The sequence below is a fragment of the Roseateles sp. P5_D6 genome, assembly GCF_054049415.1.
The window spans coordinates 1-55633 of the sequence record NZ_JBFUMK010000026.1; the positions used below are offsets into that span (position 1 = coordinate 1).

The 55633-nt window shown below is 66.3% G+C and carries 52 protein-coding genes, 2 tRNA genes and 1 riboswitch (1 of these 55 cut by a window edge); of the genes, 18 read left to right on the forward strand and 36 right to left on the reverse strand.

Features of this window, described 5'->3' with window-relative positions; all coding sequences use genetic code 11:
* Window positions 1-351: 351 nt before the first annotated feature.
* Window positions 352-972, forward strand: coding sequence for a PEP-CTERM sorting domain-containing protein (locus ACXJKM_RS26085; protein WP_457356113.1), 621 nt, complete (start codon window positions 352-354; stop codon window positions 970-972).
* 41 nt (window positions 973-1013) lie between these two features.
* Here the strand turns inward: ACXJKM_RS26085 and ACXJKM_RS26090 are convergent, their stop codons facing one another.
* The 3 genes from ACXJKM_RS26090 to ACXJKM_RS26100 form a co-directional block, all read right to left on the reverse strand.
* Window positions 1014-1688: a hypothetical protein gene (locus ACXJKM_RS26090; RefSeq protein ID WP_457325493.1), complete on the reverse strand. Its 675-nt coding sequence runs from the start codon at window positions 1686-1688 to the stop codon at window positions 1014-1016.
* A 359-nt stretch (window positions 1689-2047) separates the two neighbouring features.
* The gene (locus ACXJKM_RS26095; protein ID WP_056194817.1) at window positions 2048-2674 is read right to left on the reverse strand and encodes a hypothetical protein; all 627 of its coding nucleotides are present in this window, start codon (window positions 2672-2674) and stop codon (window positions 2048-2050) included.
* A gap of 445 nt (window positions 2675-3119) precedes the next feature.
* Complete coding sequence (locus ACXJKM_RS26100; RefSeq protein WP_457356114.1) at window positions 3120-3461, reverse strand: zinc ribbon domain-containing protein YjdM; 342 nt, start codon at window positions 3459-3461, stop codon at window positions 3120-3122.
* Between the two features lie 163 nt (window positions 3462-3624).
* On the opposite strand from ACXJKM_RS26100, the gene ACXJKM_RS26105 reads away from it, so the two are divergent.
* A complete protein-coding gene (locus tag ACXJKM_RS26105) occupies window positions 3625-3921 on the forward strand; it encodes a helix-turn-helix domain-containing protein (RefSeq protein ID WP_457356115.1) in 297 nt (98 codons plus the stop codon).
* Between the two features lie 34 nt (window positions 3922-3955).
* Here the strand turns inward: ACXJKM_RS26105 and ACXJKM_RS26110 are convergent, their stop codons facing one another.
* The 6 genes from ACXJKM_RS26110 to ACXJKM_RS26135 form a co-directional block, all read right to left on the reverse strand.
* Window positions 3956-4195: a hypothetical protein gene (locus tag ACXJKM_RS26110; RefSeq protein WP_457356116.1), complete on the reverse strand. Its 240-nt coding sequence runs from the start codon at window positions 4193-4195 to the stop codon at window positions 3956-3958.
* A gap of 179 nt (window positions 4196-4374) precedes the next feature.
* Window positions 4375-5043, reverse strand: coding sequence for an MAE_28990/MAE_18760 family HEPN-like nuclease (locus ACXJKM_RS26115; RefSeq protein ID WP_457356117.1), 669 nt, complete (start codon window positions 5041-5043; stop codon window positions 4375-4377).
* A gap of 8 nt (window positions 5044-5051) precedes the next feature.
* Entirely contained in the window at window positions 5052-6098 is a 1047-nt protein-coding gene (locus ACXJKM_RS26120) for a DUF262 domain-containing protein (RefSeq protein ID WP_457356118.1), read from the reverse strand.
* Between the two features lie 315 nt (window positions 6099-6413).
* Window positions 6414-6489 (reverse strand) — tRNA-Asn (locus ACXJKM_RS26125).
* Between the two features lie 86 nt (window positions 6490-6575).
* Window positions 6576-6651, reverse strand: a tRNA-Asn gene (locus ACXJKM_RS26130).
* Window positions 6652-6687: 36 nt separating this feature from the next.
* On the reverse strand, window positions 6688-8829 hold the full coding sequence (locus ACXJKM_RS26135; RefSeq protein ID WP_457356119.1) for a TonB-dependent siderophore receptor: 2142 nt from the start codon (window positions 8827-8829) through the stop codon (window positions 6688-6690).
* A gap of 66 nt (window positions 8830-8895) precedes the next feature.
* Window positions 8896-8997, reverse strand: a riboswitch (TPP riboswitch).
* Between the two features lie 155 nt (window positions 8998-9152).
* Here ACXJKM_RS26135 and ACXJKM_RS26140 point away from each other — a divergent pair.
* Together ACXJKM_RS26140 and ACXJKM_RS26145 are read left to right on the forward strand one after the other, a co-directional pair.
* Window positions 9153-9422, forward strand: coding sequence for a helix-turn-helix domain-containing protein (locus ACXJKM_RS26140; RefSeq protein ID WP_056194829.1), 270 nt, complete (start codon window positions 9153-9155; stop codon window positions 9420-9422).
* The gene (locus ACXJKM_RS26145) at window positions 9406-10677 is read left to right on the forward strand and encodes a type II toxin-antitoxin system HipA family toxin (RefSeq protein WP_457356120.1); all 1272 of its coding nucleotides are present in this window, start codon (window positions 9406-9408) and stop codon (window positions 10675-10677) included. The genes ACXJKM_RS26140 and ACXJKM_RS26145 overlap by 17 nt, the downstream gene beginning before the upstream one ends.
* 117 nt (window positions 10678-10794) lie before the next feature.
* Here the strand turns inward: ACXJKM_RS26145 and ACXJKM_RS26150 are convergent, their stop codons facing one another.
* The 12 genes from ACXJKM_RS26150 to ACXJKM_RS26205 all read right to left on the reverse strand — a co-directional run bounded on the left by ACXJKM_RS26150 (window position 10795) and on the right by ACXJKM_RS26205 (window position 21547).
* Window positions 10795-11880, reverse strand: a complete 1086-nt coding sequence (locus ACXJKM_RS26150) for an NAD(P)/FAD-dependent oxidoreductase (RefSeq protein ID WP_457356121.1) — start codon at window positions 11878-11880, stop codon at window positions 10795-10797.
* Window positions 11881-11896: 16 nt separating this feature from the next.
* Window positions 11897-12220 carry a ferredoxin FdxA gene (gene fdxA / locus ACXJKM_RS26155; protein ID WP_056194839.1) on the reverse strand — a complete coding sequence of 108 codons (324 nt, stop codon included), beginning with the start codon at window positions 12218-12220 and terminating at the stop codon, window positions 11897-11899.
* Complete coding sequence (cobA, locus tag ACXJKM_RS26160) at window positions 12217-13008, reverse strand: uroporphyrinogen-III C-methyltransferase (protein ID WP_457356122.1); 792 nt, start codon at window positions 13006-13008, stop codon at window positions 12217-12219. Before cobA ends, fdxA begins: the two co-directional genes overlap by 4 nt.
* Complete coding sequence (locus ACXJKM_RS26165) at window positions 13008-14294, reverse strand: sulfate adenylyltransferase subunit 1 (protein ID WP_457356123.1); 1287 nt, start codon at window positions 14292-14294, stop codon at window positions 13008-13010. Before ACXJKM_RS26165 ends, cobA begins: the two co-directional genes overlap by 1 nt.
* Before the next feature lie 79 nt (window positions 14295-14373).
* On the reverse strand, window positions 14374-15339 hold the full coding sequence (gene cysD / locus ACXJKM_RS26170; RefSeq protein WP_457356124.1) for a sulfate adenylyltransferase subunit CysD: 966 nt from the start codon (window positions 15337-15339) through the stop codon (window positions 14374-14376).
* Window positions 15336-16094 carry a phosphoadenylyl-sulfate reductase gene (locus tag ACXJKM_RS26175; protein ID WP_457356125.1) on the reverse strand — a complete coding sequence of 253 codons (759 nt, stop codon included), beginning with the start codon at window positions 16092-16094 and terminating at the stop codon, window positions 15336-15338. Before ACXJKM_RS26175 ends, cysD begins: the two co-directional genes overlap by 4 nt.
* On the reverse strand, window positions 16091-16585 hold the full coding sequence (locus ACXJKM_RS26180; RefSeq protein ID WP_457356126.1) for a DUF934 domain-containing protein: 495 nt from the start codon (window positions 16583-16585) through the stop codon (window positions 16091-16093). The genes ACXJKM_RS26175 and ACXJKM_RS26180 overlap by 4 nt, the downstream gene beginning before the upstream one ends.
* Before the next feature lie 5 nt (window positions 16586-16590).
* On the reverse strand, window positions 16591-18306 hold the full coding sequence (locus ACXJKM_RS26185; protein ID WP_457356127.1) for a nitrite/sulfite reductase: 1716 nt from the start codon (window positions 18304-18306) through the stop codon (window positions 16591-16593).
* Between the two features lie 2 nt (window positions 18307-18308).
* Window positions 18309-19076: a sulfite exporter TauE/SafE family protein gene (locus ACXJKM_RS26190; protein ID WP_457356162.1), complete on the reverse strand. Its 768-nt coding sequence runs from the start codon at window positions 19074-19076 to the stop codon at window positions 18309-18311.
* 114 nt (window positions 19077-19190) lie between these two features.
* Window positions 19191-20114 (reverse strand): DNA-binding protein YbiB, encoded by a 924-nt coding sequence (ybiB, locus tag ACXJKM_RS26195; protein ID WP_457356128.1) that lies wholly within the window; start codon window positions 20112-20114, stop codon window positions 19191-19193.
* 70 nt (window positions 20115-20184) lie between these two features.
* Window positions 20185-20742 carry an outer membrane beta-barrel protein gene (locus ACXJKM_RS26200; protein WP_056194856.1) on the reverse strand — a complete coding sequence of 186 codons (558 nt, stop codon included), beginning with the start codon at window positions 20740-20742 and terminating at the stop codon, window positions 20185-20187.
* 229 nt (window positions 20743-20971) lie between these two features.
* Window positions 20972-21547 carry an outer membrane beta-barrel protein gene (locus ACXJKM_RS26205; RefSeq protein ID WP_457356129.1) on the reverse strand — a complete coding sequence of 192 codons (576 nt, stop codon included), beginning with the start codon at window positions 21545-21547 and terminating at the stop codon, window positions 20972-20974.
* Window positions 21548-21756: 209 nt separating this feature from the next.
* On the opposite strand from ACXJKM_RS26205, the gene ACXJKM_RS26210 reads away from it, so the two are divergent.
* Window positions 21757-24690, forward strand: a complete 2934-nt coding sequence (locus tag ACXJKM_RS26210; RefSeq protein WP_457356130.1) for an HD domain-containing phosphohydrolase — start codon at window positions 21757-21759, stop codon at window positions 24688-24690.
* On the opposite strand, the gene ACXJKM_RS26215 is transcribed toward ACXJKM_RS26210, so the two are convergent.
* Entirely contained in the window at window positions 24678-25583 is a 906-nt protein-coding gene (locus ACXJKM_RS26215; protein ID WP_457356131.1) for a DUF4399 domain-containing protein, read from the reverse strand. The genes ACXJKM_RS26210 and ACXJKM_RS26215 overlap by 13 nt on opposite strands.
* Before the next feature lie 341 nt (window positions 25584-25924).
* Entirely contained in the window at window positions 25925-26962 is a 1038-nt protein-coding gene (locus ACXJKM_RS26220) for an ornithine cyclodeaminase (RefSeq protein ID WP_457356132.1), read from the reverse strand.
* A 125-nt stretch (window positions 26963-27087) separates the two neighbouring features.
* Between ACXJKM_RS26220 and ACXJKM_RS26225 the strand changes: the two genes are divergently transcribed.
* The 3 genes from ACXJKM_RS26225 to ACXJKM_RS26235 are packed head-to-tail and all read left to right on the forward strand — an operon-like array spanning window position 27088 to window position 29121.
* Window positions 27088-27513: an Lrp/AsnC family transcriptional regulator gene (locus ACXJKM_RS26225; protein ID WP_056194870.1), complete on the forward strand. Its 426-nt coding sequence runs from the start codon at window positions 27088-27090 to the stop codon at window positions 27511-27513.
* Window positions 27514-27554: 41 nt separating this feature from the next.
* Window positions 27555-28484, forward strand: coding sequence for a patatin-like phospholipase family protein (locus tag ACXJKM_RS26230; RefSeq protein WP_056194871.1), 930 nt, complete (start codon window positions 27555-27557; stop codon window positions 28482-28484).
* Between the two features lie 4 nt (window positions 28485-28488).
* Window positions 28489-29121, forward strand: a complete 633-nt coding sequence (locus ACXJKM_RS26235; RefSeq protein ID WP_457356133.1) for an LON peptidase substrate-binding domain-containing protein — start codon at window positions 28489-28491, stop codon at window positions 29119-29121.
* Here ACXJKM_RS26235 and ACXJKM_RS26240 read toward each other — a convergent pair.
* The 3 genes from ACXJKM_RS26240 to ACXJKM_RS26250 are packed head-to-tail and all read right to left on the reverse strand — an operon-like array spanning window position 29099 to window position 33843.
* On the reverse strand, window positions 29099-29929 hold the full coding sequence (locus ACXJKM_RS26240; protein ID WP_457356134.1) for an alpha/beta hydrolase: 831 nt from the start codon (window positions 29927-29929) through the stop codon (window positions 29099-29101). The genes ACXJKM_RS26235 and ACXJKM_RS26240 overlap by 23 nt on opposite strands.
* Window positions 29926-30837 carry a YihY/virulence factor BrkB family protein gene (locus ACXJKM_RS26245; protein WP_457323729.1) on the reverse strand — a complete coding sequence of 304 codons (912 nt, stop codon included), beginning with the start codon at window positions 30835-30837 and terminating at the stop codon, window positions 29926-29928. The genes ACXJKM_RS26240 and ACXJKM_RS26245 overlap by 4 nt, the downstream gene beginning before the upstream one ends.
* Before the next feature lie 51 nt (window positions 30838-30888).
* A complete protein-coding gene (locus ACXJKM_RS26250) occupies window positions 30889-33843 on the reverse strand; it encodes a TonB-dependent receptor plug domain-containing protein (protein WP_457356135.1) in 2955 nt (984 codons plus the stop codon).
* A gap of 247 nt (window positions 33844-34090) precedes the next feature.
* Between ACXJKM_RS26250 and gntR the strand changes: the two genes are divergently transcribed.
* Window positions 34091-35131, forward strand: coding sequence for an HTH-type transcriptional regulator GntR (gene gntR / locus ACXJKM_RS26255; protein WP_457356136.1), 1041 nt, complete (start codon window positions 34091-34093; stop codon window positions 35129-35131).
* Here gntR and ACXJKM_RS26260 read toward each other — a convergent pair.
* The 7 genes from ACXJKM_RS26260 to ACXJKM_RS26290 all read right to left on the reverse strand — a co-directional run bounded on the left by ACXJKM_RS26260 (window position 35123) and on the right by ACXJKM_RS26290 (window position 43014).
* Window positions 35123-37453, reverse strand: a complete 2331-nt coding sequence (locus ACXJKM_RS26260; RefSeq protein ID WP_457356137.1) for a GH36-type glycosyl hydrolase domain-containing protein — start codon at window positions 37451-37453, stop codon at window positions 35123-35125. The genes gntR and ACXJKM_RS26260 overlap by 9 nt on opposite strands.
* A gap of 5 nt (window positions 37454-37458) precedes the next feature.
* Window positions 37459-38814: an MFS transporter gene (locus ACXJKM_RS26265; RefSeq protein ID WP_457356138.1), complete on the reverse strand. Its 1356-nt coding sequence runs from the start codon at window positions 38812-38814 to the stop codon at window positions 37459-37461.
* On the reverse strand, window positions 38811-39320 hold the full coding sequence (locus tag ACXJKM_RS26270; RefSeq protein ID WP_457356139.1) for a gluconokinase: 510 nt from the start codon (window positions 39318-39320) through the stop codon (window positions 38811-38813). The genes ACXJKM_RS26265 and ACXJKM_RS26270 overlap by 4 nt, the downstream gene beginning before the upstream one ends.
* Before the next feature lie 105 nt (window positions 39321-39425).
* Window positions 39426-40154 (reverse strand): LytR/AlgR family response regulator transcription factor, encoded by a 729-nt coding sequence (locus ACXJKM_RS26275; RefSeq protein ID WP_457356140.1) that lies wholly within the window; start codon window positions 40152-40154, stop codon window positions 39426-39428.
* Window positions 40151-41215: a sensor histidine kinase gene (locus tag ACXJKM_RS26280; protein ID WP_457356141.1), complete on the reverse strand. Its 1065-nt coding sequence runs from the start codon at window positions 41213-41215 to the stop codon at window positions 40151-40153. The genes ACXJKM_RS26275 and ACXJKM_RS26280 overlap by 4 nt, the downstream gene beginning before the upstream one ends.
* A 1-nt stretch (window position 41216) precedes the next feature.
* Entirely contained in the window at window positions 41217-41945 is a 729-nt protein-coding gene (locus tag ACXJKM_RS26285; protein WP_457356142.1) for a LiaI-LiaF-like domain-containing protein, read from the reverse strand.
* Between the two features lie 514 nt (window positions 41946-42459).
* The gene (locus ACXJKM_RS26290; protein ID WP_457325672.1) at window positions 42460-43014 is read right to left on the reverse strand and encodes a phasin family protein; all 555 of its coding nucleotides are present in this window, start codon (window positions 43012-43014) and stop codon (window positions 42460-42462) included.
* Window positions 43015-43184: 170 nt separating this feature from the next.
* On the opposite strand from ACXJKM_RS26290, the gene ACXJKM_RS26295 reads away from it, so the two are divergent.
* Window positions 43185-44123, forward strand: a complete 939-nt coding sequence (locus ACXJKM_RS26295) for a histone deacetylase family protein (protein WP_457356143.1) — start codon at window positions 43185-43187, stop codon at window positions 44121-44123.
* On the opposite strand, the gene ACXJKM_RS26300 is transcribed toward ACXJKM_RS26295, so the two are convergent.
* Window positions 44101-45636 (reverse strand): methyl-accepting chemotaxis protein, encoded by a 1536-nt coding sequence (locus ACXJKM_RS26300; protein WP_457356144.1) that lies wholly within the window; start codon window positions 45634-45636, stop codon window positions 44101-44103. The genes ACXJKM_RS26295 and ACXJKM_RS26300 overlap by 23 nt on opposite strands.
* A 69-nt stretch (window positions 45637-45705) precedes the next feature.
* Window positions 45706-46167, reverse strand: a complete 462-nt coding sequence (locus tag ACXJKM_RS26305; RefSeq protein WP_056194935.1) for a cache domain-containing protein — start codon at window positions 46165-46167, stop codon at window positions 45706-45708.
* A 136-nt stretch (window positions 46168-46303) separates the two neighbouring features.
* Here ACXJKM_RS26305 and ACXJKM_RS26310 point away from each other — a divergent pair, with 136 nt between their 5' ends.
* The 5 genes from ACXJKM_RS26310 to ACXJKM_RS26330 are packed head-to-tail and all read left to right on the forward strand — an operon-like array spanning window position 46304 to window position 50538.
* A complete protein-coding gene (locus ACXJKM_RS26310) occupies window positions 46304-46744 on the forward strand; it encodes an acyl-CoA thioesterase (protein WP_056194937.1) in 441 nt (146 codons plus the stop codon).
* On the forward strand, window positions 46741-47451 hold the full coding sequence (locus tag ACXJKM_RS26315; protein WP_457356145.1) for a nitroreductase: 711 nt from the start codon (window positions 46741-46743) through the stop codon (window positions 47449-47451). Before ACXJKM_RS26310 ends, ACXJKM_RS26315 begins: the two co-directional genes overlap by 4 nt.
* Entirely contained in the window at window positions 47448-48773 is a 1326-nt protein-coding gene (locus ACXJKM_RS26320) for a sodium:proton antiporter (protein WP_457356146.1), read from the forward strand. Before ACXJKM_RS26315 ends, ACXJKM_RS26320 begins: the two co-directional genes overlap by 4 nt.
* The gene (locus ACXJKM_RS26325) at window positions 48761-49747 is read left to right on the forward strand and encodes a 2-hydroxyacid dehydrogenase (protein WP_457356147.1); all 987 of its coding nucleotides are present in this window, start codon (window positions 48761-48763) and stop codon (window positions 49745-49747) included. Before ACXJKM_RS26320 ends, ACXJKM_RS26325 begins: the two co-directional genes overlap by 13 nt.
* Complete coding sequence (locus ACXJKM_RS26330) at window positions 49744-50538, forward strand: hypothetical protein (protein WP_457321892.1); 795 nt, start codon at window positions 49744-49746, stop codon at window positions 50536-50538. Before ACXJKM_RS26325 ends, ACXJKM_RS26330 begins: the two co-directional genes overlap by 4 nt.
* Here ACXJKM_RS26330 and ACXJKM_RS26335 read toward each other — a convergent pair.
* Entirely contained in the window at window positions 50530-52044 is a 1515-nt protein-coding gene (locus tag ACXJKM_RS26335; protein ID WP_457356148.1) for an FAD-binding oxidoreductase, read from the reverse strand. The genes ACXJKM_RS26330 and ACXJKM_RS26335 overlap by 9 nt on opposite strands.
* 101 nt (window positions 52045-52145) lie before the next feature.
* Between ACXJKM_RS26335 and ACXJKM_RS26340 the strand changes: the two genes are divergently transcribed.
* The 3 genes in view from ACXJKM_RS26340 to ACXJKM_RS26350 are tightly spaced (at most 55 nt apart) and all read left to right on the forward strand, a layout consistent with a single transcriptional unit that may run on beyond the window.
* Window positions 52146-53525 carry a DNA recombination protein RmuC gene (locus ACXJKM_RS26340; protein WP_457356163.1) on the forward strand — a complete coding sequence of 460 codons (1380 nt, stop codon included), beginning with the start codon at window positions 52146-52148 and terminating at the stop codon, window positions 53523-53525.
* Window positions 53522-54697, forward strand: a complete 1176-nt coding sequence (locus ACXJKM_RS26345) for an MFS transporter (RefSeq protein WP_056194955.1) — start codon at window positions 53522-53524, stop codon at window positions 54695-54697. Before ACXJKM_RS26340 ends, ACXJKM_RS26345 begins: the two co-directional genes overlap by 4 nt.
* A 55-nt stretch (window positions 54698-54752) precedes the next feature.
* Window positions 54753-55633: the 5' portion of a CHAT domain-containing protein gene (locus tag ACXJKM_RS26350; RefSeq protein WP_457356149.1), read on the forward strand. 2137 nt of this gene lie beyond the right edge of the window; only the first 881 of its 3018 coding nucleotides appear in the window; it begins with the start codon at window positions 54753-54755; the stop codon falls past the right edge of the window.

The following is a 55633-nucleotide window of genomic DNA, read 5'->3' on the forward strand; positions in this document are numbered from 1 at the left end:
GCGTGGGTCTGCTGGCATTCGGGCTGGCCGTGCTGATGCTTCGGGGGCGCCGCTCACAGCGTTGACTTGGCTGGCATGCAATCCGACATCGCACCGTAAAGGGCTGGGTCTTCACCGGCTCGTCGATCGTGGTGGTTCGCATGCTGGCGCAGACCAGAATCAATCTGTCTTCGGTTGGCCCTGCGACGCGGGGCATCTCATGGCGATGTTGGCGCAAAGTTCGAGGACCTCGCCGATGAGAGCAGCGCAGTGAGGCATGTGTGACGACATTCGCAGAGGCCAGTCCACGAACCACATGGGGCCCCTAACCAGTTAAGCTTGTGTGATGCCTTAGTTCTTAAGGAGTCGATGATGAAAGCTGAAACCCGCCGGCTTGTCCCTCGTCTGCCTCTTCTGATGGGCACGCTTTTCGCACTTGCGTTGGCGCCTGCCACGACGCACGCGGTGGTGGTGATAGACCAACCACAGTCGATGGGCTTCGGTGTGATGTACCCCTTCATGCCCGGGCAAACCTTCACCGCGGTTGGTACGCGCATCGACACCATTGGCGTCGAGTTGCGCAACATGAACAAGTCTCGGCCGGGAAGCCTTGTCTCTCTGAGCTTGTACGAGGGTGAGGGCAGCGGCGGCACATTGCTCGCATCCAGCAGCGTGGATGTGCGGGCCCTTCTTGGCGACACAGGCGGCGCGGCGCTGGTGGACTTCAACCTTGGAGCCGTGAAGTTGCAGCCAGGGCAAACGTATTCCTTTCAGCTCACTGCATCGGACGAACGCTTCGGGGTGTCCTACTACTCCGTACTCGGCGAAGACGCTTATCCAGGCGGTCACATGTTCAACGCCTTCGAAAGCGAGCCTCTAGGCGACCTGACGTTCAACGTCACCGCAGTTCCGGAGCCGGGCATTGCGGCGCTGCTGCTGATCGGCGGCGGCTGGCTCGCTGGTGTGCGGCTGCGCGCGGGGCGGCGGCGCTGATACGTGCATGCAGAGCCGGAGTGCGAACTGCGCCGCGTCTCTCACGCGCGCCTTCGACGTTGACCAACGATTCCGATCACGCCTAGCCCCATGGCCAACATAGGCCAGGTTTGCAACTCGGGGACAGGCGAACTAACGGCAAAGCGCACGTGTGCTCCTACTAGTTTGTCCGATTCTGCGGTCATACAAGTGAATGCTTGGCAGTTTGAATCTGGCGACGGTGTGAGCACATGCCCTGGAGAAAACGTATAGCTACCGGTAATGCGGATTTCATGACTACTTTCTGTTGATAAGTTGATTTGACGGCCATCGTCCCACCCAACAGCGCCGGCGCCAGACAATTTGTAGTTAATCTTTTGAAGAAAGGTTCCAGACGTAACATCAAAAATATCGAGTTGATAGTCGACGCTCCAATATGAGAATCGAAGTTGTATATCTTTCGGTTCAACAACCGAGAGGCCCGTCTCAATCAAAAGGGTGTAACGCTTGTCTGTCGGGTCCGCCGATTGAAAATAATTGCTCTCAATCGTGAAGGTGCCCATGTGGTGAGTGTCGGTTGCAAAATTTACGCCCCCAATGGGCCCCGCGCTGTAGCTGCTCACATAATCCAGATTGGTCGAATATTCGATCTCAAAGCCGTCGCCTGTCACTGTGGCGGCATTCGAAGCGAATGCGAAAACGGCTGCACAGACTGCCGTAATTAGCTTGTTAATCATTTGATATTCCATAGTTTGTATGCAACGCGGAATGCAGTTGCGCGGCCATTGGGCATGCATTCGCAGCTCACAAGCAATCCCTTGCTCTCAAGGGGAGGAACTTCGCTGTTCCGCCAAAACCCGAAGGGCGAGGCCGGAGTCTGGGCCTGCATGGCTCGCAGCCAACAGGCCACCGCGCCTGCGGTGAATTCGGTTGTCGCGGTAATCGAGCGCGACGCACTGAACAAGCCTGACGAGATGGACCGGCCGACCTCACGATGCGGGGCGTCGTTGGTCCAAGGGAACCATTCGGGAGGTGCGCCGCCGGTCGCCACAGTTCGGCAAAGAAAGAGCCCCCACAGGTCCCCGTTCACTCGTGATCAGCAGTCCAACCCGCGGCGATCTCGGCGCCTCATGAATTGCACGCCGGCCACTGAAGCCAGGCCCAGTAGCAGAAGCTGGTAGGAAGCAAGCTCCGGCACCGTCGAGACACCGAAATAGAGATCCGTCGCCGAAGGCGTGCCGAGCAGGATGGCGCTGCCGCCAGCGTAGTTCCCCTCACTCGACCAGTAGACGCCGTACCGCGCGGACGCCGCAGTGACTTCAAAGCTGTACGGCTGGCCACTCTGCACCGCGACGTTGCCGACGTTGAACTCGACGAGCCCTACCCAGCCTTGCAACGTGCCGATGCGCGAGTCGACGTTGACCGTTGAACTCCCCAGCACGGGGCCGTTGAAACCTTCTCCGGCATACAGATTCAAGGTCAGCGTCTTGTCCTGCGCCAGCTGGGAGTCAATGTTCATGTTGATCACCCACAGCGAGATGGTTCCGACGCTCGGCAGCGTGGGCGTAAACGACTGGCCGAACGGCTGGAAAGCCGCGATCTGGATCTGCCCCACCAAGGAATTCGGCGGGAGCAGCGGGATGGAGACATCTCTCTCGGCATACGCCGGAGCCATGACTGCCACCGTCGAAACGGCAAGGAGGAATTTCTTCAAGGCGGCCATGTCAATCTCCGAATTAAAGGCGAACCGGCAGAAGCCGCCGGCGCGACAGCAAGACCCGTGCGCCCAGCGTGCCGAGCAGCCAGGGGTCGGCTCAGGGATGGGGTAACCGTCAGCTCGAACGTGACCTTATTGCCGTGCAAAGGATAGTGGCCACCAAGATTGATGCCCTCCCTAATGTGGCGCGCGTGTGGCCGCTTGGCTGGCCCTTTGTCTCAGTGGCAACTCTCGCGGCACCTGTGCCAGTTCGTGGGCGTTTGGCTGGCGGTCGGCGCCTGCGAGAAGACAGGCTTGCGCGAGGGCTGACATCGACGCCAAGAAAAATGCCCCATCCGCTTGCGCGAATGAGGCTTGATTTGGCTCCCCGACCTGGGCTCGAACCAGGGACCTACGGACTAACAGGTGTATGTCCGATCCGTGAGCCCGCATGTCGGTCAGCGCGGGGTGCTCACACCTTCTTCACGAACTCCGACTTCAGGCCCATGGCGCCGATCCCATCGATCTTGCAGTCGATGTCGTGATCGCCATCCGTCAGCCGGATGTTCTTGACCTTGGTGCCGACCTTGACGACCAGGGACGAGCCCTTGATCTTTAGGTCCTTGATGACCGTCACGGTGTCGCCGTCCTGCAGTGCATTGCCCACCGCGTCGCGGATCACACGCACTTCGTCGGCGGCCGGAGCAGCTGCCTCGACCGACCACTCATGGCCGCATTCGGGGCAGACCAACTGCGCGCCGTCTTCGTAGGTGTAGGCGGATTGGCACTTGGGGCAGGCGGGCAGGGCGGACATGCAGGGGTTCGATGGGAAATGAATGGGAAGTCGGCATTGTCATGGGAGGGATTTGCTCTGCCCTCGAGGCATCGCATGAACCGCCTCACATGCTTTAGCGTGTTCCCTTGTGATTGGCTTCCCTTGAAAACCCGCGACGAAGCGCTCAGCAAGCACTGAGGGCTTGCCGGTGTTCGCTCGAAGGTTTGTTCAGGCGCGAGAGCGCGCGGGGATGACGCTGGAGCAGGTGGCTGTTGTGGCCGAGATCGAGGATGCCGCCAGCGTGCGGATGAGCCAGTACCAGCGGGGTGTGCACACCCCAAGGTTCAACATTGCGCAGAACCTGGCGAAGGCCTTGGACGTGCCTGTGGAGTACTTCTACTCGCCGGACGACCAGACGGCCGAGCTATTGCTGCGATGGCACGCGCTCTCAAAGGCGAAGAAGTGCCAACTCCTCAAGGCTCTCGAAGAATCGCTATAGGCCTCCCGGCCATAAGCGAAAAGCAACTTGGGTTCTATTGACCGCCGGCTTCACTGAGAGGCACCTCGTCTTCGACGTCGATCGCGCTCGGGGCCGGCTGGTCCGATTTCGGCAAAGAGACGCCCTTCTCGACCATAAATTCTCGTTCGAGTGAGATCAGCGTTTTTGTCCTTTCCTCGACAAACATTCGGTGATCATCAGCTTCAAGAGCCTTGATTGCAGTATCAGAGATGTAGTGAGAGGAAAGCACCATATCCCGTACCTGCGAATCCATCGTCAGAAGCCATGCCTTTGCTTGCCCTGGAGCTCCCATTGCAACATCAAATAAGCGATTGGCTGGGCTTGAACCGAGTGCACGCCGTGGAGTGCTGAATACTATCTGTAGTCCACAGTAGGGATGTTGATGCAGTCGCAATAGGGCGCACTTTGTCAGAGGGCGGGGCTTTCGCTATTTTATTTATTGAAGCCCGCATTCGACAAATAGTCGTCAAGCTTGACGAGTAAGTGTGTTATTACGTCGTCAATATGGCTGGCGAGTCGCAGCATATCTGTCGTCGCCTTCGTTCGGCCGAACACAATTGGATCGATATTGCCGTGGGCGACATCATTTCGACCTTCGGCAAGATCTTTCAGTGCAATGCGATGCCGAGGTGTGGGTAAACTGTCGCCATGAATATCAAACACCGCCCAGATTACATCAAAATGCTCTCCGCGAAGAGTTTTTCCATCAAGTGGAAGCAGATCTTCTGAAAAAACGGCAGCATCGGTTGCGGCGGTACTTTCGAAAATCTTTCTCTTAGTTTCCCATGACGCAGAGCGTCTTTGTGCTGCTATCGAAGCAAAGTGTGCGTCGCAGAGCAGAGTATGGAGGCTCGCGCGTATCTGATTAAGTGGAGGCGCTGCCGCAGTTATTTCTCTTACTGTTGCTTTTAAGGCATCACGAACTGTTCGTTCGAGCAGCGCGGCTAACCAGACGTAGGCTGCCGCTCTTTGCGCGGCTGCGCGCTCTTTCTGAGTTGAAATAGGAGACAGAGCTATCGAGTCAGCATGGACTATCTCACCTTGGATGCGGGTCAACTCTTTGCCCGCACTACCGAGTTCAGTTCCAAAGCGATGGCTCATGGCCTGAGTCAGCTAAACAGTTCAGCTGCTCGCTTATTTCGACCATCAAAGGCTGTTCGGGTGTTGGTCCCCTTCGTGCTGAACTTAATTAATTCCGAGTCATTCAACCAGCCGGCGGGCGGGGCTTTCAATTTCTTCTTGCTTTTCAATAAATGGCCGGCGCCAACCAGAATTGCCTCAAGCTGATTAAGTGGCGTGACTGAGTAGCCTTTTCTTAGAATCGGTCCGCCCGCGAGACCTAGTACACGCTCAACTACGGTCGAAAAAAGCGCGCGGCTAGCGGCAATATCAAGTTTCGGGCCTTGATCTTTCATGAAGGCATTGAGAAATGCCTTGACGTTCCCGTCATAGTTATCTCCATTATGCAGGTATGCGAAGAACTTGAGCACAAGCTCCTCCCGAGTGCCATCGCTTTGATGTACTTGTTGTAGCTTCACCAGTTTACGGAAGAGCGGCATCGAAGCGAGTTCGCGCAACAGCTCTGCAAATGGGCCTCGATAAATACATGCGCGTACTTCTTGCGGCGACAAAGATACGCCACCTTTATTTAGACGCTCAAACACTTCAAATCGAATTTCGGGGTCGCTCTTGTCGCTAAGAGCAGTTACCCGCAGGGAACGTTTTGTGAATTGAAGGCGAAGGGGCGTTGGTAATTCATCGAAAGTCAGCTCGTTGAACGAAGGCAGTTTTTTAAGCTCCGCTAATCTCAAGGGGCCTTTAACATCAAGCTCAGTCAGCATTTCGTCTGAGCCGGACATGAAGTGAATGAGAGTTGATAGTCTCTGCAAGCCATCAACGACCTCCCAAGTCCCATCGGGGTTCGACGCCACGTAAATGCTCGGCACGGGCAGCCCTAGAAATAGAGACTCGATCAAATAGGACTCATCTTCTAAGCTCCACCGGAACTTTCTTTGATATTCGGGTGCGCGTATTAGTTCACCGGCCTCGGCCATGCGGACTAATTCACCGAGCGTTAAGTCAAAATTGTCGACGTCCACTTGACGGCGCTGAGTATCTAGTTCCGATTGAAGTAGCGCAGCAGCTTTTGATTTCATAGATCCCTCAGTGCACTAGATGCCCGACAGTGTTGAAGTCCCGGCAGAATTTCCTACGGGGACGCAAGCGGGGTGTTGCAGCCCACAGAAGACATCATCCCCTGTGAACATCATGTCAAGTTTGTTGATGATAAAGAGGACTGGCGCGGACGTTGCGGGTAGGGCGGTAGGGTAATCCCAGTGTCCTGCGTGTCCTGCGCCTCGCGCGCTAGGGCATGCGTTGACCAGCGAATGTGCCTGACTCGATGATTCGACTAGTTGTTGCCAACGTGCCAAAGAAAAAGCCCCATCCGCTTTCGCGAATGAGGCTTGATTTGGCTCCCCGACCTGGGCTCGAACCAGGGACCTACGGATTAACAGTCCGGCGCTCTACCGACTGAGCTATCGAGGAATTGATCGGTATTTTTGCTTGCCGTGCGGTTGCGGCTCGCTGTTGTTGCAAAGGCTGGCGATGGGCCAGCCTTTGCGGGTTTTCTGTGGCTCCCCGACCTGGGCTCGAACCAGGGACCTACGGATTAACAGTCCGGCGCTCTACCGACTGAGCTATCGAGGAACAGAGCCCGTGACTATAGCAGTTCTTTCGGGGGCCTCAGAGCCGGACCTCGAGACTCGTGCGGAAAGTCCGCGGTGCGAGCGGGTAGAGGTAGCTGTGCTCGAACTGCCACGGCGACTCGCGCCAGGCACGGCGGTTGGTCAGGTTGTCGACGGCCACGCGCCAGATCCAGGTCTGGTTGCCCACGCCCTGCATGTAGCGCAGGCCCGCGTCGGCCACAGTCCAGGCCGGCACGGCGGTGCTGTTGTCGGGCGTCGCGAAGCGGCTGCCCTCATGGCGGATGCCGAGCTGGGCTTGCAGGCCGGGCAGCAGGTCCTGGTGCACATGGGCCTTGAGGGTCGTCTCCGGCACATTGGGCGGCTGCAGGCCGTTGAGGCTGGCGTCGGCGCTGCCTTGGCGGCGCGCCTGCAAGCGCATGGCGCTGGCGAACAGGCCGCCGCCGCTCCACTTCAGGTCGGCGCTGGCTTCGATGCCGCGATGGCGGGCATAGCCGTCGGCGCGGCGCTCGCAGCTGTTGTCGGCGCTGCATTCCGTGAAGCCGGGCAGCACGATGTCGCGCCACGCGGGGCGGCGGATGTCGAAGACGGTCAGCGAGCCTTCAACGCGCTGCGTGCCGGTCTTCAGGCCGATCTCCGTCTGACGGCTCTTCAGCGCTGGCAGTGCCTGGCCGGCATTGACGAAGCGCTTGCGGTTGGGCGCCACTTCGCTTTCGATGCCCTGGCCCCAGCTCGCGTAGACCAGCCAGTCGCTGGCGATGGCGTGGCTGAGCGCGATCCAGGGCGTGGTGACGCCCTGTGAGTAATCCGTTGCACGCGAGCCGTCCGTGCGCACGCTCTCGCGATGCAGGCGGGTATGGCGCAGGCCCAGCCAGGCGCTGGTGTCGGCGCTCAGCGCCACGCGGTCGCGCAGGTAGAGCTCGTTGCTGCGCTCGTCGCGGTTGGTGTTCTCGTCCGTCAGGTCGGGCGCGGCGGGCGTCACGGCGCTGCCGTCGACGTTGCCGGTGCCCGCGTAGTTGTAGGCCTGGCGCTGGAAGCGGCTCTTGAACTGGCTGCTCAGTCCACCGACGGTGAGGTCATGGCGCAGGCCGGCGAGCTGCACGGGGCCGCTGGCGGAGACGTCCAGCGCCGTCGTGTCGCGGTGCTCGTTCTCGCTGCGGAAGTCGTAGAGGTCGTAGCTGCCGTCCGGGCAGAAGCGGTCGGCGTAGTAGTCGCCATTGGCGTCGCTGCAGCCGTAGGCGTAGGCCAGGCGGTCGTCGGTGCGCAGGCGCTGGATGCCGAGGTGCGCCTGGGCGCGCCAGTCGTTGCCCAGCTTTTGCTGCACGCGCAGCGAGGCGTGCGTGTTGTCGAAGACGACGGGCAGGCTCCAGGGCTGGTTGTTCAGGTTCAGGTTGGGGTCGACGCTCTTGGCGTCGGGCAGGCGGTTGCCGAGCAGGCTGAAGCCCTGCTGGCTGGGCTGGCTCTGGCGGTTGAACTCGACCTCGGCCTCGACGAGGGTGTCGGGGCCGATGCGCCAGTCGGTGGCCAGCGCCGCGGTGTGCGAGCGGCCTTTGCTGTCGCGCAGCGTCGGGTCCAGGTGGGCCGCGGCGAGGTTGACGCGCACGCCGAACTCCCGGTTGGCGCCGAAGCGCTGCGAGTGGTCAACGCTCGCCTGCACCGAGCCGCCCTGGATGGCTTCCAACATCAGCGCCGTGCCGTCTTCAGCGAGCGGGCGCTTGACGACGAAGTTGACGATGCCGGCCGGCGAACTGGTGCCGGCCTGCATGCCGGAACTGCCCTTGAGCACCTCGATGCCCGACTTGTTGACCAGCGATAGCGCGGTCTCGCCCGTGATGGGCAGGCCGTCGCGGCGCAGGTTGAAGCGGTTGTCGAGGTCGAAGCCGCGGATCTTGAGCTGCGACCAGTAGCCGACGGCGTTGTAGGCGTCGGAGATGGAAGCGTCGAGCTTGGTGATGCCCGAGAGCTGCGTGATGCCGAGCTCCTCCAGTCGCTCGGCCGACAGGCTCAGCGCCTGCATCGGCAACTTGGCCGGCGGGTCGTTGAAGCCCGACAGGCTGGGCACGGCCTCGGTGGCCTTGCCGGTCACGCTGACCTGGGGCAGGGTTTGGGCCGAGGCGAGGCTGGTGGCGAGCAGCGCGGAGGCTGCGGCGAGGATGGAAAGAGAAATACGGTGGTTTGCCATCGAATTGCAAAGCGATGGCAGGTCGGCAAACGACAGAGCTCAGGGGCGGGAGACGAAGATTCGGCCTGGGCTTTCAGCGTGCTTCCCTGCGCGAGGATTACCTCAATCAGGTTCAAAGGGACTGTCTCAGTCGATGGCGCCAGGCCATCAACACCCCTAGCGAAGACGCGCCACACGGGGCGGCGCGCGGGTCGGATTCTATGGGTTACGGAGCGTTCCGGCCTTCGCGCTTGGCGACTTGGCCCGGCTCGCTGCAGATCTGCAGTGGTGATGCATGCAAGTCATGGCTTGCAAAGTTCTGATATTTATAGAAAATGCAAGCTATGACTGCCAATATTCGACTTCCCGCCGAACTTGGCGAACTGCTGCAGCAGCGGCGCGAAGCCCTGGGCCTGAGCAAGAAGGCCGTGGCCGAGCGGGCGGGGCGGGTGCGTGAAGTGATCTACCGCCTGGAGGGCGGCGAGGAGGCCTCCGTGTCGTCACTGTTCGACGTGCTGCGCTCTTTGAATCTGGCCATGCGCCTGGAGCCGGTGGGCCTGCCGACGATGGAGGAGGTGGCTGCGGCTTTCAACAAGGATGACGATGCTGCCTGAGCGCATCGCGCAGCTCGATGTGTCCATCGGGTCGCGCGTGGGTGCGGGCCAGTTGCTCAAGGCGTCAACCTACGAGTTCCGATACCTGGAGGCGGCGGCCGAGCAGCCCTCCGTCGCGCTGCTGATGCCGGCATCGGCCAGGCTCACCTGGACGGATGGCGACCTCTTCCCGCCCATGGATCAGAACCTGCCCGAGGGCGATCTGTTCATGCGCATCCGGGCGTTGTTCCCCAAGCAGCAGACAACGGCCATGCACATGCTCGCCCTCATCGGCGACAACGGCATCGGTCGCCTCGGCTATCGCATCCCCGGCGCTGATGCGCCGCAGGCCGCGGTGCCGCTGAGCAAGGAGGGCCTGCTCGGCACTGCCTACTCGCCCCAGGTGTTCAACGATCTGGTGGCAGCCTACCTGAGCACGGGCGCCGGCATTGCCGGCATGCAGCCGAAGATCATGGTGCCCGAGGTACGGATTGCGGTACCCATTCCGACGCTCATCGTGAAGGCAGCGAGCGAGGCCTATCCCGGCCTGGCGGCCAACGAATACCTGTGTCTGCGCGCGGCCAACCTGGCCGGTATCCAGACGTCGGTGTTTGACCTTTCGAATGACGGCCAGATGCTGGTGCTGGAACGCTTCGACGCCATCTCAAAAGCGGACGGCACGGTGGAGCGCCTCGGCTTCGAAGACATCGCAGCGCTGTCCGGCCAGCGCGTGCGCGACACACTCTCCGACCGCAAATACCACGGCAGCTACGAGCGCATCGCGGGGCTGCTGAGGCAGTTGCAGTTGCCCCAAGCCGACCTCGACCGCTTCTTCGAGCAGGTCGCCTTCTCCGTCATGGTCCGCAATGGCGACGCGCATCTGAAGAACTTTGGCCTGCTGTACCGCTCATCCAGCGACATCTGGCTGGCGCCGATGTTCGATGTCGTCACGACGGCCATCTACCGCTACACACAGTACGCCGGTGGCCCCGAGCTTGAGGACCGAACGCTGGCGCTCAAGCTCTTTGCTGGCACGCACACGACCAAGGCCTATCCGACGACGCAGGAACTGCTCGCCTTTGGCGCCAAGGTTTGCAATGTGAAGGCGCCGGCCACCATGCTTCAACGCCTGGCGCAGGGCATGCAGCAGGCGCTGCAGGAAGCGAAATCCGACGAACGCATCCCGCGTGAGCTGCTGTCGCGCATGCGGGAGGTCTGGGAGTCAGGGCTGGCCTATGGCGATGCCGAAACGGCAAAGCCGCGCAGGCCGCATTGAGGCTCTCGCCAGGCTTGCGCAATGGCGTCGCAGCAAGGCGCAAAGGTGAAGACAGTAGCAGCGCTACGGCTAGCCTTTGCAACGCCGCTGTGGCGTCATTTCGCAGGTCCGATGCCTTCAGTCGAAGACCGGTGACTCCACGCCCAATACCTTGTGCAGCTTGGGGCTCGTCGTCGTGTATTGCAGGTGGATGCGCTTGTCCGGAAACACATACGGCGCCGCGCCGAATGCCGCCAGCGCGGTCTCGTGGAAGCCGCTCAGGATGAGCTTTTTCTTGCCCGGGTAGGTGTTGACGTCGCCGACGGCAAAGATGCCCGGCACGCTGGTCTCGAACTTTTCGGTGTCGACGACGATCTGCTTGCGCTCCAGGGCCAGGCCCCATTCGGCGATGGGGCCGAGCTTGGGTGACAGGCCAAAGAAGGCCAGCACCTGGTCGCAGGGCACGACGCGCGTGATGCCATCGTTGCCGGTGATCTTGACGCCGGTCAGTTGCCCGTTCGCTTCGTCAATGCCGGTGGCCTGGCCGACGATGAACTGCATCTCCATTGCGTCGCAGAGTGCGCGCATCTTGGCCACGCTCGCCGGCGCGGCGCGGAACTCGTCGCGACGGTGCACGAGGATGACGCTCTCAGCCTTGTGCGGGTTGCCGTCGGGATTGGCGGCGCAGAAGTTCAGCGCCCAGTCCAGGGCCGAATCGCCGCCGCCGATGATGAGCAGGTTCTTGCCGGCGAACTGGTTCGGTGCCTTGACGCGGTAGTGGACCTGCGTGCCCTCGTAGGGCTCGACACCGTCGACCTTCAGCGTGCGCGGCTGAAAGCTTCCGACGCCGCCGGCGATGAAGACGGCCTTGGCCAGCAGCTGCGTGCCTTTGCTGGTCTCGATCAGAAAGCGGCCATCGTCCTGCTTTTGCACGACGGTGACTTCCTGGCCCAGGTGGAAGGTCGCRCCRAAGGGCTSGATCTGCYTGAGCAGGTTGTCGGTSAGCTCYTTGCCGGTGCACACGGGCACGGCCGGRATGTCGTARATSGGCTTGTCGGGGTAGAGCTCGATGCACTGGCCGCCGGGATAGGCCAGGCTGTCGATGATGTGCGCCTTGATCTCCAGCAGGCCGAGTTCGAAGACCTGGAACAGGCCTACCGGCCCGGCGCCGACGATGACGGCGTCTGTCTGAATCGCGTCGGGCCTGATCTGTACTGCCTGCATGAGGAGGGGGAAAAGTTCAGCGGATCAGCTCGGGCAGCTTGCCCGTCTTGTCTTTCCACTCATCGGCGTCCGGCAGCGCGGGCTTGCGCTTGGTGATGCTGGGCCAGCCCTTGGCGAGGTCGGCGTTGATCTTGATCATGTGGATCTGATCGCCGGGCACGTCCTCCTCGGGCAGGATCGCGTTGACGGGGCATTCGGGGATGCAGACCGCGCAATCGATGCACTCATCGGGGTCGATGGTGAGGAAGTTCGGGCCTTCGCGGAAGCAGTCGACCGGGCAGACGTCGACGCAGTCGGTGTATTTGCAGCGGATGCAGGCTTCGGTGACGACGTGGGTCATGAGCGGCTCTGGGAAGTAAGGGGCGCCCCGATGGGCAATGATTCGGGCGAAACGACGATTTTAAGGTCGGCGTGGTTTTGATCCTGCGCGCGGACGCTGCTGGCTCCTGTCCCGACCGTGACGACCGTGGGGCGGCCGCGGTGCAGCAGGGCCGCGTGGGCGAGGTCAGCCAGCGCGTGCTCGCTGGTGATGGCATCGGCACAGCCGGCACGGCTGACGACCAGCGTCGGCGTGTCCGGCGCCCAGCCGGCGGCCAGCAACTGGCGGCCAAGCGCGGCCAACTGGCGGCCGGCCATGTAGAAGACCTCGGTGTCGGCGCTTTGCGCGGCATGCAGTTCGCCGGCCTCGGTCATCGCCGTCGTCAGCGACACGCTGCGACCGCGGCCGCGGCGGGTCAGCGGGCGCTGCGCCTGGGCGGCGGCGGCAAGAGCCGCGGTCACGCCGGGCACCACTTCACTGGCGATGCCAGCTTCGGCCAGCGCGATGAGCTCTTCCTCCAGCCGGCCAAAGATGCTGGCGTCGCCACCCTTCAGCCGCACAACGAGAGCGTGCTCCCGCGCGGCCTTGACGAGCAGCGCATTGATCTCGGTCTGCTTGGCCGAATGCTCAAAGCCACGCTTGCCGACCGAGATCCACTTGGCTTGCGGCGCCAGGTCGCGCAGGGCCGGGTCGGCCAGCGCATCGGCCAGCACGACGTCGGCCTGCGACAGCGCCCGCGCGCCGCGCAGCGTGATCAGGTCGGCGGCGCCGGGGCCGGCGCTGACGAAGATCACACGACCTTGGCTCATCACCAGGCCTCTTCCGCCGGAGCGGCTTGCACGTCTACCAGCAGGGCACCACTGGTGCGGTGGCTGGCGGGGTCGACGACGATCAGTGCGCCGCCGACGCGGTTGTCCACGAAAGGCTCGACGGGCAGCTCGTGCTGCACTTCCATCTGCACACGGCCGATGGTGTTGACGGGCAGTTCGTGCGCGTCATGCGGCGTCAGCGTGTTGATGTCCAGCACCGAGTCGATGACCGAGATGCGCGCCTGCACCCAGCGGTTGCCGTGGCGCACCCAGTATTTGCGGCCTGGCTTGGCCGCTTCGGTGTCCAGCCAGGCCAGCGTTGCGGAGAAGTTCTTGGTGACCACTGCGCTGCCGGGCGTGACGATCCAGTCGCCGCGGCTGACGTCGAGCTGGCGGTCCAGCACCAGGCCAGCCGACTCGCCGGCTTCGGCGCTGGGCACGGTCTCGCCGGCCAGGCGGACTTCGGACACGACGGCCGTTTGCTTCGACGGCAGCACCTCGATGGTGTCGCCCGCCTTGACGGCACCGTGGGCGATGCGACCCCACAGCACGCGTGGCTGCACGCCGGTGCCCTTGGATTGGTAGGCGTCCTTCTGCACGTATTGCACGGGCAGGCTCAGCGGCGCGTCGGCGCGCTCGCTCAGCGTGGGCAGGCGCTCCAGCACCTGCAGCAGGCTCTCGCCGTTCCACCAGGGCGCATCCAGCGGCTGGGTGACGTTGTCACCGCGCAGCGCGCTCACCGGCACGGTGGCAGCCACGTTCAGGCCAGCGGCGGCAGCGAACTTGTCCAGCGCGGCTTTGACCTTGGCGAAGCCTTCGGCGGGATCGTCCAGCGCGTCGATCTTGTTGATGGCGAAGACGATGCTCGGCACGCGCAGCAACTGGGCCAGCAGCGAGTGGCGGCGCGTCTGCGGCAGCAGCACCACCTCGTCCTGCGTCAGGTCCAGTTTGGTGATGTCCACCAGCACGACGGCGGCATCGCTGCCGGCGGCAGCCGTGACCATGTTGCGGGTGTACTGCTCATGGCCGGGGGCGTCGGCAATGATGAACTTGCGCGTCTTGGTCGCGAAGTAGCGGTAGGCCACGTCGATGGTGATGCCCTGCTCGCGCTCGGCCTCGAGGCCGTCGGTCAGCAGGCTCAGGTCGATGGGGCGGCCGGCGGCGCGGCGCTCCAGCGTGTCGAGCTGGTCGGCCAGGATGGCCTGGCCGTCGAACAGCAGGCGGCCGATCAGCGTGGACTTGCCGTCGTCAACGGAGCCCGCCGTGAGGAATCGCAGCGCCTTCATCGCGCGGCCCGCCCGGCCGCCCGAAGGGCCGCGACGCCCCCTCGGGGGGCAGTGAACAAAGTGAACGTGGGGGCGGTCATTAAAAGTACCCTTCCTTCTTGCGCTTCTCCATGGAAGCTTCACTGGTGCGGTCGTCCATGCGCGTGGCGCCGCGCTCACTCACGGTGACGGTCAGCGTCTCGGCCACGACCTCGCTCGCGTTGGCGGCSGGGCTCTCGACCGGGCAGGTGCAGGTCATGTCGCCGACGGTGCGGAAACGCACGGTGGCGGTCTCGACGGTTTCGCCTTCTTCCGGCGGCGTCACCTCGGTCAGCGGCACCAGCAGGCCCTTGCGGCGGATGACCTGGCGCTCGTGCGCGAAGTACATCTGCGGCAGCGGGATGTTCTCGCGGGCGATGTAGAGCCACACGTCCAGCTCGGTCCAGTTGCTGATGGGGAAGCAGCGGAAGTGCTCGCCCGGGCGGATGCGCGTGTTGAACAGCGTCCACAGCTCGGGGCGTTGCTCCTTGGGCTGCCATTGGCCGAAGCTGTCGCGGTGGCTGAAGATGCGCTCCTTGGCGCGSGCYTTYTCCTCGTCGCGGCGSGCGCCGCCGATCAGGCAGTCGAACTTGTGCTCCTCGATGGTCTCCAGCAGGGTGACCGTCTGGTGGCCGTTGCGGCTTTCCAGCGGGTGGGAGAGCCGAATCGTGCCTTTGGCCATCGAGTCTTCGAGGTGACCAACAACCAGGCGCTCGCCCATGTCGGCGACGCGCTGGTCACGGAAGGTGATGACTTCGGGGAAGTTGTGGCCGGTGTCGATGTGCACCAGCGGGAAGGGCAGGCTGCCCGAGTAGCCACTCGGGTGAGCCGCGTTCTTCATCTTGAAGGCCTTCTCGGCCAGGCGCAGCACGACGCAGCTGTCCTTGCCGCCCGARAASAGCAGGGCMGGGCGCTCRAAGSYSGCGGCYACYTCGCGCAGGATGAAGATGGYTTCCTCTTCCAGCGCATCSAGATGGGCGTGGTCGACGTCGGCGATGAGTTGTTCGGGTTTCACAGCAGCATTCATGATTTGGCGTGCAGGCCGCATTCCTTGGTGGAGTCTTCCCACCACCAGCGGCCCGCTCTGAAGTCTTCACCGACCGCAATGGCGCGCGTGCAGGGTGCGCAGCCGATCGAGGGCATGAAGTGGTCATGCAGCGGGTTGTACGGAACCTCGTATTTTTGAACATACGCCCAGACCTCGGCCCAGGTCCAGTCGGCGATGGGGCTGATCTTGCGGCGGTTGTTGCCGTCGTCCTCGTCAAAGGCCACGTCACCGCGGGCACCGCTCTGCTCGCGGCGCAGGCCGGTGATCCAGGCTGAACGGCCCTTCAGCATGCGGCCCAGCGGCTCCATCTTGCGCAGGCCGCAGCAGGCTTTGCGCAGCTCGATGCTCTTGTACATCGCCTCCTCGCCCTCCTTGCGGACGAACTGGATGACGGCGTCGGCCGCCGGCTTGAAGACCTCGACCTCGCGGCCATAGCGTTCCCGGATGCGCGGGATCAGCGCCAGCGTCTCGGCGTGCAGCTTGCCCGTGTCCAGCGTGGCGATGGCGATGGGCAGCTGGGTGCGGGCGATCAGGTCGGTGATGACCATGTCCTCCACGCCCAGGCTGCTGCTCTGCACGAGGCTGTCGCCATGCTCAATGCTGGCGTCACGCAAGCGCTGCAGGGCGGCCTCGATCTTGGCGTCCAGCGCCGGCGTCCATTTGGCGTAGAGGCCAATCGCATTGCCGGCCGCAGGCGCAGCGGCCCAGGGCAGGCTGCTCACTTCGTCGCTCACGCCGCGCTCCGCTGGAACCAAGGGCGGGTCTCGCTGACGTCGCCTTGATAGAAGCCGACGGGCGCAAACAGGTCCAGCGCCTTCTGCGCGGCAGCCTGCGACTGGTCGCCGCGCATGACAGCCTCATCGAAGCCGGTGCGGGCCAGCAACTGCATCATGTCGACGAGCACTTCGCCGCGGGCGCGGATGGCGCCCTTGAACTTGAAGCGGCTGCGCAGGATATGGGCCTGGCTGTAGGCGCGGCCGTCGGTCCACTTCGGGAAGTCGAGCACGACGACGGCGATGCGGTCCAGGTCGGGAGCGAGCTGGTTGATGTCGGCATCGTTCGGGAACTCGATGGCGACCGGCGTGTTGGTGGGCCAGCGCGTCTTCACGGCATGCCATTGCTCAAGCGAGAGCAGGCGGTTGGGCGCCGGATCGGGATCGGGCTTGGGGCCGTCTTCGCCGATGGCGTGCTTCCATTGGCAGGTGGTGGCGTTGATGAACTTCATATCGATCAGGCCTTCGCGGTCGAGACGCGAACGGCGTTGGCCGCCGTCTTGAAGGGGTCAAGGCCCAGGCGCTTCACCGCGTTGACGAAGTGTTCTCCAGCCAAGCGCTCGCGCTTGAAGGTGTCGATGACGGCATCGATGGCGTCGGCGATCTCGTCGGCCGCAAAGCTCGGGCCGATGACCTTGCCGGCCACCGTCGTGCCCGACAGCACGGTGCCGTCGCTGCCACCCAGCGTCAGCTGGTACCACTCGGTGCCGTCCTTGTCGACGCCGAGGATGCCGATGTGGCCGCTGTGGTGGTGGCCGCAGCTATTGATGCAGCCGCTGATGTGCAGGTCGATCTCGCCGAGGTCTTCGAGCTCATCCTGGTCTTGATAACGCTCGGCGATTTCGGCGGCCAGCGGCAGCGAGCGGGCGTTGGCCAGCGMGCAGAARTCACCGCCGGGGCAGGCGATCTGGTCGGTCAGCAAGCGGGCGTTGGGCGTGGCGAAACCGGCGGCGCGGGCGGCCTGGAAGAGCTCGGGCAGGTCAGACGCCTTCACCCAGGGCAGCACGAGGTTCTGGCGGTGCGTCACGCGCAGCTCGCCATGGCTGAACTGGTCGGCCAGCGCCGCGGCGGTGTCCATCACGTCAGCGCTGGTGTCGCCCGGCGCGATGCCGACGCGCTTGAGGCTGAGCGTGACGGCGCGGTAGCCGGCGACGCGGTGGCCGTCGACATTGCGCGCCAGCCAGCGTGCGAAAGCCGGGTCGCTGGTGTCGAGCACGGGCTCGGCGGCGGGCGCCACGCCTTGCGGGTCGACGAAGCAGGCCGCCACGCGGTCCAGTTCGGCCTGGGGAATGATGTGCTCGTGGCCGCCATTGTCGTCGGCCAGGATGCGGCGGTACTCTTCGTTGACGGCGTCGAAGAACTTCTGGCCCTCGGCCTTGACGAGGATCTTGATGCGGGCCTTGTAGAGGTTGTCGCGCCGGCCGGCCAGGTTGTAGCAGCGCACGATGGCCTCGATGTAGACGAGGATCTGCTGCCAAGGCACGAAGGCGTTGATCTCCACACCCGGGATGGGCGTGCGGCCCATGCCGCCGCCGACCAAGACCTGGAAGCCGACCTCGCCGGCCTCGTTCTTCTTCAGCTGCAGGCCGATGTCATGCCAGCCGATGGCCGCGCGGTCTTCGGCAGCGCCGCTGACGGCGATCTTGAACTTGCGCGGCAGGTGGGCGAACTCGGGGTGCAGGGTGCTCCACTGGCGCAGGATCTCGCAGTAGGGGCGGGCATCGACGATGTCATCCGGCGCGATGCCGACGAAGGCGTCGCTGGTGATGTTGCGGATGCAATTGCCGCTGGTCTGGATGCCGTGCATGTCGACCTCGGCCAGCAGCTCCATCACCGTGGCGCTGTCCACCAGCGGGATCCAGTTGTATTGCAGGTTCTGGCGCGTCGTGAAGTGGCCGTAACCGCCCTGGCCGGCAAACGGGCCGTCGGGCTGGCGGTCGTACTCGCGGGCGATCTTGGCGAGCTGGCGCAGCTGGCGCGACGACAGCTCGCCATAGGGCACGGCCACGCGCAGCATGGGCGCATGGCGCTGGATGTACCAGCCGTTTTGCAGGCGCAGCGCGCGGAACTCGTCGGTGCCCAGGGTGCCGGCGAGGTGGCGCTCGAGCTGGTCGCGGTATTGCGCGGCGCGGGCGTGGACGAAGCGGCGGTCGAAGTCGGTGTACTGATACATGGTTAGTGGATGACCTTCCAGCCGGCCATCAGAAGAGAAACGCAGAGCAGGCTGCGCACGACGCCGTCGGGCAGCCGACGGGTCAATTGGGCGCCCAGCCAGATGCCAGGTAAAGAGCCGATGAGCAGCGGCACCAGTAGCGTCCAGTTGACGTTGCCCAGCGTGGCGTGGCCGATGCCGGCGACCAGCGTCAACGGTACGGCATGGGCAATATCGGTGCCGACGATGTCGCGGGCCTGCATGCGCGGGTAGATCAGCAGGATCAGTGTCGCGCCGATGGCGCCGGCGCCAATGGAAGACAGTGATACCAGCACGCCCAGCACCGCGCCGCTGAGGATGGTCAGCGCCGGCTTGCGGGCTTCGGGAATCCAGCGCTCCAGCCGAAGGCCCAGCGCCAGCCAGCTCTTCTTGAAGGCGACGACGACGGCCGTCAGCAACAGCGCGATGCCCAGCGAAAAGGTCAGCGCCGAGGCCCAGCCCTTGGTGACGCCAGTCAGGTGCATCAACGCCACGGTGGCCAAGGACGCAGGGATGGAGCCGGTCAGCAGGCGGCGGGTGATGGCCCAGTGCACATGGCCATGCCGGGCGTGGGCCACGGAGCCGCTCATCTTGGTCAGCGCGGCAAACCACAGGTCGGTGCCGATGGCGACTGCAGGGTGGAGTTTGAAGACGGACAGCAGCAGCGGCGTCATCAGCGAGCCGCCGCCCACGCCGGTGATCCCGACGATGAGGCCGACTCCCAATCCGCTTGCAATCGCAATTCCGTCCAGCACGCTGTCCCCTGGGGCGGCCCATGCCACCCGAGGGCGCGACTCTAAGCAATGTTGCGGTGCGGAAGAACTACAGAATTTTTGGGGCTATATGCCCATGCCGAATAAGCAACTTCAGTTTGTGGCGAGAAGCCGCAGTGCGGCGACCTGCTCCAGGATGCGCGGCGGCACGGTTTCGCGGCCCTCCAACATGGCGCGGATGAGGGCGGCGTTCTCGGCTGGCGTGCAGCCTGGCGACAGCGGCCAGTCCAGATCCGCCGTGTCGGCCGGATGCAAGGGCGCGGTGTCGCCGTCCTGGAAGCCGATCAGATGGGCCTTGCGGCGCAGATGGGCATAGGCCTCGCCCTCGCTGGCGCGCATCAACAGCGCCCGGCCACCGCCGGCGGTCAGTGTGGGCAGGGCGTGGCTCATGCTGTCGAGGTATTCCGGATGCGTCACCGCGACGACACGCACACCGCGGCCGACCGGGAAGGGGTCGAGCAGCTTGGCCAGGCTGTGGGAGCTGTTGCGCACGCCCAGGCGCGGGCGCAAGGCCATCAAGCTGTTCAAGCCAGGGTTGAGCATCTGCAAAGGCAGGACGGCCAATCTGTCGCCTGCCAGCCGCGTCTGGGCATCGGTCAGCGAGGGGCTGGCGTGCAGCCCCAGGGCGCCCAGCAACTCGAAGGGGCTGTGGCGGCTGTCGAAGTCGTGCCGTCCGAAGATCAGCACCGGCACGCCCTCGCGGGCCAGCAGCAGCGCGACCAGCGGCATCAGATTGGCCTGCTTGCGGGCACCGTTGAAGCTGGGCAGCAGCACGGTGCGCGGGCCGTCGGGGGCGGCCAGGCGGGCCGTTCGTGCCTGCATTGCGGCCAGGAACCCAGCCACCTCGTCGGCGCTCTCGCCCTTCACGCGCAGCGCGATCAACATGGCGCCCAGCTCCATGTCGGGCACCTTGCCGTCGAGCATCTCACCGAAGAGCGCTTCAGCCTGCTCGCGATTCAGATCGCGCGCACCTCGGGCGCCGCGGCCCATTTCCTTGATCAATGAGGCGTAGTCCATGGCCGCAGTGTAGGAAGAGCCATGAGAAAGGGCCGCACGAGGCGGCCCTTCGAGTGGGATGCGTTCTCGATCAGAACGCGAAGATCGCGCCCAGGGAAACCAGGCGCAGCGTGCCCTTTTCGCCAGCGAATTGGGCCTGGGTCGAATCGACGCCCAGTTCCAGCTTGACGCTCTGGGTAATGGCATAGGTCAGGCCCAGCCCGGCGTAGACCTTGGCCTTGCTCTCGGAGTCGGAGCCGCTCAACGTGCCGAGGGTGGCGCTGGCTTGGGTCTTCACCTGGGCGACGCCCAGGCGGACGTTCATGCCCCAGTCGGTGCTCAGCGGCAGCGCGAAAGCAGCGCCCAGCATGAGCGCGGTCGGCTTGATGGCGACGGACATCGTGGCGTCCGCAGCCTTGAACTTGCCAAAGGCGATGTAGCCGGCTTCCAGGCTGAAGCCGTTGCCGAAGTTGTAGCCGCCCACCAGCTTGGCGCCGGTGTCGCTCGTGTCGCAGCTGGTGGAGCCCGTGCAGTCCAGATTGGCGTGCGAGACGCCACCGGCGGTGCCGATGTAACCGTGGGCCTGCGATTCGGCGTGGGCAGCGGTGGCGGCCAGCAGTGCGGCCAGGACGATGGTTTGTTTTTTCATGAGAACACTCCCTTTTTCTCTTGATGGATGGGCCGACCGGCGTGGCCGGCCTCGGCGCCTTTCTGAGGCGGCGCGCATGCTATTCGCGGCGCCTGTACGCCCTTGATGACGTTGTCGCGCGGATGAGACGGCAATGCCCCCGGCTCGGGGGCGATGTGAAAAAAACCGCCTGGCCGCGCTTTAGGCGGCCAGGCGGCTCGGGTGGTCTCGCAGCGGCGTGTTTGGGCCGTCAGAAGGCCATGCGCGCACCCAGCGACACCATGCGCACGTTCTGGCGCTCACCCTGGATCTGGGCCCGCGTTGCGTCCACGCCCAGCTCGACGCGGGTCGACGGCGTCAGCGCGTAGTTGACGGCCAGGCCAGCGATGGGCTGGGTCTTGCTCTCGCTGCTTGAGCCGGTCAGCGCGCCGACCTCTGCGTTCACCTTGGTGCGCACGCGGGCCACGCCCAGGCGGCCGACCAGACCCCAGTCAGGGCTCAAGTTGGCCGTGTAGGCGCCGCTCAGCGACAGGGCTTCGGGTCGTCCGCTCAGCCCCACGGTGCCCTGGGACGCGCGGAATTTGCCGAAATTGGTGTAGCCGCCTTCGACTGCAAAGCCATTGCCAAAGGCATGGCCGAACATGGCCTTGCCACCGAATGCGTTCCTGTCGCAGGTCTGCACGCCGGTGCAGTCGACGTTGAGATGGCCCTGGCCCAGGGACAACAGGCCGTAGTTGTGCTCCGCATTGCTGCTGGAACGGGTGCTTTGGGCCTGGGCGCCAGCGGCCAGGGCGAGGGCGGCAAGGCTGATTGCGATCTTTTTCATGGGGAACTTCTCTCCTACTTCATCCATCGGAGCGCAGGCGCCGGGTGGGGCCTGCGGCGATATGCGACCGGTCATCGCCAAGCCATCCTCATTGGCGCTGGGGGCTCGACTTGTAGGACTTGGGCACTCTTGCCGGCTGGTCTGGTAACCGCAGGCAAAGTGCTGGCGGCACAGGGATACTGCTGCAACGCTGCTGCCCGTCAGGTTCCATGCCGCATCTCAAGCCCAAGACGCTTTACATCACGCTGAGCTTGCTGATGGTGGGCCTGGTCGCCCTGGTGTACAGCGTGCTGCTGCTGTACGAGCGCTCACGCAGCGATGCACTGATGCTGCAGCAGGCTGGCGCGGCGGCCAGGCGCATCGGCCGCGAGGCCGCGGCGGCCGTCGAGACCGAGCTGCGGCCGGCGCGGGTCAGCGTGGCCCTGCTGGCGACCGGCGCCCTGGGCCGGGCCAGCAACGAGGCCGAGCGCCTGACTGCGCTGCCGCAGATGGCGGCGGCCCTGCGCGCCAATGCTTCGGTGTCGGCCGTCTATGTCGGCACCTCGGGCGGATCCTTCGTGCTGTTGCGCCGCCTTGTCGATGCGGCAACACGCAAGCGCATGGATGCGCCGGCCGAGGCTGCATTCGGCCTGCAGAGCGTGAGCCGCGATGGCGGCGCGGCCCCGCGTGGCGCCTACCGCTTCTACGACGCAGCGCTGCGCGAGCTGCAGCGCCGTGATCGGCCCGACTACGACTTCGACCCGCGCACCCGGCCCTGGTTCGCGCTGGCGAGCGAGGCCGGCGAAGGCAAGCTCGTGCAATCGGCGCCCTATCTGTTCTTCACGACCGGCGAACCCGGCGTGACGTTGGCCCAAGCCCATGGTGGCGCCGTCGTGGGCGCCGACGTCAGCCTGCAGGCTCTCAGCGAGATGCTGACGCGGCCGCAGATCAGCCGTTCGGCCGAACTGCTCATCGCCACCCAAGGCGGCGAGATGCTGGCCGAGGCCCGGCGCGAGAGCGGCACGCCGCCGAAGGACGGCCAGGCCCTGCCGCGCGTGGCCGAGCGTGCGTCGGCGCTGATGCGCGCGCTGTGGCAGCGCCGCGATGGCGAGGGTCATCTCACACCCGTGCAGGTGGTCGACGGGCGCGAATGGGTCAGCCACGCCTTGCCGCTGCAGGGTGCCGTGGAGGCCGGCGCGCCGCTGGTGCTGCTGATGGCCGCGCCGCGCGAGGAGCTGCAGGCCTTCCAGATCGAGAGCCGCCGCCAGAGCTTCTACATCTCGCTGGGATTGATGCTGCTGTTGCTGCCCCTGGTTCACCTGCTGGCCGATCGCGTGTCGCGGCCGCTGCGCAACCTGGCCCGCCAGGCCGAGGCGATCGAGCGTTTCGAGTTCGACGGGCCCGATCCCCAACGCAGCCTGATCCGCGAGGTCGACCGCCTGGCCATCGCGATGACGGCGATGAAGCATTCGCTGCGGCGCTTTCTCGACATCAGCAACGCGCTGAGCGCCGAGCGAGATTTCGACACCCTGCTCGACCTCATCCTGCGCGAGACCATCGCCGTGGCCGGCGCCAGTGGCGGCTCGGTCCACCTGCTGTCGGCCGATGGCCAGACGCTGGAGCCCGCGGCTTCGCGCGTGCGTGGCGAGACCGCGTCGCGCCGCGGGCTGACATGGCAGGTGAACGTGCCCGACAGCGTCGCCGCGCCGGTGCGTGCCCTGCAGACGAACGCACCGGTCGAGATCGATCTGAGCTGGGACAACCCGACCCACCTGGCCGCCTACCAGCGGCTGTTCGCCGCCCTGGGCGTCGCGAGGATGCGCCTGCTGGCCCTGCCGCTGAAGAACAGCCAGCACGAGACCATCGGTACGCTGACATTGACCTTCCCGCTGTCGGCCGATGGGCCGTCCGAACCACTGGGCGCCGCACGCGTGGCCTTTGTCAGTGCGCTGTCGGGCACGGCCGCCGTGGCCATCGACAACCAGCTGCTGCTGCGCGCGCGCAAGGAGCTGCTGGAGAGCTTCATCCAGCTCGTTGCCGGCGCCATCGACGCCAAGAGCCCCTATACCGGCGGTCATTGCCAGCGCGTGCCCGAACTGACCAAGATGCTGGCCCAGGCCGCCTGCGAGGCGACCGAGGGGCCGTACGCCGGTTTCACGATGGACGCTGACCAGTGGGAGGCGCTGCACATCGCCGCCTGGCTGCACGACTGCGGCAAGGTCACCACGCCGGAGTACGTCGTCGACAAGGCCACCAAGCTGGAGACGATCTACAACCGCGTCCATGAGGTCCGCACGCGCTTCGAGGTGCTCAAGCGCGACGCGCTGATCGAGAAGCTGGAGGCCGAGCTGGGCGACGCGGGCGTGCAGCGCGCCCGTGCCGCGGCGGCGCCGGTCCAGGGCGAACTGGATGCCGACTACGCCTTCGTCGCGACCAGCAATGTGGGTGGCGAAACGCTGGACCCCGAAGCCGTTGCCCGGCTGCGCCGCATCGGCGAGAGGCGCTGGTTGCGCACGCTCGACGACACGCTCGGCCTGTCCATCGAGGAGCTGCGCCGCCAGCCCAAACCGCGCCCGCCGCTGCCTGCACCTGAGCGCCTGCTGCAGGACCGGCCCGAGCACATCCTGCCGCGCCCCGCCACCGACCAATTGGGCGGCGACAACCGCTGGGGCTTCAAACTCAAGCAGCCCGAACACCTCTACCACCGCGGCGAGCTGCACAACCTCACGATCTCGCGTGGCACGCTGACGGAGGAGGAGCGCTACAAGATCAACGACCACATCGTGCAGACGCTGAAGATGCTGCACGAGCTGCCTTTCCCAAAGCATCTGCGCGAGGTGCCCGAGATCGCGGGTGGCCATCATGAGCGCATGGACGGCAAGGGCTACCCGCGCGGCCTGACCGGCGCACAGATGAGCCCGCAGGCCCGCATGATGGCCATTGCGGATGTCTTCGAGGCACTGACGGCCGATGACCGGCCCTACAAGCCGGGCAAGCGCCTGTCCGAGGCCTTAGGCCTCATGCGGCGCATGGTGGCCGAGGGCCATCTTGACCCGGGCCTGTTTGAACTTTTCCTGCGCTCGGGCGTGTGCCTGACCTATGCGCGGCGCTTCATGGCGGCAGCGCTGATCGACGTGGAGGACGTTGGCGCCTACCTGTCGTGACGGGTGACGCTGAACTTCAGCGGCGCGGCCTTGAGCAGGAACTCTCCGGCGCCGTCGTGCAGGCTGACAACCGCCTCGTACTCGCCCAGGGGCAGGTCGACGATGGCCTCGGTGCGGCCGTCGACGAGGTTCTGGCGCACGGTATTGCCGCCGCCCTTGGGCGCAAAGCTGAGGCGGAAATGCCCCGTGTCCTTGATGGCGGTGCCGGCCGGCGCCACGCCCAGGCCGGCGCCGAGCACGCCCAGGGACAGCGTGAAGGGGCTCGACACCGCCTCTTCATCGCGCAGGTTCTTCACATAGACCTCGCGGCCGGCTGCGGCGCGTGGCGCGGCGCGCAAGTCCTCGTACCAGGCTTCGCAGGTGTCGCGGTCACCCGCAACGACCTTGGGCGCTGGGGCGTCGGCGCGCTTGCCCACGACCACGATGGCAATCTCATTGCTGAAGACGAAATAGGGCTTGTGGGCGTGGTCGGCGAACAGCAGCCGCATGGTGTGGCGGCCCGGCGGCAGGTCGATCTCGGTGCCGGTCTGGGCCTTGCCGAAATGCTTGTGCGTATTGGAGAAGGGGATGGGTGCGGTGTGGTCGCGCGGCAGCGGCGTGTCGATGAGGATGTGGTGGTGGCCGGCCTTCTCGTTGGCATTGCCGGCCGGAATGACGCCCATGCCACGGATGCCGAACTCCACCCAGAAGGGCGAGCGCACGCGGTAGCCGGTCTTGACGTTGCTGAAGTGCACCGAGACCGGCTCACGCAGGTCGAGGGCCGTGCGCTGGGCCGTGTGTGACAGCCAGCACTGACGCTCCAGCGGATCGGTAGGCAGTGGCTCGGCCGCGGCCAGCGCGGGCAGCAGACCCAGTGGCCAAAAGTGGCGGGTCAGTCGAGCGGCAGATCCCATGCGAGCCCTCCGGCAGCGTGCGCCACCGATTCTGGGGGCGCGCGCTGGCGAGGAACGTCGTGAAAGTTGCGGACGCCAGGGCCTGTTCACGCTACGGGGATCGGATGCGTTGCCACCCAAAAGCCCGCGAGCAAGGCGCAAAGTCGAAGCTGGGGTCGGCCCCAGCGAGGCTTCGCAACGCCGCGCGCGGGCTTTTGGGTGGCAACCCTTCGGGAGAGGGCCTGCGCGGGCGCATGGCGTTGTTGCGCGCCTGGCCTGGGCACGAGCCCAGGCGGCGCCGCACGCCTAGCCCTGCACCCGCGCAGACCCTCTCGCACCGATTCCCGTAGCGTGAACAGGCCCTAAGCCACCTGAAGCTGGTGGGTCAGATGCAGTTCGCCGAACAAATCCTTGGGGTCGGCCATCTGCGGGATCAGGTCCAGCGGCGCGCCCAGGCCAAGCTGATTGCTCACGTCGCGCAGCAGGCGCAGCGCGGAGAAGTCCTCCAGCGCGAAACCGACCGAGTCGAACACTGTGACTTGGCTGGCCGACTCGCGGCCCGGGGCCTGGCCGGCGAGCACTCGCCAGAACTCGGTGACGGGGAAATCGGCCGGCATCTGCTGCATGTCGCCTTCGATGCGGCTCTGTGGCTCGAACTCGCAGATCACGCGGGCCATCTCCAGCACGCCGCGGTGCAGCTCGGTCTTGCCCGGGCAATCGCCGCCGACGCCGTTGATGTGCATGCCGAGCTCGATCATGTCCGGCGTCAGGATGGTGGCGTTGGTCTTGTCCGCGGTCACGGTGGTGACGATGTCGGCCCCCTTGACGGCCTCGGCCGTGGAGGCGCACACGGTCAGCGTCAGGCCGGGCGTTTGCTGAAGGTGGCGCACCAGCTTGGCCGTCGCGGCCGGGTCGATGTCGTAGAGGCGCAGCTCGCGGATGCCGAGCAGGTGGTGGAAGGCCAGGGCCTGGAACTCGCTCTGGGCGCCGTTGCCGATCAGGGCCATCACACGGCTGTCGGGGCGGGCCAGGCGCTTGGCCACCATGACCGAGGTGGCGGCGGTGCGCATGGCGGTGGTCAGGGTCAGCTCGGAGAGCAGGGCGGGGGCACCGGTCGCCACGTCGGCGAGCACGCCGAAAGCCATCACGGTCGGCAGGCCGAAGCGGTGGTTTTTGGGGTGGCCGTTGACGTATTTGAAGCTGTAGAGGCTGGCGTCGGCGATGGGCATCAGCTCGATGACGCCGTCTTGTGAATGGGCGGCGACACGGGGCGTCTTGTCGAATTCGGCCCAGCGCAGGTAGTCGGATTCGAGGTAGCTGACGAGGCGGCGAAGTAAATCAGGAAGTCCGACACGTTGGACAAGGCGGGCGACGTCTTGGGTGGTGAGGACGGTGGTCATGGCAGTCTCGCGGAATGTGTTGAGGCGATTCTTCCGGGGCTATGTGCCAAACAGAAGCTCAACTCTTGCCACGTAATGCATCGCGATTTGGCAAAATGGCAGTGGAAATTGCCGAATTGCTCAAAATGGATGCCCTTGACCAGCAACTCCTCGCCCTGCTGCGCACCGATGCCCGGGCCAGCGTCGCCACGCTCGCGGCCAAGCTCAAGGTCTCGCGCGGCACCGTCACCAACCGCATCGCACGGCTGGAAGACAGCGGCGTCATCACCGGCTACACGGTGCGCCTGCGGCCCGACTCGGTGCCCGACCAGATCACGGCATGGATGAGCATCACGGTTGAAGGCAACCGCACGCGCGAGGTGGTGGCCATGCTGCTCGGCGAGCCCGGCATCACGGGACTCTTCGACACCAACGGCCGCTGGGACCTGCTGGCCGAGATCCGCAGCTCCAGCTTGCAGGAGCTGGCCGACGTGCTGGAGCGGGTGCGCCTCATCAAGGGCATCGCCGGCACCGAGACCTCCATCCATCTGCAAAGCTACAAGCTGGCCTGATCGGCCTCGGTTATCGTGCGCCGCGCTCCCTCTGCCTTGAAATGAATCCTGTCCTGATCCGCCGTGCCTGGCTCGCGGCCTCCCTTGTCGCGCTGGCCGGTTGCTCCATGCTGCCCAGCCAGCCACCCCAGCCGCCGGTCGTCGTCGTCCCGACGCCGCCGCCTGAGCCGCCACCCGTCATCAAGCCAGCCCCGAAACCGCCACGCATCGGCCTGGCCCTGGGCGGCGGCGCCGCGCGCGGCTTTGCCCACATTGGCGTCATCCAGGTGTTCGAAGAGAACGGCATCAAGGTCGACCTGGTCGCCGGCACCTCGGCCGGCAGCCTCGTCGCATCGCTCTACGCCTCGGGCAAGACCGGCAAGGAGATGCAGACCCTGGCCGAGACCATGGACGAGGGCGCGATCACCGACTGGTCCTTCCCGCTGCGCGGCCTGATCCGCGGCGAGGCGCTGGCGCGCTTCATCCGCGACAAGACGGGCGGCAAGAACATCGAGCAGATGGTGGTGCCGCTGGGCATCGTCGCCACTGACCTGTCCGACGGCTCTTCCATCCTGTTCCGCAGCGGCGACACCGGCACGGCTGTCCGTGCCTCCAGCGCGGTACCGGCCGTGTTCCAGCCGGTGCGCATCGGCCAGCGCGAATTTGTCGACGGCGGCCTGGTGTCACCGGTGCCGGTGCGCTTTGCCAGGGAAATGGGCGCGCAGCTCGTCGTCGCGGTGGACATCACCTCGCCGCCCGAGAAGGACCCGCCGGGCGACGCCTTTCGCATGCTGATGCAGACCTTTTCCATCATGGGGCGCAGCATCAACATGTTCGAGCTCCGCGAGGCGGATGTCGTCATCCGGCCCAGGCTCGATGGCGTGGGCAGCGCCGACTTCACGGCGCGGCGCCGTGCGGTGCAGGCTGGCCGCGAGGCTGCTCAGGCCATCCTGCCCATCCTGCGCCAGCGCATCGCTGAAAAAACCCGCTGAAGCTATGGATGCCGAGATGCCGCTGTTCCCGCTGCGCTCGGTGTTCTTTCCCGGCGGCCATCTGGCGCTGCGCATCTTCGAGCCGCGTTACCTGGACATGGTGCAGCGCTGCCATGCGCGCGGCGAGCCCTTTGGCATCGTGGCGTTGACTTCGGGCGAGGAGGTGCGCCGGCGCGAGGGCGAGGGCTTTCGGGCCGAGGCTTTTCACGACGTCGGCACGCTGGCCCGCATCGAGGACTTCGAGCACGCGCAGGCCGGCCTCATCAACATCCGCATCTGCGGCACACAGCGCTTTCGCGTGCAGGGCTCGCGCAACCTCAGCCATGGCCTGTGGGTCGGCCGGCTTGAGCTGTTGGCCGGCGACGTCGCGGTGCCGGTGCCAGACGATCTGCGCCAGGCCGCCCAGCAACTGCAGGACCTGCTCGCCGGCTGGAAGGCCCGCGGCGCCGCGGACGACCTGCCCGTGCAGCCGCCCTACCAGTGGGACGACGCGGGCTGGCTGGCCAACCGCTGGGCCGAGCTGCTGCCCATGCCGGTCGAGGCGCGCCAGCGGCTGATGGTGATGGACAACCCGCTGCTGAGATTGGAGCTCATCGTCGACCGGCTTGACGCGCTTACGCGTTCAGCCAATCGGTAAGCGTCTTCAGCACCTCGGCCTTCTCGGGCTCGTTGAAGATCTCGTGGAAGAGGCCGGGCCAGGGCTTGGTGGCGACGACATTGGCGGGTGCGCCAGACGCAAAGGCCTCGCTGCCGCGCGGTGACACGCAGCGGTCCGCGCCGGCCCACATCAGCAGCGTGCGCAGCTTCCAGCGCGGTGCGTCGCCAATGGCACGGGCGCCGCTGTCGACGATGAAGCGCGTCAGCCGCGCCGTGATGCGGTCATGCACCAGCGGGTCGGTCGCGTAGGCCTTGACGACGGCGGTGTCGCGGCTGATCCATTCGGGCTTGAGGCCGTTGCTGACGGCCAGGCCCGGGGCGAGCGATCCCGCCGCGGCAAGCAGCAGCTTCTGAAAACCGGACAGGCCCGCATCCAGCGCGGGGGAAGACAGCACCAGGCCATCCAGCGGCCGGCTCCAGGCCGCGGGCTTGCCTGTCAGCGCCTCCGCCGCAAAGCGCGCGGCGATCAGCCCGCCCATGCTGTGGCCGAGCAGCACGAAACGCTTGCCCGGCTGGCGCACGGCGTCGATGACGCGTGCCGTGTCGCGCAGCAGCGCGTCGTGCGCGGGGATGTCGCCCTTGCGTCCATCGCTGCGCCCGTGGCCGCGGTGGTCCCAGCCGTGCACATCCCAACCGGCCGCGTTCAGTGCCGCGGCGACATGGGCATAGCGTTCGATGTGTTCGCCCAGGCCATGGCAGATGAGCAACTGGCCGCGTGCGGGAGCCGCGGTGGTGGGCCAGTGGCGCAGGTGGAGCTTGAGGCCGTCGTCGGTGGTGGTGGTCGTCATCGCGTCGCGGTCTGGGAATCGGTGCGCAAGTTTGCACGAGCTTCTTCCGTTTCCCGTCGCGAACCCAACACTCTTGCGTAGGCCCAGGTGAACTCGGCGCCGATCAGCAGGATCTGCGCCGAGAAGTACACCCACACCAGCAGGGCCACGACCGAGGCCGCGGCGCCAAAGCCCGAGGCGACGCCGCTGCGCTGCAGATAGGCGCCGATGCCATAGCGGCCCAGGGCAAACAGGCCCGCCGTGACGAAGGCGCCGAGTAGCACGTCGCGCCAGGCGACGTGAACGCGTGGCATCCACTTGAAGATCAGCGCGAACACGGCCACCACCAGGCCCTGGCTGAACACCGTGTTGGCCAGAGCAGCGACGCGCAGCCAGTCGCCAAACCAGGGCTGCCACCAGGTCTGGGCGGCCGACATGACGGCGTCCAGCAGCAGCGACACCAGCAGCAGAAAGCTCAGGCCAAAGATGAGGCCGAAGCTCAGCAGGCGCGCGCGCAGCCAGTTCAGCCAGCCTTGCACCGGGCGGGCCGGCACGCGCCAGATGGTGTCCAGCGCATCCTGTAGCTCGGCGAACATCGTCGTCGCACCGACCAGCATCAGCCCCAGCCCGACAACCGTGCTGAGCCAGCCGCCGGCCGGCCAGGAGACCGACTTCAGCATGCTTTCGACTGTCGAGGCGGCCGTCGCGCCGAGCAGCGCGGCGAGCTGGTCGAAGAGCTCGCCGCGCACCGCCTCGCCGCCCCAGACCAGGCCGGCCACCGACACGACGATGAGCAGCAGCGGTGCCAGCGAGAACAGCGTGTAGTAGGCGAGTGCCGCGCCCATGCGCGGGCCGCGGTCGTCGAGGAAGCCGTCGAAGGTCAGCTTCAGCACGCGTCCCAGCGGTCGGATCTGATCAAGCCAGCGCATGCGCGAAGTCTCGCGGCATGCGCTGGCCGCCGCTGTAGGACGCGACCGGCGTCAGAACGTCATGCGGGCGCCCACGCGGTACTGGCGGCCCAGCACGTCGAACAGCGAGGGGTTCACGCCATAGCCGGTGTTGGTGCCCGGGGCGTTGGGCGGCGCGACGTCGGTGACGTTGTCGATCTTGAAGTAGGCGGTGATGTTTTTGTTGATCTTGTAGTTGCCGGCGAGATCCCAATAGAAAGCGCCCTTCATGTGGTTGTTGTCGATGGTCTGGTGCATGGCGGTGGAGACTGGGCAGGTGGTCTGGCACTCGATGAACTCGTTGCTGTAGACGCCATTGCTGACCCAGCGCTGGCCCACCGTGAAGCTGGCCTTTTCGCCTTCCCAGGATTGCGAGAACTGGGCCTTCCACGTCGGCGTGTCGCCGAGGTTGACGCCTGCGCGCTCGGCCGGGATGGTGCCCACGATGCCCGACGTGACCAGGAAGCTGTTGGTGTGCGTTGCCAGGCCACGCAGCGTGAGCTTGCCGGGCAGATTGACGCTGGCCAGGTTGAATCGGTAGAGAGCTTCCATGTCGAAGCCCTTGCTGCGCATCCTGGCCAGATTGAAGGCCTGCAGCGTCACGTACTTCACGGGGCTGACAAGATCCATCGCGGCGCAGATCTCTTGGTTGCCGGCAGCGCAGAGGTCCACTTCCTGCTGGGCTCCGAGGGTGGAGATCACGTCCTTCAACTTGATGTCGAAGTAGTCGATCGACGCACTGAAGCCTGGCGCCCACTTGGGCTGCGACAACACCAGGCCGAGGATGCGGTTGTTGGCCAGCTCGGGGCGAAGGTTGACGTTGCCGATGGTGCGCTGCTGCACGTTGTAGGTGTTGCCCTGGAAGTTGACGGCCTGGTTGATGACCACCGGCGCGGCAAACAGCTCGGAGAGATTCGGCGCACGCACATCACGCGAGGCGACGTAGCGAACGCGCAGGCCATCGACCCCGGTCTTCCAGGTCGAGCCGATCTTCCAACTGTTGATGCCGCCGGCGGTGCTGTAGAGCGTGCGACGCACGGCCGCGTTGAGGTTGGCCTCGCCCAGGCTGTCGGACTTGAACATCGGAGCGTTCACTTCGACGAAAGCTTCTTTCACGTTGTAGGCGCCCGCCGCAGCGTGGTAGTTGCCGGCGAACCAGTTGTTGCCCACAGTGGTGTTGAGGAGCGGGTCAGCCGGGTAGTCGGCCGTATTGGGCGTTGCGGGGTAGACGCCATTGCCGTAGGGGTCGCCCGTCACCCAGTAACCTTCCTTGCGAGCTTCAGCCCCGAAGGCAACGGCCACCGGTCCTGCCCAGTTCGAGAACGGCTGGCCGTTGAGGTTGAAGCTGGCCACCGTCTGACGCTGCACCGACAACTGATGCGGACCGACGGCCGGGAACACATAGGCCAGCGCGGCCGGATCCTGCTGCACATCGCCGATGATGTTCAGCGGCGCGCAGCCCGCGGCCACGGCGGTGGCGTTTCGGCAGACGATCTGGCCGGACGAATTGCGCACGGCGTCGATGGCGGCGTTGAAGCGCGGGTTCAGCATGATGTTGCTGACCTTCAGATCGATGCTGTTTTCGCCGTGCTCGAAGTAGCCGTCATACGACCAAGTCTGGCCTAGCGCGCTAGCCTTGCCGGTCGCACCCAGCACGAACCGCTTCTGTTCGCGGATCGGGTTGACCTCGATGTCCTTGGGCTGGTTGCCGTAGGCCGTGCCGAACTTGAAGCTGGTGATGCCCTTGTCCACGCAGGCCTGCTTGATGGAGGCCGGCACGTAGGGGTTCTCGCACTGGATGGTCAAGTTGTCCAGCTTGGGCGAACCGGGGTTTGGCGTGTTGCGAGCGTTGGTCCTGGCCAGGTTGACCGTGAAGTAGACCTCGTTGTCATCGTCCAGCTCATAGCTACCACGGGTGTAGAAGACCTGACGCTGCAGGTTCATGCCCATGGTGGTGCCGCCGCCGATGGTGCCGGAGAGGTCGCCACCCACGCAGAAGGGTGTGATGCAGCCTGTCACTGCACCCGTGCCTGTGGGCACGCCGTTGGAGCCGTAGTCGAACTTGTAGGGCACGCCGTCCTTGCCGAAGGCGGTACCCTGCAGCGGGCCCTGGGTGATCAAGCCGTACTTGGAGTACTGGAACTGTTGGGCGTTGCGGATGTCGAACAGCTGCGGCCTGCCGTCCGTGGTCTGGCCGGTAGGGCGCTGTTGCCAGGCCGGGTTGTTGAACCAGGTGCGGCCGTTGGCGCCCTGGCCACCAAAGCGGGGTGAGGGCACGCCCTTTTCACGGACGAGTTCCACGCTCACGGCAACGTGCGCACGGTCGTTGAGGAAGCTCCGGCCCCAGGCGGCTTGCAGTGCGCCGTTCTTGTCGTCGCCGTAGTTGGTCTGGCCAGCTTCGATGTTGGCCTTGAAGCCCTTGAAGCGCTTGTCGGTGATGAAGTTCACCACGCCGCCGACGGCGTCGGAGCCGTAAGAGGCGCCGGCACCGCCGGTCACCACGTCGACTTGTGTGACGAGGAGCTGTGGGAACTGGCTGATGTCAGCCACGCCGGTCACGTTGGCCGGCACCACGCGTTGGCCATCGAGCAGGGTCAGCGTGCGGATCGGGGTGAGGCCGCGCAGGCTCAGGGAACTGAGGCCCTGCAAGCCGCTGCTGGTGCTGTTGGTGAAGGTGGTGCGACCCGTGCTGCCCTGGAGCGCAGGCAACTCAACGAGGCTCTGGAAAATGTTCGGGTGAGCCGCCTTCTCGAGGTCCGAGGCGGTGAGGCGCGTGGTCGGCGTCGGTTGCGTGAAGCCGCGCGCCGAGATGCGCGAGCCCGTAATGACCACGGTGCTCAGCACGCTGGCGCCGGGATTGACCTCTGGCGCGGCGTCAGGCGTTGTGGCCGGTGTCTCAGCGCTTTGGGCCAGGGCGGGAAGCGCCAGCACGGCGCAAGCCGTGAGGGCCGCCAGATGGATCAGGGTCTTGGAACCGGGATTTCGCATGGGAGGTCTCCTGAGGTGGCACGGTGGGCCGCTGCCTTGTGGTCGTTGAGCCGGTATTCGGTAAACAAACTTGGTTATTGGATAGCGCTGTCCGGGAAGCTTAAAAAAACCGGATGGCTTAGGTTGAAACTCGCCCGAACACGCGATCCCCAAGGTTTGAACAGCTGCGCCGTGGGCTATCGCGTTTCGGGATTGCGCTATCCTAGGCATCGAATTCCCCCTCCGATATGGGGGATACCATGTAGAAATGCCGAGCAGCAAGACGACATCAGCCGCCTCCCCCAGACGCACCAGGGCCACCGGCCGGGTGACGCTGGCGGACGTGGCGCAGGCCGCCGGCGTCAGCCCTATCACCGTGTCGCGGGCCCTGCGTGGCGAGCGGGCGGTGGCGCAGGAGCTGTGCGAGCGCGTCCAGGCCGCCGCCACTGCGCTGGGCTACGTGCCCGATCCGGCCGCCCGCGCGCTGGCCTCCAGCCGCAGCTCCCATGTCGCGGTGCTGATCCCCAAGCTGAGCAACACGCTGTTCGTAGAGCTGCTCGACGCGGTGCAGAACAGCCTCGTGCCGGCCGGCTACCAGACGCTGATCGGCGTCACCCATTACGACGCCAGCGAAGAGGAGGCCGTGCTGCGCAGCTTTCTGGCACACCGGCCGGCCGGTCTCATCGTCACCGGCCGCGATCGCAGCCCGGCGGCGGCCGCTCTGATCGAGGGCAGCGGCGTTCCCTGCGTGCATGTGATGGAGGTGGAGCCGGGCAGCCACAGCGTGGGCTTCTCGCAACGCGATGCCGGGCGGGCCATCACGCAGCATCTGCTCGATTCGGGTCGGCGCCGCGTCGTCTACGTTGCCGCCCAGCTCGACCCACGCACCTTGGAACGCGGTGAGGGCTACAAGGAGGCGCTGGTGCAAGCCGGCCTGGGCGAGAGCGTGAACAAGGTGCTGATCGCCGAGCCCTCGTCCATGGCGCTCGGTGGCGCGATGCTGGAGCGTGTGCTGCGCGAGGCGCCCGAAACCGACGCCATCTTCTTCTGCAACGACGACCTTGCGCAGGGCGCGCTGCTGGCGGCCTTGCGCCTGGGGGTGGCCGTGCCTGGCCGCGTGGCGGTGGCCGGCTTCAACGACCTGCCGGGCAGCGACCAGATGGTGCCGCCACTCACCACCGTGGCCACGCCGCGCCGTCAGATCGGCGAGCAGGCGGCGCAGATGTTGATGAAGCTGATGCGCGGCCAGCCGGTGGAGCAGCCGAACGTGGACCTGGGCTTCCAGGTCGTGCGGCGGGCGTCAACCTAGCTCGACGTCCAGCCGGTAGCTGCGGCCGGGCTCGATGTCGCGCACCAGGCCATCTGGCAATGGCTGGCCATCCAGAAGTACGCGGTTTTGGCCGGTGCGGCGAACCTGCAGGTGGAAACGCGCACCGCGGAACTCGCGTTCAGCGCTGAGCTCGTCCCAGCCCGAGGGCAGTTGCGGCTTCACTCGCAGGCCTTTCGCATCGCCGCGCAGGCCGCAAAGGCCTTCGATGACGCAGCGATAGGCCCAGGCCGCGGTGCCGGTGTTGAAGAGCTGGCTGGAGCGGCCGGCCGTACGCGGGAACTGCTGGTGCGCGCCGCGGTAGTAGTTGGGAATGAAGACCGGCAACTGGCCGCGCTGCAGATAGTCGGCCTCGTCAGGCCCCGGAATCATGCGGCGCAGTGCGCTGTAGGCGCGGTCGCTCTCGCCTGCGTCGTACAGCGCATGAACGTAAAAGCTGGCAGCGTGGTTGTAGACGGCGCCGTTCTCGGCCGAGCCGGGATGCTTCTGCGTCACGCGGCCGACGTCGTCGCGCATGCCGGAGTAGGGCGGGTTGAACATCGCCATGCCGTGCGGCGTGTCGAGCTGCGCGTCGATGGCGGCCAGCATCTTCACGCGCTGCTCGCCGCTCGCGGCACCGCTGAGCATGGCCCAGGACTGCGGGTTGAGATAGATGCGGCCTTCGGTGTCGGCGCTGACGCCGAAGATCACATCGTCATCAGTAATGCCGCGTGCGAACCAGGCGCCATCCCACAGGTGACGGTTGGCGGCGGCATTCAGGTCCTCGACCGCAGCCTGCCAGCGCGCGGCTTGGTCGGAGCGGCCGGCGCTGGCGCAGATACCGCCCCACAGCCGCATCGCATAGGCGGCCGCAACAGTGAGCCAGCCCGACACGCCGCGGCCCTTGTAGCCCACCATGTTCATCGGGTCGCACCAGTCGCCCTGGGCGATGAAACTCAGGCCGCGGGCGTCGCGGTCCTGCTGCAACCAGGTCATGGCGGCGTCCAGCCGTTCGGCGACGGTGAGGTCGTTCACCACTACATCCAACAGCGCGAAGTCGCCCGTCTCGTCGAGGTAGGCCTGCAGGCACACGGGCAGCCAAACGCAGTGGTCGGTGTGCGGTACCTGGTTGATGTACTTCAGCTCGGCGCCTTCGATGAGCAGGATGCCGTCCGGCATGGAGCCGTTGGCGGCCTGTTTGCTCAGCGCATGCAACAGTGCGCCGCGCGTGACGCTCGGCGCGATATAGGCCATGCCGAGGTTGTCCTGCAAGTAGTTGCGCGTCTGCGGGTCGGTGCTGAGCCGGTTCACGTCGCCGTGATAGAAAACCTGGCGCGGCAGCCAGTGGTTCACGAAGCGGTCGAAGTCGGCGTCGGGCGTCGTGATGCGCAGGCAGCCTCGGCCGCCGTCGACGTAGTCGGCATAGGCAGCGTGGGCGCGGGCGAAGCCGGCTTCGCTGAGGTAGGTCTCGCGTACGCTGGCGATCTCGGCGTCGTCCAGCGCGGGGCCGAAGAGGAAGCGCCAGGTCTGGCCCTCGTTGGGCTGCAGCGTCAGCCTGTACTGCACACAGGCAGCAGGCGTTTCGTAGCGGGCGTCGCCACCGGCGAGCTGCTCGACCTGCAGCGCGCTCGGGCGGTGCAGGCCGCCTTCGCCTTCAAACGCGCTCTGGCTGGCCTCCCAGGCATCAGGTGCGCACTCGCAGAGGAAATAGGTCTTGTCCTTGAGCTGCAGGTTCTTGAAGTAGTCCGCCACCTTCTGGTAGGGCGTGACGCTGCTGGCCACGATGCCGCCCAGGTCGGCGCGCCACTCGGCCGACTGGTTCATCCACGACATGTAGCCGATGGGAAAGTAGGGCACGACGCTGATGCGCCGTGGCCGGCCCGAAAGGTTGGTGACGCGAACCTCCCACAGCTCGACGACATCGTCGGTCGGCAGGCCTAACGCCATCTCCACGCGCAGGCCGAGGTGCTCCACCGTCCAGCTCAGGTCGTACCGGCCGACGACGAAGCTGAAGCTGTCGACCGGCGCGCGCACCGGCTCATACGGCGCCGAGAACAGCTCGCCCGTGTCCTCGTCCTTCACGTAGACGAAGCGGCCGGGGTGGTGGGCGTAGTAGGCCTGCTCCGGCTGCATGAAGGTCTTGGCCTCCAGGTTGGGCGCATGGGCGTACTTGGCCGGCTCGGGCTGCATGAACTGCGCGGTGGCGTAGCCGCGGCAGGTCACCTGGATCATCATGCGGCGGTTCCACAGGAAGCCGGCGGCCTGGGGCAGGGCGGTGGGGCTGGTGAGCTCGCAGCGCTCGCCGTCATCGAGGTGTTGCAGCATGGGCGTCAGACCGGTGAAGTGGAGAACTTGCGCGCGGCCAGGTCGGCCTGGATGCGCGCCATGGTGGGGTTGTCCAGCGTGTAGAAGACCATGATGACGGCGGCCAGCAGCGTGAAGCCGGCCGGGATCACGGACATCAGCCAGACGATGCCGGCCTGGGAGTCGGCCGATTGCACCGCGTTGGGCACATAGCCCAGCGCCGTGAACAGCGTGCCGATGACGCCGACGGCGACAGCCGTGCCGAGCTTCTGCGCGAACGAGCTGGCCGCGAAGGTCATGCCCGTCGCGCGGCGGCCGTTGCGCCATTCGTTGAAGTCGGCCGAATCGGCCAGCATCGAAAAGGACAGCGGCGATTTCGGGCCGAGGACGAGACCGAGCGCGATCTGCAGCGCATACATCAGCGCGATCTGATCGGCGTCGACGAACAGGAAGGCCATCGACAGCACGGTGGAAGCGAGCATCAACCCGATCAGCAGCTTGCGCTTGTCGATGAAGCGAGTGAGGAAGGGCGTGCACGCCGTGCCGGCCGCCGCGGCCAGCAGGTAGGCCGGCATGAAGGTGGCCAGAAGCTCGGGCCGGTTGACCACGTATTTGAAGTAGTAGGCCGCGCTGGTCATGCGCAGCGTGATGCTGAGCATGATGATCAGCGCCAGGAAGAACAGCAGGATCCAGGGCAGGTTGCTGCGCAGGTCGGCCAGGTCCTGGCGCACGCTGGAGGGCTCGGCCTGTACCGGCTGGACGCGCTCGGTCGTCGCGCTGAAGGTGAAGGCGAAGATCAGCGCCGCGGCGATGCCCCAGAACACCATGGTCAGCGTCCAGCCCAGGGCTGGATCGCCACCACCGAACCAGCTCACCAACCGGGGCGACACGGCCGTGACGAGGGTGCCGCCCGCGAAGCCGCAGACGAAACGGGACGCGTTGACAGCATTGCGCTCCCGCGCGTCGCCCGAGATCACCCCCGACAAGGCGCTGTAGGGCAGGTTGACGCTGGTGTAGACCGTCATCAAGAGCAGGTAGGTCACGTAGGCCCACACCAGCTTGCCCGTGGGGCCGAAGTCGGGCGTGGAATAGGTCAGCACACCGATCACGGCCAGCGGCAGCGGCATGAACAGCAGATAGGGCCGGAACTTGCCCCAGCGCGTCTGCGTGCGGTCGGCGAAGGCGCCGATCATGGGGTCGGTGAAGGCGTTGAAGATCTTGATGACGAACAACATCGTCGCGGCGGCGGCTGCGGTGATGCCGAACACGTCGGTGTAGAAGATCAGCAGGAAGGTCGAGATGTTGGTCCAGTAGAAGTTGAACCCCATGTCGCCCAGGCCGTAGCCGACGATCTCGCGCCGAGTGAGCGGGCGCGCGCTCATGCTGTGCTCTGCAACCAGGCGAACACCTGCGCCTGCAACTGGTCCAGCGGGGCGAGTGCATCCAGGTGCAGCACGCCCGGCTCGCCGACGGGCGACTCCAGCGTCTCGAACTGACTGTCGACCAGGCTGACGGAGAAGAAATGGCCGCCGCGTGCCTCGATGCGACGGCGGGCCTCGGCCCGGTCGACATCCAGGAAGGCGAAGCGCAGGCCCGGTGAGGCTTGGCGGAGCTGGTCACGGTAGCGGCGCTTGAGCGCTGAGCATGCGGCCATGGCGCCTAGCGGGTGGCAACGCAGTTGCTCGCACAGCGCGGCGAGCCACCCGGCGCGGTCATCGTCGGTCAGCGGCTGGCCCTGGGCCATCTTGCGGCGGTTGGCCTCGCTGTGGAAGTCGTCGCCCTCCAGCCAGACACGGCCGGCTCTGCGGGCGACGGCAGCGCCCAGCGCGGATTTGCCGCTGCCGGCGACGCCCATGAAGACGAGGGATTCGAGCGCAAGGTGGGTCATGGGGCGCGAGCGAGAGCGGATCTGAGGGCTTTGGATAGCGCTATCCTAATGTCAATGCCGCCTATGACGCTCCGTGTTTTCCCGCCGCAGCCTTCGCGCCGAGCGTCAGAGTACCGCGCGCAGCCTGTCGTAGCCGCTGCGGCTGACGGGAATGYGCTTGCCATTCCTCATGCGCGCGACGTGGGCGTCGCTGTCCGTCTTCTCCAGAGCCTGCAGCGCCGTGAGGTTGATGATGAAGGAGCGGTGTACGCGCACGAAGCGGCTGGGGTCGAGCTGGGCTTCCAGGTCCGAGATGCGCTGGGCCTTCAGGTGGTCGCGGCCGGCGCTGTGGAAGGCGACGTTGTCGGCCTGAGCCTCGATGTAGTCGATGGCGTCGACCGCCAGCACCTGCATGCCCCCGCTGCGCTCGGCGTCGCGTACGAGCACACGGCTCAGCGCCTGCGGCGAGACGAGTTTGTCCAGCCCGGGCTGAGCCTGACCTAGCAGGCGGCGCGCGCGTGTCAGCGCGGTGTCGAAGCGCGTCTGGTTGAAGGGCTTGAGCAAATAGTCCACCGCATGCAGCTCGAAGGCGCGCATGGCGTGCTGGTCATGTGCCGTCGTGAAGATGACGCCGTCGCGCCGGCCGGTCAGCTCCAGCACTTCGAGGCCCGTCAGGCGCGGCATCTGGATGTCGAGAAAGACGAGGTCGGGCTTGAGCTCGGTGATGGCGCGGGCGGCGTCCAGGCCGTTATCGGCCTCGGCGGCTATGGCGATGTCGGCGTGGGCCTTCAGGAACTCGCGCAGCAGGCGGCGGGCCAGGGGTTCGTCGTCGGCAATGAGGGCTTGCAGCGTCATGGCGTCTCGTTCTCGAATGGAATGCTGATCTCGACCGCGAAGCCCTCGGGCGTGGTGCCCCAGCTCACGCGGGCCCGTTCACGGTATTGGGCGGCCAGGCGCTCGTGCAAGTGGCGCAGGCCTTGGCCCATGCCGGGTTCTCGTGATGGTTCTGCGGGAACGGGGTTGCGAACGGCCAGGTGCAGCCAGCCGTCGCGCACCAGGGCCTGGATCTGTACGAGGCCGCCATCGTCCAGCGCTCGCAAGCCGTGCTTCAGTGCGTTCTCGACCAGGGGCTGTAGCGTCAGCGGCGGCAGCAGGGCGGCCAGCGTTTCGAGCGGTGTGTCGAAGTCGCTGCGCAGCTTGTCGCCCAGGCGTTGGCGCTCGATGGCGAGATAGTGGCCGATGAGTTCAAGCTCGTCCTCCAGGCGGATGCGCTCGCGGCCGGCCAGCGCCAGGGTCTGCCGGAAGAACTGGGCCAGGTCGATGCTCATCTGCCGCGCGCCAGCGGGGTCGAAGCTGGTCAGCGCGCTGATGGAGTTCAGGCTGTTGAAGAGGAAATGCGGGTCGATCTGCAGGCGCAGCAGCTGCAGCTCCATGTCGCGGGCCAGCAGCCGCGCCTCGGCCTCGCGGGTGGCGGAGGCTTGCGCGGATTCGACGGCCAGCAGCAGGTCGTGGGCCAGCACCGACAGCGTCAGCAGGATGAGATTGGCCAGCAGCAAGAAGCCCCAGGTCGCCGGGGTCATCGTGACCAGGCCGGCCGGGCGGCCGAGGGCGAGGCCCGCTGCATTCCAGCCTGCCGCGAGTGCGAGCGCCGCGCCGCCGAGCAGCAGCACGGCCGCAATCCGTGCAGCCAGTGCCCGCGGCCAGCGGCCGGCACCGAAGGGCTGGCTGCGGCAGAGGTGATACAGCGACAGTGCGACAAAGCTCAGCACTGTGCTCAGCGGCAGCGCCCAGGCCAAGGCCCAGGCGAAGTCGACCGGGCCTTGCCTGCCCAGCAGCGCGGCCAGCGCCGTGCCGGCCAACGCGGCGGCCAGCAGGCAGGCGGCCAGGCCGCGCCGGTGCACCAGCAGCGGGTGCACTTCAGTTCTTGACTTCGACGCCGCCGAACATCGCGTCGCCCCGCAGCACGAGGCGTTGCGTCGGGTTCATGGGCGGCACCGTACGGTCCTCCACGCCGCCCAGCGTTGGCGCGATGTCGACAATGACTTGCCAGTCGCGCGGCACGCGCAGCTCGACACCGCTGAAGCGGGCCGAGATCTCGAGCACGGCCTCAGGGCCCTCGATCGCGGCCTGGCGCAGGTCCAGCTCGACGCCGCCGAAGGTCACGTCGATGCGGCCGCCCTTGAAGGCGCGCGAATCGTTCTGCTGGCGGATGGCGCTGAAGCTTGCGTCGATGGCAATGCGGTCGCCGTGCTCGAGCGTCGACGGCGTGTCGGCGCAAGCCCCTGCTCCGCGGTAGCGCGGGAACATGCCACGCGCCAGGATGGACAGGCCAGCCAGGATGATGAAGACGGGCCACCAGTCGCGCAGCCGGATGCTGACGAGGTCCAGGTTCTGTGCGGTCATCACGGCGCCGACGATGACCAGGGCGATGCCGAACAGCCAGTTGCCCGCGTGGCGTGGCCAGACGATGCGACTCAGCCCGAACAGCACCAGGGCCAGCGGCCAGAAGGTGCGCAGCAGCGGCATGCCGAAGACATGGAGGTTGTCCAGCAGGGCCAGCGTGCCGATGCCGATAACGCCCAGCCCGAAGACGACGCGGTGTGCCGGGTGGTACGGCGGGCGATGGCGGATGCGGTTGGATCTCATGGTGCGGTTCTCGACTTGCGATGGCATGAGTAGACACGCCCGTCGCAACCGGCGAGCCGCCGAATCGGCGAATCGACGCCAGCCGGCGACGAATCAACAGCCGGGTTCGCGAATGTCGGAAAGGAGAAAGCCCGGTGCACTTGCGCCGGGCAACGCTATTGAGTAGCAGGCGCCAAAAGTCAGCTGGATCAATGACTTAAGGGCGCACGTGTGGCATGTGACGGGCATGAAGGCGACACGCCCAGAGTTGCTCCGATACGCATGATCGATCAGCCAGAACCCACCTTCCTGCCCGCGATCGAAGCTGGCATCGGGTTGCGAGAGTCGCGCCGCTTCTTGTCGGCCACTCTGCGAAATTGCGGTTCAGCGGCGCAACTACGACGGTCGCTAGATCATGCCTGATTAAATCCACAGGCATGGTCCTGCATCAAGGGCATCTGCTCCTCAATAGCGCCGGGCAAAGAAAAAGCCCGGTGCGGGTGCACCGGGCTTTCGGGAGGCGAGAGCCTGAGGATCAGGCGGCGCGCTTGGCGGCGCGGGTCGCGGTCTGCGTGGCCTTGACGGCTTGGCTGGTCGCGGCCTGGAAGTTGGACTCGGCCACTTCAACGGCTTGCTTGGTGGCCTTCTGGACCGACTCGAAAGCGTTGTTGGCGGCAGCGACAGCCGACTTCACCAGGGCGACGGCGTTCTCGGTGCCGGCCGGGGCGTTCTTGGCGGCGTTGTCGACAACAGCGGTGAAGCTCTTCTGCACATCGGCGAACTTGGCTTCAGCAGCCTTGGCGACTTCGGCGCCGGTGGCGGAGGCGATGTCGTAGATGTGGCGGCTGTAGGAGGCGGCCTTCTCGGCGGTCGGCTGCAGCAGGGCGGCTTGCAGGGACAGCAGCTCTTGTGCGTCCTTGACGGACAGGGCGGCGGCGGTGGTGTCAGCGGCTTCGCTCAGCGCGGTGCGAGCGACTTGCAGGTTCAGCTCGACGAGCTTCTCGACGCCTTCGAACGCCTTGTTCGTCAGGCCGAAGAGGGTTTCGACATTGGCCTTGTGGGCGGCGAGGACTTGTTCAGCGGTCAGCATGGTGAGACTCCGATTTCAGGTGGTTGAACCGTTTGCTGTGCTTCTTTTGCTGCACTGCAACATGAACTGAATGATAGGGGCCGGGCGCCAGATTGCAAGAACTATTTTGTGCAGTGCAGCAAACTAGGGGTGTCGGGGTGTGACAAAGGTCCACGGCTATCGTGGCGGCCATGCAGGCCTTCCATTCCGATGCCCACAGCCTGGCCCTGCCGCCGGGGCACCGCTTCCCGCAATCTAAGTACCGCTTGTTACGGGAGCATTTCGAGCGCGAGCCGGGGTTGCTGCGCATGCAGCCGGCACCGGCCGCCAGCGAGGGTGAACTGGCCCTGGCCCATACGCCGGACTATGTGGATGCGGTCCTGCTCGGTCACCTCAGCGCCGCCCAGCAGCGCGAGATCGGCTTCCCGTGGAGCCCGTCCATGGCCGAGCGTTCGCGGCGCTCGGTGGGCGCCAGCATCGCGGCCGCCCGGGCGGCCCTGGTCGAGGGCGTCGCGGCCAATATGGCGGGTGGCACCCACCATGCCTATGCCGACAAGGGCTCCGGCTATTGCGTCTTCAATGACGTTGCCGTCGCTGCGCGCTTGATGCAGGCCGAGTGGGCAAGAAGCCACCGCAGCCTGTTGCGCGTCCTCGTCATCGACCTGGACGTGCACCAGGGCAATGGCACTGCGGCCATCTTCCGCGACGACGACACGGTGTTCACCTTCTCCATGCACGGCGCGCGCAACTTCCCGTTTCGCAAGGAGGCGAGCGATCTGGACGTGGATCTGGCCGACGGCTGCGGCGATGCGGACTACCTGGCTGCGCTGGACGCGGCACTCGGCGAGGTCTGGCGTCGCATTGATCCGGGCCTGGTGTTCTATCTTGCCGGCGCCGACCCCCACGAAGGCGACCGCCTGGGCCGGTTGAAGTTGACCTATGAAGGTCTGGCCGAACGCGATCGGCGCGTACTGGCGGGCTTAAGCGCACGCCGCATCCCCGTGGCGCTGAGCATGGCCGGCGGCTACGGTCACGACCTGGCAACGACGGTCGCCGTGCAGATCAACACGCTGAATCTGGCCGCCCAGTCCTGGGCCGCCTGGGCCGCTATCGCACGCGGAACTGGCTGACCACCTGGGCCAGGCGCTGCGCCTGCTCGCGCAGCGACTCGGCGGCCGCGGCGCTTTCCTCGACGAGGGCGGCGTTCTGCTGCGTCATGTCGTCGACCTTGGTGACGGCGCTGGTGACATCGTCGATGCCGCGGCTCTGGGCGGCGGCGCTCGTGCTGATCTCGCCAATGATGTCGGTCACGCGCTGCACGGCGCCGACGATGTCGGTCATCGTCAAGCCGGCGTCCTGCACCAGGCGGGCGCCGGATTGCACGCGCTCGACGCTGGCGCCGATCAGGGTCTTGATTTCCTTGGCCGCCGCGGCGCTGCGCCCCGCGAGGCTGCGGACCTCACCGGCTACGACGGCAAAGCCGCGGCCCTGCTCGCCGGCGCGGGCGGCTTCCACCGCCGCGTTCAGCGCCAGGATGTTGGTCTGGAAGGCGATGTCGTCGATGACGCCGATGATGTCGGCGATGCGCTTGCTGGACGCGGTGATGTCATTCATCGTGTCCACCACCTGCTGTACGACGCTGCCGCCGCGGTGGGCCACGGTGGCGGCGCTGGTGGCGAGTTGGTTGGCCGTCTGCGCGCTGTCGGTGCTCTGGCGCACGATGCCGGTCAGCTGCGCCATGGACGAGCTGGTGATCTCCAGGCTCGAGGCCGTCTGCTCGGTACGCTGGCTCAGGTCCTGATTGCCCGAGGCGATCTCGGACGACGCGGTGCGGATGGAGTCGGCCACCGTCATGACTTCGCCCACCGTCTGGCCGAGTTGCTCGCACATCTGGTTCAGCGCCCGCATCAGGCCGGCCAGTTCGTCCTGCCCCTGCGGGTTGGCGCGCTGGGTCAGATCACCCGCGGCGACCGATTCGGCCAGCGACAGCGAGGCGTTGACGTCGGCTGCGATCTTGCGCTGGTTGGCGAGCAGCAGGCCCATGCCGGCGCCAGCGGTCAGCAGAGAGATCAGGGCGAAGACCCAGGCGCGCTGGCGGGCCGTGGCCTGCTGGGATTCCGACGCGGCTTGCTGATCGGCCCCCATGCTCTGCACGATCTTGCCCATCAGCGTCGCGACTTCCTTGTAGCGGGCCTCGGCGTCCTGCATCGCGGCAACGCCGGTGTTGGGGTCGACCGAGGCCAGGTCGACGGCGGCGTCGGCCTTGGCCAGGTAGGCTTTCAGCAGCGGCAGGGTCGCGTTGATGTGGGCGTCGGTCTCGGCGGGCGTGGCCTCCATCTCGGCCAACGTGGTCAGTGTGCGCGTGAGGCCCTCAACCTGGGTCTTCAACTGCCCCCGCAGGGCCTTTACCTTGGCGTCGTCCAGCGAGCCGATCAAAGCGATGGTGCGATAGACGCCGCCATGCATCTCGCCCACCTGCGTCTGCACGGACACCGTGGTCATGAAGACCTCGTTGCGCTGCTGGCCGGCCTCGTTGGAGGCGACGACCTCACGCAGGGACAGCATGCTGTTGCCCAGGCCGATGGCCAGCACGACGGCCAGTGCCACCATCGGCGGCAGCAACATCTTTGAAGCCAGCTTCATCGGCAACCTTCAAGAGTAGCAACCGGCGCGAGCCGGCGGCAGGGCAGGGGACGGCCAGCCATCCGCGCTTTACTTGTAGATGCCGCCGCAGACGATGGTGTCGTCCAGTCGCTCGCAGTACATCTGCTTGGGTTCGATCTTCTTGCTCGCCGGGTTGGTGAACTTGTAGTCCTGCCAGAAGCCCTTGGGGCTGGACTTGCCCAGTTCGACGCGCTCGCGGATGAAGGGCTTGCCATCGATGTCCTTGAGGTCGATCAGGTCGCGGCCGACCTGCTTCTCGTTGGCGCCGTGGGCCAGGCATTTGCCGTCCATGCCGTAGACGACGATGTAGAGGTCGGCCTTGACGAACTGCGGGTCCTTGGCCGTGATCGTGGCATAGGCCTTGTCCTTGCCGTTGGCCTTGATGAAGGTCACAGCCTTCTTGACGGTGGCGACCGCGTCATCCTTGGTCGCGTTGTCGGCCAGTGCGGCCTGGGCGCCGAAGACGGCCGCCAGTGCAAATGCAAAACTCACTACTCGGGATCGGTTCATGCGAGCTCCTTGCCAGCCGTTGTGAAATCGTTGTCTGCGGCCCAGTGTCGCTCCGGAAAAACAGATCGTGCAAGTGCATAAGCCGCAATCAGCCCCGTAAAGCGGGCCCGGCGGACGTGCATGGAAGAATGCCGCCATGACGACCCGCCCCCAGCCCGATGGCCGCGAGACATACCCCCGCTTCGTGCCGCTGACGACGCGGTGGATGGACAACGACGCCTACGGCCACTTGAACAACGTCGTCTACTACAGCCTCTTCGACACGGCGGTGAACAGCCTGCTCATCGAGGCCGGCGCGCTGGACATCCATGGCGGCGAGGTCATTGGCCTGGTCGTCGAGACGCATTGCAACTTCTTTGAGTCACTCGCCTTTCCGCAGCGCATCGAGGCCGGCGTGCGCGTGGCCCAGCAGGGACGCTCCAGCGTGCGCTACGAGATCGGCCTGTTCGCTGAAGGCGCCGCCGCGTGCGCAGCGCGGGGTCATTTCGTGCATGTCTACGTCGACCGCGTCAGCCGCCGCCCGGTGGCCGAGCTGCCGGCCTCCTATCTCCAAGCCTTGAAGACCCTGACGCCATGAGCCGTTTCGCCACGCCCACGCCCGAGCAGACCGCCGCGGTCGATGCCGCCATCAAGACCCGGCACTCGCTGCGCGCCTTCCTGCCGAACCCGGTGCCGCGCGCGACCATCGAGGACATTCTTGAGGTCGCCTCCTGGGCGCCCTCTGGCACCAACACCCAGCCGTGGCAGGTGCATGTGATGACGGGTGCGGCGCTCACGCGCGTGGCCGGCCGCATCCAGGCCGCCTACCTCGACCCCGAGCAGAACGCCGGCCACAAGGAGGAATACGCCTACTACCCCACCGAATGGCGCAGCCCCTACATCGACCGCCGCCGCAAGGTGGGCTGGGATCTCTACGGGCTGCTGGGCATCGCCAAGACCGACAAGTCGCGCATGCAGCACCAGCATGGCCGCAACTTCATCTTCTTCGACGCGCCGGTCGGCCTGATGTTCACCATCGACCGCGTCATGCAGCAGGGTTCGTGGCTGGACTACGGCATGTTCCTGCAGAACATCATGGTGGCGGCCCGTGCGCGCGGCCTGCACACCTGCCCGCAGGCCGCGTTCACGCAGTTCCACCGCGTCATCGCCGAGGAGTTGCAGTTGAGCAGTGAACAGATGGTGGTCTGCGGCATGTCCATGGGCTATGCCGACCCGGATGCCATCGAGAACAGCCTCGTCACCGAGCGCGCGCCGGTGGCCGAGTTCACGCGCTTCATCGAATGAGTTTCTCCGGCGCCGAACTCGGCCTGACCTGGGCCGCGCCGTTCGCGGGCCTGCTGTTGTCGATCGCCGTCATGCCGTTGGCCGCGCCGGCCTTCTGGCACCACCACTTCGGCAAGATCGCCGCGGGCTGGACGCTGGCCTTGCTGATCCCGTTTGCGCTCGCATTCGGGGCGGTAGAGACCGGCGGCGTGCTGGTGCACACGCTGGTCGAGGAATACCTGCCTTTCACCATCCTGCTCGGCGCGCTGTACACGACGGCCGGCGGCATCTTCATTCGCGGCAATCTGCATGGCAGCCCGGCGCTCAACTCGGGCTTGATGCTGCTGGGCGCCGCACTGGCCAGCTTCATGGGCACGACGGGCGCCTCCATGCTGCTGATCCGCCCGCTGATCCGCGCCAACGACAACCGCCGCCACAACGCCCATGTCGTCGTCTTCTTCATCTTCATCGTCAGCAACGTCGGCGGGTCGCTGACGCCGCTGGGCGACCCGCCGCTCTTTCTCGGCTTCCTGCAGGGCGTCAGCTTCTTCTGGACGGCCGGGCAACTGTGGCAGGAAACGCTGTTCCTGCTCGCTGCGCTGCTCGCCGTGTTCTGGGGCATCGACGCCTGGCTCTACCGCAAGGAAGGCATCACGCCCGCTGACCCGACACCCGACGCGCCCCGGCCGGGTCTGGAAGGCGTCATCAACCTGCTGCCGCTCGTCGTGGCCATCGGCCTGGTGCTGATGAGCGGCACCTGGAAGCCGGGCATCGTCTTCGACCTCTGGGGCACGCCACTGCCGATGCAGGCCCTGGTGCGCGACGTGGGCCTCGTCGTCGTGACGTTCGCGTCGCTGTGGCTGACACCGGCCGGTGTGCGCGAGAAGAACCAGTTCAGCTGGGCGCCGATGCAGGAAGTGGCCAAGCTCTTCATCGCCATCTTCCTGACCATGGTGCCCGTCATCGCCATGCTCAAGGCCGGCCCGGCCGGTGTGTTCGCGTCGCTGGCCGCCATGCTCGATTCGCCGATGGCCTATTTCTGGCTGACGGGCGGCCTGTCTTCGGTGCTGGACAACGCGCCGACCTATCTCGCCTTCTTCAACCTCGCCGGCGGCAATGCAGCCCAGCTGATGAATGAAGGTGCATCGGTGCTGGCGGCCATCTCAGGCGGCGCCGTCTTCATGGGCGCGATGACCTATATCGGCAACGCGCCCAATTTCATGGTCAAGGCCATTGCCGAGGAGCGAGGTGTCAAGATGCCGAGCTTTGGTGGCTATCTGCTCTGGTCTTGCGCGGTGCTGCTGCCGCTTCTCTTCGTGATGGGCTGGATATGGATGCGATGAAGAAAGTCCTGATCGCGCGCAGGGCGCCAGCGGCCGTCGTTGAAAAACTCGCGGCCCAATTCGACGTGGACTTCCATCAGGGCGAGGCGCCGCTGACCCCCGACGAGTTGCGCGCCCGTCTGCAAGGCAAGGCCGGCGCCTACATCACCGGCACCGAGCGCATCACCGCCGAGCTGCTCGACGCCTGCCCCGATCTGCGCGCCGTCTGCACGATGAGCGTGGGCTACAACCACATCGACCTGGGCGCCTGCACGGCGCGCGGCGTCCTCGTCACCAACACGCCCGATGTGCTGACCGAATCGACGGCCGACTTCGGCTTTGCGCTGCTGATGGCCACGGCCCGACGCATGAGCGAGGGCGAGCGCCTGCTGCGAGACGGGCGCTGGAAGAGCTGGGCCTGGGACTTCCTGGCCGGCTCCGACGTCCATGGCGCCACGCTGGGCATCCTCGGCATGGGCCGCATCGGCCAGGCCATTGCGCGGCGTGGCCGCTTCGGCTTCGGCATGAAGGTGATCTATCACAACCGTTCGCGGCTGCCGGCCGACATCGAGGCTGAACTTGGCGCAGGCTATCTGACCAAGGAAGCGCTGCTGCGCCAGGCCGATCACCTCATCCTCGTGCTGCCTTATTCGGTCGAGTCCCACCACTGCATCGCCGCGCCCGAGCTGGCGCTGATGAAGCCGACGGCGACTCTCGTCAACATCGCCCGCGGCGGCATCGTCGACGAAGATGCGCTGGCCGCGGCACTGCGCGAGAACCGCATCGCCGCTGCCGGCCTTGATGTCTTCGAAGGCGAACCGCGTGTGAATCCGGCGTTGCTGACGCTGCCCAACATCGTTCTCACGCCGCACATCGCCAGCGCCACCATGCCCACCCGCCTGGCCATGGCCGATCTTGCTGCCGACAACCTCGTCGCCGCGCTGACCGGTGCCAAACCCCTCACGCCGCTGAACCCTGAAGTCATTTCCGCATGAACCGCCGCCTGATCTGCCTGCTTTCCTTGCTGCCCGCGCTGGCCTTCGGCCAGTCCGTCAAGAACAAGGGCGCGCCGCCACCGCCCGCGCCCGTCGTCGAGGACAAGACGCCGCGAGACCCCAACAAGTTCGCAGTCCTGTCCCTGCTGGGCGACAACGTGCAGCTCATCTCCTTGAGCCCGGCGCGTGGCGACACGGTGCAGTCCGGCGACTGGACGTCCACGCCCGCCGGGGGCCTGGACAACGCGGTGCTGCAAGCCTTGAACGGTGCCATCACGGCCTCGGCCAAAGGTCGCGAGGTCAAGCTGTACACCTCGACCACGCGCAGCCTGTTCGGCGACCCGGCTCACCTGTTCGTTGACGGCAGGCTCAGCCTGCCTGGCAAGCTCGGCGACGCGGTGCGCCAGAGCGGCGCGGCCCAGCTGCTGCTGGTCACGCGCAGCCGCCAGGAGCCGGCCCTGGCCGCGGCCTTGCCGGGCCGCATCCTTGCGACCCTGGAAGGCCCGGGCTTTGTGCTGGACCAGCGCCCCAGCGGCCAGATCAGCTTCGATGGCCAGGGCGCCCTGCCGGTGTTCGCGTCCTATGTATCCATCCGCGTCGCGCTGATCGACCTCAGCGATCTCAAGCTCAGGCGCGAGCAGTCGCTCGCCGTGGCGGCACGCCTGCCGGTGGACCGCGAGGCCGCTGCCAACCCCTGGGCCGCCACGACGGCCGAGCAGCGCGTGAAGGCGCTGGAGGCCCTCATCGAGGCCGAACTCCCGCGCGCCGTGGCCTCTCTCGTCTCACCCTAGGTCCGGCACAGCCTTGAACACCCCGGCCGGGTCGTAGGCCTGCTTGACCTGGCGCAGCCGCGCGAGGTTGGCGCCGAAATAGGCCTCGGCCGGCCTGGCCAGCAGGCCGTCCAGATAGTTCACATAGGCACCGCCGCTGCTCCACGCCTGCATCGTCGTGCGCATGCCGTGTGTCCAGGCCGCGGCCTCGTCCAGCGTCGCAGCCGCTGCGCTGACCGGAAACTCGGCCAGGTATTGGGCGCTGAAGAGGGCGCGGCGGTGCGCGAAGGCCGTCGCATCGGGCGCGACGCGAGCGATGGCGCCGCCCATCAGGTTGAGCAGCACGGCACCGGCGCGGCCGCTGTCACGACGCTGTTGCAGGGCCTGGCCCAGGGCGGTGGCGCCGGTGGCATCCAGCGCGTTGTCGAAATAGTCCGAGCTGGCCGCCATGGCCACGCGGCCCAACTGGCCGTTGGCGTTCTGGCTCGGCAGATGGCATTGGGCGCGGCTCAGCGCCGCGCAGCTGCCGAGCATGACGTCCCGGTAGCTGCGCGCCTGCAGCGTGGCGTCCAGCGGCATGCGGCCGATGCGGGCGAGCAGGGCACTCCAGTGCGGCTGCATGGTGGCCGCGTCGCCGATGGCGATGCCCCACAGATAAGCCCCCTGGCCTGACAGCGCGAGCTGGGACCAGACCGTGTCTGGCAGGGTCTGTGGCCAGGCCTGCCAGGCCGCCAGGACGGCCGGCAGTTCGCTGAGCGCGAAGCTCGCGCCGAACTGTGTCAACGGCGCGACGGCGTGGGTCTGGAAAGTCAGCGACGTGACCAAGGCGACCTGGCCACCGCCACCGCCACGCAGGGCCCAGAAGAGATCGGGCCGCAGCGTGTCGCTGCATTCGAGCTGCTCGCCGTTGGCCGTGATGACGCGGGCCGATAGCAGCGCGTCGCAGGTCAGGCCATAGGCGCGGTCCAGCACGCCGATGCCGCCGCCCAGTGTGATGCCGGCGATGCCGACGCTGACGCAGCTCCCCGAGGGGATGCAACGGCCGGCGGTGATGAGGCTGTCGTAGACGTCGGTGAGCTTGGCGCCGGCGCCGACGGTGGCGCGGTCCCCGTCTAACTGCACGCTGTCCATGGCGCCCACGTCGATGAGCAGGCCGCTGCCCGTGCTGGCGCCCAGATAGCTGTGGCCGCCGCTGCGGGCCGTGAAGCTGAGCTTCTGTTGCCTGGCGAAGGCCAGGGCGGAGGCGACATCGGCGGCGCTCGCGCAGCGCGCGACGGCCAGAGGCAGCTGGCTGTCGTAGCGGGCGTTTGCGCCGCGGCGCAGGCGGTCGAAGTCGGCTTGCGTGGGCAACACCAGTTGGCCCTGCAGCTGGCGCGAGAGGCCGTCCCAGTCCAGCCCCGCCGGTGGGGCAGGCGCCGGCGCAGGAGAGGGCGCAGGTGCCGAATTCCCACCACCGCCGCAGCCGGCCAGCCCGCCGCTCAACGCCGCCGCGCCGCCCAACCCGAGAACAAAACGTCGTCGCTCCATCGCCCGCCTGACAATGCCAATAAAAGACCAGATGCTCGACTCTACGCGATACCAATAAGATACCAATGAAAGAGATTGCGCGCCGGGCGACAATGGCCCGCATGAGCCTGTTCGACGTGTTGATGCTGGGCCTGCTGGCCCTGGTTTTGGTCCTGCTGGTGTTGATCTGGGCTCGCCAGAAACCGCAAACCGGCGTGGCGCCCGAGCTGCTGCAGAGCAACGAGCGGCTGGAGCGCGAACTGCGCGACGAGCTGGGCCGCAGCGCCAGCGGCACGCGCCAGGAGTTGGTGCAGGGCCTGGCCCAGTTCCAGCAGGTGCTGGCGCAGGGGCTGCAGGGCAACAACAACTCGTTGGCTCAACAAGCGCTCGCTGCCCGCGAGGCGCAGGATGCCGCCGCGCTGCGCAGTGCACAGGGCCAGGCCGAGTCCATGCAGCGCCTGGCCGACGGCATGCGCGATCAGCTGCAGGCCATGTCCCTGGGCAACGAGCAACGCTTTGCCGAGCTGCGCCATACCGTTGAGCTGCGCCTGACCAGCATCCAGCAGGACAACGAGAAGAAGCTCGAGCAGATGCGCGCGACGGTGGATGAGAAGCTGCACGCGACGCTGGAGCAGCGCCTGGGCGAGAGCTTCAAGCAGGTGGCCGAACGCCTGGAGCAGGTGCACAAGGGCCTGGGCGAGATGCAGAACCTGGCCCGCGACGTGGGCTCGCTGAACCGCGTGCTGACCAACGTGAAGACGCGCGGCATCTTTGGCGAAGTGCAACTGGCGGGCCTGCTGGAGCAGGTTTTCACGCCGGAACAGTACGCAGCCAACGTGGCGACGCTGCCCGGCTCGTCCGAACGCGTGGAGTTTGCGATCAAGCTGCCCGGCCAGCGCGACGATGGCCAGCCACTCTGGCTTCCCATCGACGCCAAGTTCCCGCGCGAGGACTACGAGCGCCTGCTCGACGCCCAGGAAAAGGGCGACCCCGTGGCCGCCGAAGCCTCGGCCAAGGCCATCGAAATGCGCCTGCGGATGGAGGCGCGCACCATCCGCGAGAAATACATCGCCCCGCCGCATACGACCGACTTCGGCATCCTCTTCGTGCCCACCGAGGGCCTGTACGCCGAGGCCCTGCGCCGCCCGGGTCTGATGGAGAGCCTGCAGCGCGAACACAAGGTCATGCTCTGCGGCCCCACCACCTTGCTGGCCACGCTGACCAGCCTGCAGATGGGCTTTCGCACGCTGGCGCTGGAGAAACGCTCGGCTGAGGTCTGGGAAGTGCTGGGAGCGGTCAAGACCGAGTTCGGCAAGTTCGGCGAGGTGCTGGCCAAGACGAAGAAGAAGCTCGAAGAGGCCAGCAACACCATCGATCTGGCCGAGACCCGCACGCGCCAGATGACGCGCAAGCTCAAGAGCGTCGAGGCGCTGCCCGACGACGCAGCCCAGCGCATGTTGCAGCTCGACAAGCTCGTTGAGCTCGGCGAGGACGCCGAGTGACCGACTCCGCCCCAGCGGGGAAGAAGGCCAATCTGCGCCACGCCTTCGTGTGGCTGATCGCCACGATGATCTGCGTGCATGCCTGCATGGCCACCACGCGCGTGACCGCCAGCCTGTGGGTGTTGAACCGGGGCTATGGTGAAGCCTCGGTCGGCCTGCTGCTCAGCCTGTTTGCCGTCGCGCCCATCGTGCTGTCGCTGTGGGCCGGGCGGCTGGCGGACCGGCACGGCTTTCATCGGCCCGTGGGTGTGGGTGTGCTGATGGCCGGCTGCGGCGCGCTGCTGGCGTTGGCCGTGCAGCAGCTCTGGGCCATCGCCGTCGGCTGCCTGCTGTGTGGCGGTGCGGTCGCCGTCGCGGCCGTGGCGCTGCAGCGCGAGGCCGGGTTGATGGCCGACGAGCCGGGCGAGCTCAAGCGCATCTTCAGCTGGATGGCCCTGGGCCCGGCCCTGTCCAACGCGCTGGCGCCGGTGATTGCCGGGATTCTCATCGATCAGTTCGGCATGACGGCTGCCTTCGGCTTCGCGACGCTGCTGCCGCTGCTGGCCTGGGGTTTTGCGCAGAAGGTACCGCGCCATCAGCCCGAGCCACTGACCAAGAGCTTTCGCGAGCGCGCCGCCTGGCAGTTGTTCCGGCTGCCGGCCTTTCGCCGCCTCATCCTCGTCAACCTGGTGCTGTCGGCCTGCTGGGATGCGCACAGCTTCGTCGTGCCCGTGGTGGGCCATGCGCGCGGCCTGTCGGCAGTCAGCATCGGCATCGTGCTGGGCAGCTTCGCTGCCGCGGCCACCTGCGTGCGTCTGGCCATCGTGCGCTTCGCCGACGAACTGGACGAGGTCAAGGCCCTGCGCACGGCCATGGTGGTCGCAATGCTGACCTTCATGGCCTATGCCTGGCTGCCGGGCACCGTTGGTCTGATGTGCGGCTCCGCTTTGCTGGGCGTGGCGCTGGGCTCGGTGCAGCCCATGATCATGGCCATGCTGCACCACGTGACGCCGCCCGGTCGCCATGGCCAGGCGCTGGGCCTGCGCATGTTGACGGTCAACGGTGCGACGGTGGCCATGCCCGCCGGCTTCGGCATCCTCGCCGCGGCCACTGCCCTGGTAGCGCCGATGTGGCTGATGGCCTCGCTGTTGCTTGTGGCCCAGCTGCCGGCCAGACATCTGCGTCAGCAATAGCTCTCTGGCGCCGGTTGGCGCAAGCCCCCTAGCATCCGGCACTGGAGGTGGGGCGATGAGATTTCTGATCTGGCTTGCCGGTCTGCTGTTGGCTGCATCCACGGCGGTAGCGCAGGTGGAGGATGACGACGGCGAGGCGCTCGTCGTCATGGCTCAGTCCGAAGCCCAGGCTCTGCTCGCTGAAGTGCTGCCGGCCGAACCCGCGGCGCGCTACGCGCTGCTGCAGCGCCAGGCTCGTGCCGCCCAGGCGCTGGAGCAGCGCGGCAAGTACGTCGAGCTGCTGCGCGAGCTGGCCACCTTGGGCCGCAGCCAGCCCGGCGGCGAGATCTGGATCCGCCAATACCTGAGCGCCGAATTCATCTGGGGCAGCTCGGGCCAATCCCTGGCTGCGGCGGATGCCTTTGCCAGCGACACGACGTTGTCACCAACCGCGCGTGCCGAGGCCGCGCTGCGCCAAGTCTATGCGCTGTCCCAGGCGCGTGACCGCTCAGTGCTGGAGCGCATGTGGTCGCGCGCTCAAGGCCTCGTCAAGCAGGCCCAGGCGGCCCTCGGTGACGGCGACCCCGCTGCGACGCTGAGGCTGCGCGTGCAGCATCTGCAGGTGCGCTCCGAGATCGAGCGCTGGGACGGGCGCCTGGCCGATGCGGTGGCCACGATGCGGGAGGCTGTGCGCCTGGCGCAGAAGGGCGTGGAGGACGCGCGCAGACTCCCCGGTGGAGGCCAGCGGCCGCTGCGCGACCCCGCCGTGCAGGACGCCTATGGCTGGTACGACGGCTCGCAAGGCATGCTGGTCTATGCCCTGGTGCGACACGGCCGCGCCCCCGAGGCCATCCAGATTGCCCAGGGCAATCTGGCGCTGTGGCGGGCCGGCCAACTGAGTGATGCGTTGGGTGCGCGCTGGAGCTACCGCCTTGGCCAGGCTCAGGTGGCTGCGCG

Excerpts from the sequence above, each read along its gene's own strand:
- ACXJKM_RS26290 (WP_457325672.1), bottom strand. The coding sequence starts at position 43,014 with ATGCTGACCGCTGAACAAGTCCTCGCCGCCCACAAGGCCAATGTCGAA.
- ACXJKM_RS26340 (WP_457356163.1), top strand. The coding sequence starts at position 52,146 with ATGAGCCTGTTCGACGTGTTGATGCTGGGCCTGCTGGCCCTGGTTTTG.
- ACXJKM_RS26335 (WP_457356148.1), bottom strand. The coding sequence starts at position 52,044 with ATGGAGCGACGACGTTTTGTTCTCGGGTTGGGCGGCGCGGCGGCGTTG.
- ACXJKM_RS26135 (WP_457356119.1), bottom strand. The coding sequence starts at position 8,829 with ATGGCAAACCACCGTATTTCTCTTTCCATCCTCGCCGCAGCCTCCGCG.
- fdxA (WP_056194839.1), bottom strand. The coding sequence starts at position 12,220 with ATGACCCACGTCGTCACCGAAGCCTGCATCCGCTGCAAATACACCGAC.
- ACXJKM_RS26140 (WP_056194829.1), top strand. The coding sequence starts at position 9,153 with ATGACTGCCAATATTCGACTTCCCGCCGAACTTGGCGAACTGCTGCAG.
- ACXJKM_RS26250 (WP_457356135.1), bottom strand. The coding sequence starts at position 33,843 with ATGCGAAATCCCGGTTCCAAGACCCTGATCCATCTGGCGGCCCTCACG.
- ACXJKM_RS26205 (WP_457356129.1), bottom strand. The coding sequence starts at position 21,547 with ATGAAAAAGATCGCAATCAGCCTTGCCGCCCTCGCCCTGGCCGCTGGC.
- cobA (WP_457356122.1), bottom strand. The coding sequence starts at position 13,008 with ATGAGCCAAGGTCGTGTGATCTTCGTCAGCGCCGGCCCCGGCGCCGCC.
- ACXJKM_RS26110 (WP_457356116.1), bottom strand. The coding sequence starts at position 4,195 with ATGGATTCGCAGGTACGGGATATGGTGCTTTCCTCTCACTACATCTCT.
- ybiB (WP_457356128.1), bottom strand. The coding sequence starts at position 20,114 with ATGGACTACGCCTCATTGATCAAGGAAATGGGCCGCGGCGCCCGAGGT.
- ACXJKM_RS26240 (WP_457356134.1), bottom strand. The coding sequence starts at position 29,929 with ATGACGACCACCACCACCGACGACGGCCTCAAGCTCCACCTGCGCCAC.
- ACXJKM_RS26300 (WP_457356144.1), bottom strand. The coding sequence starts at position 45,636 with ATGAAGCTGGCTTCAAAGATGTTGCTGCCGCCGATGGTGGCACTGGCC.
- ACXJKM_RS26285 (WP_457356142.1), bottom strand. The coding sequence starts at position 41,945 with ATGAGATCCAACCGCATCCGCCATCGCCCGCCGTACCACCCGGCACAC.
- ACXJKM_RS26260 (WP_457356137.1), bottom strand. The coding sequence starts at position 37,453 with ATGCTGCAACACCTCGATGACGGCGAGCGCTGCGAGCTCACCAGCCCC.
- ACXJKM_RS26295 (WP_457356143.1), top strand. The coding sequence starts at position 43,185 with ATGCAGGCCTTCCATTCCGATGCCCACAGCCTGGCCCTGCCGCCGGGG.
- ACXJKM_RS26220 (WP_457356132.1), bottom strand. The coding sequence starts at position 26,962 with ATGACCACCGTCCTCACCACCCAAGACGTCGCCCGCCTTGTCCAACGT.
- ACXJKM_RS26120 (WP_457356118.1), bottom strand. The coding sequence starts at position 6,098 with ATGAAATCAAAAGCTGCTGCGCTACTTCAATCGGAACTAGATACTCAG.
- ACXJKM_RS26095 (WP_056194817.1), bottom strand. The coding sequence starts at position 2,674 with ATGGCCGCCTTGAAGAAATTCCTCCTTGCCGTTTCGACGGTGGCAGTC.
- ACXJKM_RS26180 (WP_457356126.1), bottom strand. The coding sequence starts at position 16,585 with ATGAAGTTCATCAACGCCACCACCTGCCAATGGAAGCACGCCATCGGC.
- ACXJKM_RS26165 (WP_457356123.1), bottom strand. The coding sequence starts at position 14,294 with ATGAAGGCGCTGCGATTCCTCACGGCGGGCTCCGTTGACGACGGCAAG.
- ACXJKM_RS26225 (WP_056194870.1), top strand. The coding sequence starts at position 27,088 with ATGGATGCCCTTGACCAGCAACTCCTCGCCCTGCTGCGCACCGATGCC.
- ACXJKM_RS26115 (WP_457356117.1), bottom strand. The coding sequence starts at position 5,043 with ATGAGCCATCGCTTTGGAACTGAACTCGGTAGTGCGGGCAAAGAGTTG.
- ACXJKM_RS26315 (WP_457356145.1), top strand. The coding sequence starts at position 46,741 with ATGAGCCGTTTCGCCACGCCCACGCCCGAGCAGACCGCCGCGGTCGAT.
- ACXJKM_RS26210 (WP_457356130.1), top strand. The coding sequence starts at position 21,757 with ATGCCGCATCTCAAGCCCAAGACGCTTTACATCACGCTGAGCTTGCTG.
- gntR (WP_457356136.1), top strand. The coding sequence starts at position 34,091 with ATGCCGAGCAGCAAGACGACATCAGCCGCCTCCCCCAGACGCACCAGG.
- ACXJKM_RS26305 (WP_056194935.1), bottom strand. The coding sequence starts at position 46,167 with ATGAACCGATCCCGAGTAGTGAGTTTTGCATTTGCACTGGCGGCCGTC.
- ACXJKM_RS26235 (WP_457356133.1), top strand. The coding sequence starts at position 28,489 with ATGGATGCCGAGATGCCGCTGTTCCCGCTGCGCTCGGTGTTCTTTCCC.
- ACXJKM_RS26145 (WP_457356120.1), top strand. The coding sequence starts at position 9,406 with ATGACGATGCTGCCTGAGCGCATCGCGCAGCTCGATGTGTCCATCGGG.
- ACXJKM_RS26265 (WP_457356138.1), bottom strand. The coding sequence starts at position 38,814 with ATGAGCGCGCGCCCGCTCACTCGGCGCGAGATCGTCGGCTACGGCCTG.
- ACXJKM_RS26085 (WP_457356113.1), top strand. The coding sequence starts at position 352 with ATGAAAGCTGAAACCCGCCGGCTTGTCCCTCGTCTGCCTCTTCTGATG.
- ACXJKM_RS26320 (WP_457356146.1), top strand. The coding sequence starts at position 47,448 with ATGAGTTTCTCCGGCGCCGAACTCGGCCTGACCTGGGCCGCGCCGTTC.
- ACXJKM_RS26090 (WP_457325493.1), bottom strand. The coding sequence starts at position 1,688 with ATGATTAACAAGCTAATTACGGCAGTCTGTGCAGCCGTTTTCGCATTC.
- ACXJKM_RS26230 (WP_056194871.1), top strand. The coding sequence starts at position 27,555 with ATGAATCCTGTCCTGATCCGCCGTGCCTGGCTCGCGGCCTCCCTTGTC.
- ACXJKM_RS26215 (WP_457356131.1), bottom strand. The coding sequence starts at position 25,583 with ATGGGATCTGCCGCTCGACTGACCCGCCACTTTTGGCCACTGGGTCTG.
- ACXJKM_RS26245 (WP_457323729.1), bottom strand. The coding sequence starts at position 30,837 with ATGCGCTGGCTTGATCAGATCCGACCGCTGGGACGCGTGCTGAAGCTG.
- ACXJKM_RS26330 (WP_457321892.1), top strand. The coding sequence starts at position 49,744 with ATGAACCGCCGCCTGATCTGCCTGCTTTCCTTGCTGCCCGCGCTGGCC.
- ACXJKM_RS26100 (WP_457356114.1), bottom strand. The coding sequence starts at position 3,461 with ATGTCCGCCCTGCCCGCCTGCCCCAAGTGCCAATCCGCCTACACCTAC.
- ACXJKM_RS26310 (WP_056194937.1), top strand. The coding sequence starts at position 46,304 with ATGACGACCCGCCCCCAGCCCGATGGCCGCGAGACATACCCCCGCTTC.
- ACXJKM_RS26200 (WP_056194856.1), bottom strand. The coding sequence starts at position 20,742 with ATGAAAAAACAAACCATCGTCCTGGCCGCACTGCTGGCCGCCACCGCT.
- ACXJKM_RS26325 (WP_457356147.1), top strand. The coding sequence starts at position 48,761 with ATGGATGCGATGAAGAAAGTCCTGATCGCGCGCAGGGCGCCAGCGGCC.
- ACXJKM_RS26270 (WP_457356139.1), bottom strand. The coding sequence starts at position 39,320 with ATGACCCACCTTGCGCTCGAATCCCTCGTCTTCATGGGCGTCGCCGGC.